Origin of the sequence: Microvirga sp. HBU67558 (assembly GCF_018069605.1) — a bacterium.
GTDB classification, from domain to species: Bacteria; Pseudomonadota; Alphaproteobacteria; order Rhizobiales; family Beijerinckiaceae; genus Microvirga; species Microvirga terrae.
The window spans coordinates 1-47555 of record NZ_JAGPUP010000526.1; the positions used below are offsets into that span (position 1 = coordinate 1).

Genomic DNA, 47555 nt, shown 5'->3' on the forward strand with positions numbered 1-47555 from the left:
ACATGTCCTCCTATTCCACCGGCGACGGTGCCATGGCGCTGACGATCACGTTCAAGCTCGGCACCGATCTCGACAAGGCGCAGGTGCTCGTCCAGAACCGGGTGGCGATTGCGACGCCGCGCCTGCCCGAGGAGGTGCGACGCCTCGGCGTCACGACCCTCAAGAGCTCGCCGGACCTGATGATGGTCGTGCACATGCTCTCCCCGGACGGCTCGTACGATCAGCTCTACGTTTCGAACTATGCGCGCAACTACGTCCGCGACATCCTGCTGCGGCTTGATGGCGTCGGCGATCTCATCATCTTCGGAGAGCGGCAATACTCCCTGCGGATCTGGCTCGATCCTGAGAAGCTCGCCTCCTACGGCATGACGTCGAGCGAGGTGGTGCGCGCGATTCAGGAGCAGAACGTTCAGGTCTCGGGCGGCGCCCTGGGGCAGGAGCCGACGCCGACCGATGCGGCCTTCCAGCTGACTGTGACCACGCAGGGGCGCTTCGAGGATCCGCGCCAGTTCCGGCAGATCATCGTCCAGGCCCGCGACGGGCGCCTCGTGCGTCTGCAGGATGTGGCCCGCATCGAGCTCGGAGCCCAGGATTACGTGACGAATTCCTATCTCAATGGCAGGCCTGCCGTTGCCCTGGGAATTTTTCAGCGTCCTGGCACCAATGCGCTCGGCGCGTCGGAGCAGATCATCCGGACCATGGAAGAGCTCAAGGCGAATTTCCCTCCTGGCATCGCCTACGAGATCGTCTACAACCCCACGGAATTCATCGCCGACAGCGTGAACGAGGTCTACAAGACCCTGTTCGAGGCCACGGCCCTCGTCGTGATCGTGGTCTTCGTGTTCCTGCAGAGCTGGCGTACGGCGATCATTCCCATCGTGGCGATTCCGGTTTCGCTGATCGGAACCTTCGCGTTCATGGCGGCCCTCGGCTTCTCGATCAACACGCTGACCCTGTTCGGCATGGTTCTGGCCATCGGCATCGTGGTCGACGACGCGATCGTCGTGGTGGAAAACGTGGAGAGGAACATCGCGCTCGGCATGTCGCCGCGGGATGCCGCGCACACGACCATGGACGAGGTCGGCACCGCGCTCGTGGCTATCGCGCTGGTCCTTGTGGCAGTGTTCGTGCCGACGGCCTTCATCCCGGGCATTTCCGGTCAGTTCTACCGGCAGTTCGCTCTGACCATCGCCGTGTCGACGGTGATCTCCGCCTTCAACTCGCTGACCTTGTCGCCGGCTTTGGCGGCTTTTCTCCTGAAGCCGCACAACCCGGAGCACTCAAGGAATCCGGTGGCCCGGTTCGGGCGATCGCTGGCCAACGGGTTCAACCGCGGGTTCGACGTGACGTCCAACGGCTATGCCAGGGCGGTCGGAGCCTTCGCACGTCACAAGCTGATCGTGCTGCCGATCTATGTGGGGCTTTTAGCCGGCACCGTGTGGATCGCCAATCACGTGCCGCGCGGCTTCATTCCGATGCTCGATCAAGGCTATGCCATCGTGGTGATCCAGCTGCCGGACGGCTCGTCCCTGTCGCGCACCGACGCGGTGGTCCAGAGAGCCTCCAAGATCATCCAGGAAACGCCCGGCGTGAGGAATGCCGTGGCCTTCGCGGGCTTCTCGGGTGCGACCTTCACGAATGCAACCAATTCTGCGGCGATCTTCGCGGCGTTCAAGCCCTTCGACGAGCGCATCAAGGCCGGGGAATCGGGGACGAAGATCATCGGGGATCTCTTCGCCCGCATGCAGCAGATCGAGGAGGCGTTCATCATCGCCATTCCACCACCGCCGGTGCGCGGCCTCGGCAATTCGGGCGGGTTCAAGGTCCAGCTTCAGAACCGGACCGGCGACGACGTGCGCGGGATCCTCGCGACGGCCTACCAGCTGATGGGGCAGGCGCGGCAGAACCCGAATCTGGCCGGCGTCTTCACCACCTTCTCGGCCAACTCGCCGCAGGTCTATCTGGAGATCGACCGGCAGAAGGCGAGCATCCTGAACGTGCCGATCCCGAATATCTTCGAGACGCTTCGCATCAATCTCGGCACGGCCTACGTCAATGACTTCAATGCGTTCGGCCGCGTCTACCAGGTTCGCGCTCAGGCCGATCAGCGCTTCCGAATCGACCAGGAGGACATCAACCGGCTGCGCGTCCGCTCCTCGACGGGTGCTCTCGTGCCGCTCGGCACGCTCGTCGAGATGCGGGAGGTGTCGGGGCCCGACCTGATCCAGCGCTACAACATGTTCACCTCGGTGGCCCTGCAGGGGGATTCCGCGCCGGGCGTCTCGTCGGGCGCCGCGCTCGACGCCATGGAGGCGCTGATCCGGCAGAGTCTGTCACCCGGCATGGGCTTCGAGTGGACGGAACTGGCGTTCCAGGAGCGCCAGACCGGCAATACGGCCGTGTTCATCTTCGCCCTGTCGGTGCTGTTCGTGTTCCTCGTGCTGGCGGCGCAGTATGAAAGCTGGTCCCTGCCTGTCGCGATCATCCTGATCGTCCCGATGAGCGTTCTCTCCGCGCTGATCGGCGTGATGATCCGGGGGCAGGACAACAACATTCTGACCCAGATCGGCCTCGTGGTTCTCGTCGGTCTGGCGGCCAAGAACGCCATCCTGATCGTGGAGTTCGCCCGGCAGGCGGAGTTCGACGGCAAGACCCCCGTGGAGGCGGTCGTCGAAGCCTGCCGGCTCCGGCTGCGCCCCATCCTCATGACCGCATTTGCGTTCATCCTGGGCGTTCTGCCTCTTGCCATCGCGACCGGGCCGGGAGCCGAGATGCGGCAGGCGCTGGGGACGGCCGTGTTCGCCGGCATGCTCGGCGTAACCGTGTTCGGACTGTTCCTGACACCGGTCTTCTATGTGGCCGTCCGGATGGCGGTCCTGCGGATGTTCAAGCGCCGGGCCGCGAAAGCCGCTGCGGCGAAGGGGGCTCACCCGTCGCCGGCCGAATAACTGGCGGGCAGGCCATCGGCGATGGGTGCCCGCCTTTGACCAGCCACCCGATGTGCTGTCATGGATGGCGGGCAGAATCGCCGTGAAAGGAAGCCTATGGACTCAGCCGGGGCAGGACGTATCGCGAAATGGGTCACCGAGGCCGGGCTGACCGGCATGTCGGAGCTCGAGCTCCTGAATGGCTTCTGTGATCGCCTGATCGCGGGCGGCATGCCCGTTTCGGCCGTGAACATCGTCATCGACACACTGCACCCGATCCATGAGGGGCGGGTGTTCCGCTGGCGTCGCGATGATCAGGAAGGACTTGCCCCTGTTGTGGAATACGGCCGCACCAATGTGGAGGGGCAGGCTGCCGAGAACTGGCGCCGGAGCACGTATTATCACCTTCACGTCAGCGGCGAGGACTTCCTGCGGCGGCGGCTCGGGCCCGGCCATCCCGATGACTTCTCCATCCTCAAGGACCTGCGTGCGGACGGGCAGACGGATTATCTCGCGTTGATCCATCGCTTCGCGGCGGAGGGTGCCATCGGCGAGATGGATTCGTTCTACTCGTCCTGGACGACAGATGTGCCTTCGGGCTTCAGCGACGATGAGATCACGTTTCTGCGCGAGCTGGCTGCCCCCCTGATGCTGGCCATGAAATGCGCCTCGCTCGCGCGCATCGCCAAGACGCTCGTCGAAACCTATCTCGGCCGCGATGCGGGCCGGCTCGTTCTCAACGGCCGCATCGCCCGCGGGGTCACCGACCGGATTCAGGCCGTGCTGTGGTTCAGCGATCTGCACGGATCCACCCATATCACCGAGACCGCGGACCCCGAGCAGATCATTCCGTTCCTGAACGATTATGCCGAGGCGATCATCTCGTCCATTTACGAGGCCGGAGGCGATGTCCTGAAGCTGATCGGGGACGGGACGCTCGCCATCTTCAAGGAGGAGGATCCGAGCGATGCCTGCCGGTGCGCGCTGAAGGCCGAGCGTCTGATGCAATCCCGGATCCGGGCTTTGAACGAAGAGCGCCTGTCCTGCGGCCTGCCGGTCACGAGCGCCTATCTCGGCCTCCACATCGGCGAGGTCTTCTATGGCAATATCGGCAGCCAGGATCGCCTTGATTTCACCGTCGTGGGACCGGCCGTGAACGAGGTCAGCCGGATCGGCGCCTTGTGCCGATCCGTCGAGCGGGATGTCCTCGTGTCATCGGCCTTCTTCTCAACCGCCTCCGAGGATGATCGGAGATGCCTCGTGTCAGTCGGCCGTTACGCCCTGAGAGGCGTCGCCCGGCCGCAGGACCTGTTCACGCTCGACCCTTCCTGGCTGGAACCGGAAGATCTTCGAGCGGGCACGGAATAGACAGCCCGGCTGCGCCAGAGACATTTGAACTGCGGTCACTCCGAACGAGCGGCTTTGGTTCTGCGCTCGACAGGCGTGATCGCCACAGCGTGCATTTCGCCCTTCTTGAGGAGGACGAGTTCGACGACGCGCCCGATCCGCCCGCCGTTCAGCAGGCGCACGAGGTCGTCGACGCCGCCGACCGGCTCCCCGTCCAGGGAGAGAATGACGTCTCCCTGTTCGAGCCGCGCCTCCTCCGCGGGGCTGCCCGGTTCGACGGCTGCGATCACCACGCCGAATGTTCCCGCCAGCCCGGCCGCATAGCTGACGCGCCGCGGGACCGGCACCGTCTGTCCGGCGATGCCGATCGAGGCCCGCCGGACCCGCCCGTGGCGGATCAGTTCCGAGACGACGAAACTCGCCGTGTTGCTCGCGACGGCAAAGCAGATACCCTGCGCGCCCATGATGACAGCGGTGTTGATGCCGATCACCTCTCCGGTGCTGGCGACCAGCGGCCCTCCGGAATTGCCCGGGTTCAGGGCCGCGTCCGTCTGGATCACGTCGTCGATGAGGCGCCCGGACTTCGCCCGCAGGCTTCGTCCGAGAGCCGAGACCACGCCGGCCGTCACGGTCGATTCGAATCCGAGCGGGTTGCCGATGGCGATCGCGATCTGACCGCGCTTCAGGCGCTTGGAATCGCCCAAGGTGGCGAAGGGCAGCCGGTCGGCGTGGGCGTGCAGCAGGGCCAGATCCGTATCCGGATCGTCGCCGATGACCCGCGCCGCGATGGTGCGTCCATCGGAGCCGGTGAGCTGCGCTTCCCGTGCGCCCTGCATGACATGGCTGTTGGTGAGCAGAAGGCCGTCGGGCGAGATGATGACGCCCGAACCCATCCCGGCCGCTCGGCCCGAGATCTGCGGCTCGACCCGCACGACCGCGGGACCGATGCGGTCCACGACGCTGGTGACGGCATGGGAGTAGGAATCAAGCAGCGCCGCATCGTTGCGTTCGTCGGATGCCGCTGGCGATGGTACTGCGGAACTCTGGGAGTGAAGGAGAAAGGTTGGAGTGCGATCGAGCATGGAGCCCTCCAGGATAACGCTATTTCACATCATGTGGTGATGCGCGGCGCGGGAACCAAGAGCCTGAGCACGTTGCCAAGTCTTCAAGTTACGAAGTTTCCAAGTCTCCAAGTCTCACAGGAGGATGAGACCGAGACGGACGGCCTGCGCGACCGCATCCGTCCGTCCCGTCGCGTCGAGCTTTGCGGCGATTGACGCGACGTGGAACTTCGCGGTGTGGAACGAAATTCCGAGCCTGCGGGCGATCAGCTTGTTCGAGGCGCCTTCCGCGAGCAGGCGCAGGACTTCGAGCTCCCGCGCCGTGAGCAGATCGTCTCGCGGCGGATCCGACGGAACGGGCGGGGCTGCATCCCGGCCGCTTCCGGCCGCACCGCGCGGCATGATGACGAAGCCCCGGCTCACGGCCTCCATGGCCAGCTGGAGATCCGGAGCGTCGACATCCGGCGGGAGAAGTCCAGCCGCCCCGGCCCTGATCGCCGACGCTCCATCCGGCGTGTCGCTCAGGAGGATCGCCGGGGCCGGTCCCGGCGAGGGCCAATGATCGGTGATCATCACGTCGGGCCGTGCGTGGTGCAGGGTGCCGATGTCGGCTTCGTCGGCCAGGATCGTGGCGATGCGGTCGAGGAGGGCCGTATCGTCGATGTGAAGAGCCACCTTGCGCAAAGTCTCACCCCATCGGCGCCAGCGTCTATCGAGGCTTCGGACGCTCCCTGACCTCGACGGCTAGTGTCATATGTTCACCCGCCCTCACGATTCCCAGGTCGACCGACTGGCCCACGCTCTCGGGACCGAGAAGCCTGTACACGTCGCGGACCGACGGAACGGGGGCGTCGTTCCACCTCATGAGGATGTCGCCCTGGCGGATTCCCGCCTTCTGCCCAGGGCCGTCCTGATCCACGCTGATCACGATCAGGCCGCGCGGCTGCGCGAGCCCGGCCGCATCGGCTGCGGCTTTGTCGATCCGGACCGGCTGAAGCCCGAGGCCCAGATAGCCGCGGGCCACATGGCCCTTTTCGAGGAGCTGCGGGGCCACCCGCGCGATGGTTTCCGACGGGATGACGAGCACGCGCCCGCGCGGACCGAGCACGGTCATGCCCAGGATCCGCCCGCCCGTGTCCAGGGCAATGCCGCCTTCCGATTGAAAGTCGAGCCTGAGGTCGAGATGGATCCTGCGGTCGATATGCCCGCCGCGCAGGCTTCTCCAGGGCCCGCCTGCAAGGGCCACGATGCCCATGGCGGCGCTCAGACCGTCCGGCTGGCGTCCCGCGGCGAGCACGAGATGACCGGCCCGAAGCCGGTCGGACGGATCGAAGGTCATGTCGGGCAGAGGCTGCTCCTCGACCCGGAGGAGGGCGATGTCCGTGCTCGGGTCCCGTCCGACAAGGCTCGCCGAGATCTGGCTTCCATCAGGCCGCGTGACCGGGACGTCCTCGTCGGCTTCCAGCGCCTCCTCGGCGGTGATCACGAGCCCGGGGCGCCAGAGGAAGCCGGTCGATGTTCCTCGCCTGCGCCCATGGATCGTCACGAGACGCGGAGCGATGCCATCGAGCAGGTCGGCGGTACGATCCGAAAACGTTTCAAGCGAAAAGGCGGCGGCGGGATCTGGCATGACAAGCCTCCTCGGTCATCGTCCGGACGATCCTGTCCGCAAACGGCGTTCTTCGATACTGACCGGGAGGCTAGGTGCGCCAGTGACCTCAGAAGGAAAGGCCCCGCCTTGCGGGCGGGGCCGGACTTCGTCAGCTGCGCTTCGGCGGCGAAGCGGGCCAGCTCTTGATGAGCGTGTCGTAATCCACCGTCTCGCCCTTGGGCTTCTCGTTCGCGAGCTTGCGCTGAGGCGCGATGGTGCCGGCGGCTTCCGCCTTCTTGAACCACTCCTCGGCAGAGGTCTTCGGGTTCAGCTTCGGGCCGCATTCACCCTGCACATTGGCGCGCTCGAGGCGTCCAAGCACCTCGTCCTGGGCATTGGCCAGCGAAGTCATGGCTTCCTGAGGCGTCTTGGTGCCGGAGGCCGCGTCGCCGATGTTCTGCCACCAGAGCTGGGCGAGCTTCGGATAATCCGGCACGTTGTTGCCGGTCGGGGTCCATTGCACGCGGGCCGGCGAGCGGTAGAACTCGACGAGACCGCCGAGCTTGGGCGCGCGTTCGGTCATGCTCTTGTCCCAGATGTCGCTCTCGCGGATGAAGGTGAGCCCCACATGGCTCTTCTTCAGCGAGACCGTCTTGGAGGTGACGAACTGCGCATAGAGCCAGGCCGCCTTGCGGCGCTCCACGGGGGTGGACTTCAGGAGCGTCCAGGATCCTGCATCCTGGTAGCCGAGCTTCATCCCGTCCTTCCAGTACGAGCCATGGGGCGAGGGTGCCATGCGCCATTTCGGCGTGCCGTCGGCATTCACGACAGGAAGCCCAGGCTTCACCATGTCGGCCGTGAAGGCCGTGTACCAGAAGATCTGCTGGGCGATGTTGCCCTGCGCCGGCACCGGTCCCGACTCGGAGAAGTTCATGCCCTGCGCCTGCGGAGGGGCATATTTCTTCATCCAGTCGAGATACTTGGTGATCGCATAGACGGCCGCCGGTCCGTTGGTGTCGCCGCCGCGCTCGACCGAGGAGCCGACCGGGCGGCAGCCTTCCATGCGAATGCCCCATTCATCGACCGGCAGTCCGTTCGGGATGCCCTTGTCTCCGTTGCCCGCCATGGACAGCCACGCGTCGGTGAAGCGCCAGCCGAGCGACGGATCCTTGCGGCCGTAATCCATGTGACCGTAGACCTTGACGCCGTCGACCTCCTTCACGTCGTTGGTGAAGAACTCGGCGATGTCCTCATAGGCCGACCAGTTGACCGGCACGCCGAGATCGTAACCGTATTTGGCCTTGAACTTCTCCTTGAACTCCGGACGCTGGAACCAGTCGTATCGGAACCAGTACACGTTGGCGAATTGCTGGTCCGGCAACTGGTACATCTTGCCGTCCGGCGCCGTCGTGAAGGACTTGCCGATGAAGTCGTTGATGTCCAGGGTCGGCGAGGTCACATCCTTGCCTTCGCCCGCCATCCAGTCGTCGAGCGGGATCGCCTGCTTGTAGCGGAAGTGGGTGCCGATGAGGTCCGAATCGTTGACCCAGGCGTCGTAGATGTTACGCCCCGACTGCATCTGCGTCTGGATCTTCTCCACCACGTCGCCTTCCTGGATCAGGTCGTGGGTGAGCTTGATGCCGGTGATCTCGGAGAAGGCTTTGGCCAGGGTCCTGGCCTCGTATTCATGGGTCGTAATGGTCTCGGACACCACGTTGATTTCCTGGCCGGCGAAGGGCTTGGCCGCGTTCACGAACCATTCCATCTCCTTCAGCTGCTCGTCCTTGGAGAGGGTCGACGGCTGGAATTCGCTGTCGATCCAGCGACGGGCTTCTTCCATCCCGGCGAGAGCGACGCTTGAGCCGAGCGCCATGGCGATGACGCTCGTCGAGATGAACAGTTTCAGGTGCCGGTGAGATTGGGTGAGTTTCATTGGTTCCTCCCAGTGTGTGCCCTGGCCGGCTTGTGCGCTGGTCTTGTTCCCTCCGGTCCGGGCAAACCGCAGGGCATTGTTGAGCCATTCCCTCCTAGACGTAGCGGAACACGACGGCTGCGAAGAGCAGGGAAAGGCCGGACGCCCACCACAGGTCCGGGCCGACGAAGCCCAGCCAGGCGAGGTGGATGAAGGCCGCACCAAGTAGCGAGATGAAGAGGCGGTCGCCCCGGGTGGTCGGGATGCGCAGCACGCCGACACGTTCCGTCTCCGGACGGTAGATCGCCAGCACGGTCATCACGAGCAAGAGGCTCGCGACGGCTGCGAAGAATAAGCCGGTCTGCCATGTCCAGGCCATCCAGGCGAGATCGGGCATGCGAGGCTCCTCAGACCCGGCCCAGGGCGAAGCCCTTGGCGATGTAGTTGCGGACGAACCAGATCACGAGTGCGCCCGGCACGATGGTGAGCACGCCGGCGGCGGCGAGCAGGCCCCAGTCCATGCCGGCGGCCGAGATCGTGCGCGTCATGGTGGCGGCAATGGGCTTGGCGTTGACCGACGTCAGAGTGCGTGCCAGCAGCAACTCGACCCACGAGAACATGAAGCAGAAGAAGGCCGCGACCCCGATGCCGGACGCAATCAGCGGCATGAAGATCTTCACGAAGAACCGCGGAAACGAATACCCGTCGATGGCGGCCGTCTCGTCGATCTCCCGGGGCACGCCGGACATGAAGCCCTCCAGAATCCACACCGCCAGGGGCACGTTGAACAGGCAATGCGCCAGGGCCACGGCCCAGGGCGTATCGAAGAGGCCGATGGCCGAGTAAAGGTTGAAGAACGGCAGGGCGAAGACCGCGGGCGGCGCCATGCGGTTGGTCAGCAGCCAGAAGAACAGGTGCTTGTCGCCCAGGAACCTGTAGCGGGAGAAGGCGTAGGCCGCTGGAAGCGCGAAGGAGATCGACAGCACCGTGTTGATCACCACGTAGGTCAGCGAATTGATGTACCCTGAGTACCAGCTCGCATCGGTGAAGATCTTGACGTAGTTGTCGAAGGTGATCTCCCTCGGCCAGAGCGTCAGACCCGACGTGATCTCCATGTTCGTCTTCAGGCTCATGTTGACGAGCCAGTAGATGGGCAGCATCAGAAACACGAGGTAGAGCGTCATCACCACGACCCGCCCGCTCACCCGCGGCCCGGACAGGGCGCGGTTCGCGGCCAGCGGGGCTGCAAGCGGCTTCGTGTCGGATCCGCCGACGACGATGGTTCCGGTCATGCTTCGACCCTCTCGCGTTCGGCGTCAACATTGGTCATGACGGTATAGAAGACCCAGCAGATGGCGAGGATGATCAGGTTGTAGACCAGCGACATGGCAGCCGCTTTGCCGAGATCGAACTGGCCGAGCGCCAGCTTCACCAGATCGATGGACAGGAAGGTCGTGGCGTTGCCCGGTCCGCCCCCGGTGATCACGAAAGGCTCGGTGTAGATCATGAACGAATCCATGAAGCGCAGCAGGACCGCGATCAGCAACACTCGGCGCATCTTCGGCAGCTGGATCGTGCGGAAGATCGCCCAGCGCGACGCGCCGTCGATCCGGGCTGCCTGATAATAGGCATCCGGGATCGATTTGAGGCCGGCATAGCACAGGAGGGCGACGAGGCTTGTCCAATGCCACACGTCCATGACGATGAGGGTGATCCATGCGTCGAGAGAGTCGTTGGTGTAGTTGTAATCGATGCCGAGATGATTGACGATCCAGCCGAGCAAACCGATGTCGCCGCGGGCGAAGACCTGCCAGATCGTTCCGACCACGTTCCACGGGATGAGAAGCGGCAGGGCCATCAGGACGAGGCAGAGGGCCACCGGCCAACCCTCTCTCGGCATCGAGAGGGCCACCGCGATACCGAGCGGCACCTCGATCATGAGGATGATCGCCGAGAAGAGGAGCGTCCGCCACAAGGCGTCGAAGAAGCGTCCGCCGAGTTCCGTCGACGGATCGAGCAATTCCTGGAACCACCCGATCCCGTTCCAGAAGAACTGGTTGTTGCCGAAGGTGTCCTGGACCGAGTAGTTCACGACGGTCATGAGCGGCAGGACGGCCGAGAAGGCCACGATGGCGAAAACTGGCAGAACGAAGAGCCAGGCTCTGTTGTTGACGGTCTTCGTCATGCCCTGTGTCCTTCGATCAGCTCACCCGAGACGAGATGCCCGTCGGCATAGATGTGGATGTGGCGTGGGTCGAGCGCGAGCGCAGCCTCGCTCCCTTCGATCGAAAGCCCGTCGGGAATGCTGGCGGCGAGGGGCCGCCCGCCCATCTCGACCCTGGCGATCCGGGCACGGCCGATATCGTCGATGCGCCGCACGCTCACGGGCAGTCCGGAGCCTTTCGGCTGAAGGCGCACGAATTCAGGGCGGATCCCGAGCTCCACGCGCTCCCCATCGGCCAGGGGGCGGTAGATCCTCTCCAAGCGGATGGCTTCATTGCCGACGAAAGCCGTCGCGCCTTCGACCTTGCAGGGCAGGATGTTCATGCCCGGCGATCCGATGAAATGTCCCACGAAGGTGTGCGCGGGACGCTCGAACAGTTCGTCCGGCGTTCCCGTCTGCACCACGGCGCCGTCGTGCATGACCACGACCTTATCGGCGAAGGTGAGCGCCTCGGTCTGGTCGTGCGTGACGTAGATCATCGTGATGTCGAGAGCGCGGTGAATCTCCTTCAGGGTGGAGCGCAGCTGCCACTTCAGATGCGGATCGATCACGGTGAGCGGCTCGTCGAACAGGATCGCCGCCACGTCGGGGCGGACGAGGCCGCGCCCAAGGGAGATCTTCTGCTTCATGTCCGCCGTGAGGTTGCTGGCCTTGCGGTCGAGCACGCGCGTGAGGTCGAGGAGCCTTGCGATCTCCTCCACCCGCTGAGCCGTCCTGTCACGCGGCACGTGCCGGTTCTTGAGCGGAAAGGCCAGGTTCTCCCGCACGCTCATGGTGTCGTAGACCACGGGGAACTGGAACACCTGGGCGATGTTGCGTGCTTCCGTCGGTAGATCCGTCACATCGAGGTCATCGAAGAGGACGCGCCCGCGCGTGGGGCGCACCAGGCCGGAAATGATGTTGAGCAGCGTGGTCTTGCCGCAGCCCGATGGGCCCAGCAGCGCATAGGCGCCACCCTGGCTCCAGACATGATTGATCTCCTTGAGAGCGTAATCATCCGGCTTCCGGGGATCCGCCTTGTAGGCATGGGCAAGATGATCGAGGGTGATGCGGGCCATCCGTCTCTCCTCACGCCGCCTTCTGCGCGGGATCGGCAGCGGCAAGACGGCCTTCCGCATCGAACAGGAACAGATGCTTTGGATTGATCGAGGCCGTGACGACCGATTTCGGCTCCAGCCGCCGCACGCCCGGGACCAGCGCGATGAGCCGGTGCTCCTGGGCATCGAGATGGACGTAACTTTCCGAACCGGTGATCTCGGACACGGACACCACGGCCGGGATCGTGATCTCATCCGCTCCGCCGGGCTCAAGGCCGAGGTGGTGGGCCCGGAAGCCGATCGTGTAATCCCCGTCGGGAACCGACGCGAGAGGGCCGGTGGCCCGGATCTCGCCGCCGGTGCTCAGGGTCGCGCTGCCACCGGTTCTGCGGACCTTGAGGGTGTTGAGCGGAGGGTCGGAGAAGACACGGGCGGTGGTCAGATCGCGGGGGCGGCGATATACCTGCGGCGTCGGTCCGAACTGGGTCACCCGACCTTCGAACAAGGTCGCCGTGTTGCCGCCGAGAAGCAGAGCCTCGGACGGCTCCGTCGTGGCGTAGACGAAAATAGCCCCCGAGGCCGCGAAGACCCGCGGCAACTCCTCGCGCAGTTCCTCCCGGAGCTTGTAATCGAGGTTGGCCAGGGGCTCGTCGAGCAGGACGAGATCCGCCCGCTTGACGAGGGCCCGGGCGATCGCGGTGCGCTGCTGCTGGCCGCCGGAGAGATTCAGGGGCTTGCGGTCAAGATAGGGTTCGAGCTTCAGGAGCTTGGCGGCATCGCGCACCCGGGCATCGATCTCGTTCTTCGGAAGGCCGGACACGCGCAGGGGCGAGGCGATGTTCTCGTAAACATCGAGCGAGGGATAGTTGATGAATTGCTGGTACACCATGGCCACGCTGCGGCGCTGGACGGGCCAGCCGGTCACATCCTGCCCGTTGACGAGAACCCGTCCGCTTGTCGGCGCATCGAGCCCGGCCATGAGGCGCATGAGCGACGTCTTGCCGGCCAGAGTCGCCCCGAGCAGCACATTGAGGGAGCCGCGCTCCAGGGTCAGATGGACGTCGTCCACATGAACCGCTGCTCCGACCTTCTTTGAAACGCCTTCGAGAGCGAGAGTCATCGACCACACCCCCGGCGTCGGACAGGGCCGGCGGCCAAGACAGAATATGTCGCGATGATCGTGGCGCCAGTTCCCGCCACGTTTCGAGCGATACCACGCCCGTATGCGCTACCACTCACCGCGACGCTGAACGTCGCCGATTCTTGCGGACTCAAGAGCGCTTCTCCCGGCTGCAGACCCTTGGGGGCCTGAGCTTTCTTATGTCGTTATGGTGAAGGTATCTTGCCCCCAGGGCGAAAGCAACTGCCCGACATCGGCGCGACACTGGTCTTCGACTGGACTGAACAGGTGCGCTGTTACTGCTGGCCAGAAGAATTTTGAACTGAAGCGCGCTTCGCGAGTTCAAGCACCACATGCCGGTCTTGCTGTCCTTTCACCCGTCGCCGGCTCACTCCGCTCGCCCGTTGGGAGAAAGCCATGACTGACACTGCAAAACCTCTTGCCATCGTGACCGGCGCCTCGTCCGGCATCGGCTATGAACTCGCGAAACTCTGCGCCCAGAACGGCTACGATCTGCTGATCGCCGCCGATCAGACGGCGATCCACGATGCAGCCAAGGAATTTCGGACGCTCGGAGCCGATGTCGAGGCGGTTGAGGCCGATCTTGCCACCCTCGAAGGCGTCGACAAGCTCTACGCGGCGGCCAAAGGCAGGTCCGTCGGAGCGCTCCTGGCCAATGCCGGCCATGGGCTCGGCCATGCTTTTCTGGATCAGGATTTTCGGGATGCACGTCATGTGATCGACACCAACATCACCGGCACGCTCTACCTGATTCAGAAGGTCGGCCGTGACATGCGTGCCAGGAACGAGGGGCGCATCCTCATCACCGGGTCGATCGCCGGGTTCATGCCGGGCACGTTCCAGGCCGTCTACAACGGCACGAAGGCCTTCATCGACTCCTTCTCCTTCGCTCTCCGGAACGAGTTAAAGGACACCAATATCACGGTGACCTGCCTCATGCCCGGCGCCACCGAGACCGAATTCTTCGAGCGGGCCGGCATGGAGGATACCAAGGTCGGCCAGGACAAGAAGGACGACCCCGCCTTCGTGGCGAAGGTGGGCTTCGACGCCATGATGAACGGCGAGGGCGACGTTGTCAGTGGCTGGAAGAACAAGTTCACCACCATCCTGGCCAACGTGACGCCGGCTGGCATGCTCGCCGAACAGCACCGCAAGATGGCCGAGCCCGGATCGGGCAAGCGCTGATCGCAACTTTGCTGCATTTCGTTGCAAACGAGTTCCCCGCGGATGTCGCGTTGACGATCGTCTGCTGATCGGTCAGGAGCGAGGGTCGAAACCGCGAGGGACTTTGCGATGACCAAGCCGACCGATCTGCAGCAGCGCCTGACGAGCCTCCTCGGTCCTTCGGCCGTCGTCACGGAAGGCTCAGATCTCGAGCCTTACGCCGTCGACTGGCGCAGGCTCTTTCCAGGGCGGCCGGCTTGCGTCGTCCGCCCGTCCTCGACCGACCAGGTCTCCCGGATCGTGCAGATCTGTCGCGAGGCCGGTGCGGCCATCGTCCCGCAGGGCGGCAATACGGGACTGGCCGGCGGAGCGGTGCCGGATCCGTCCGGGACGCAGGTTGTCCTGTCCTTCAACCGGATGGCGGCCATCCGCAGCGTCGACCCTGTCGGCTTGACCATCGAGGCCGAGTCCGGGTGCATCCTCAAGGTGGCGCAGGATGCCGCGGCTGCGGTCGGGCGCCTGCTGCCGATCAGCCTCGCGGCCGAAGGCTCCGCCACCATCGGCGGCGTGGTGGCGGCCAATGCGGGCGGGGTGAACGTGCTGCGCTACGGCATGACCCGCAGCCTCGTGCTCGGGCTGGAGGTGGTCCTGCCGGACGGAACCATTATCAACGGTCTGCGGAAGCTGCGAAAGGACAATGCGGGCTACGACTGGAAGCAGCTGTTCATCGGCAGCGAGGGGACCCTCGGGATCGTCACGGCCGCCGTCCTGAGGCTGCTGCCGAGGCCCAAGCACTCCGTGACCGCCCTGCTTTCGGTGGTTGACCCGGCAGCAGCCCTCCGGCTGCTCGAGCTCGCCCAGGACGAGCTCGGCGACCAGATTTCGGCCTTTGAGCTGATCTCCGCAATGTCCATGCAGCTCGTCGCCAAACATGCCGGCCTGAAGGCTCCGATCGCCGAGGGCGAATGGTTCGTCCTGATCGAAGCGGCCTCCAGCCTGGCGGGCCTGCGGGAGGCGGCGGAGGCGATGCTGGGCTCGGCTTTCGAACAGGAGCTCGCTCTCGACGGCGTCATTGCCGAATCCGGCGCTCAGGCGGCCCAGCTCTGGGCCCTGCGCGAGCATGTGACGGAATCCGAAGCCCGGGAAGGCAAGAGCGTCAAGCACGATGTCTCCGTGCCGTTGACCGAGGTTCCGCGCTTTCTCACGGAGGCCGGAGAGGCGCTGGCGGCCGGAGCCCCGGGCACCCGCGTGAACGCTTTCGGGCATCTGGGCGACGGCAACATCCACTACAACGTGCTCGTGGATGCGGATCACGACGCTTCTCTCGTGAACCGCATCGTGCACGACGTGGTGGCGGCCTTCGGCGGCAGCATCTCGGCGGAGCACGGTATCGGTCAATACCGGGTGGGCGAGCTGGCGCGCTACCGCGCGGCCTCCGAGATGGAGCTCGCCCGCGCGCTCAAGCGCGCCCTCGACCCGGACAACCGCCTCAATCCGGGCAAGGTGCTCCTGACCTGAGGAGCTCAGCCTCGGCCGAGCGTATAAAACTCGTCGTTCGGCCGCATGCTGGTGACGTTGGCGAGACGGTTCGACATGGCAAAAAACGCGGCAATCGCCGCGATGTCCCAGACGTCGTCTTCCGTGAATCCATGAGCGCTCAACGCCGCGATGTCCGCATCGCCGACCGCGTAGGCCTCGAGAGCCACCGTCATGGCGAAATCGAGCATCGCCTTCTGGCGTGGCGTGATGTCGGCCTTGCGGTAGTTGATCGCGATCTGATCGGCGATCAGCGGGTTCTTGGCCCGGATCCGCAGGATCGCCCCGTGGGCGATGACGCAATACTGGCACTGATTGGCGTTGCTCGTCGCCACCACGATCATCTCGCGTTCGGCCTTGGTGAGGCTGCCGGGCTTTTCCATCAAGGCATCGTGATAGGCGAAGAAGGCGCGGAACTCGTCCGGCCGATGAGCCAGCACCAGGAACACGTTCGGCACGAAGCCCGACTTCTCCTGCACTGCGAGAATGCGCGCGCGGATGTCCTCCGGCAGGTCGGAAATCTCGGGCACGGGAAATCGGCTGATCGGCGGCTTGGTCACGAGAGGCACCTCTTCCTGTCCGACCCCGGAGGCGGCGTTCCTTCAGGGCCGTATTGCCAGATCGAGCTTATTCGGGTTGGATCCTGCAAACAACGAGGAAGAAGCAGTGCGGAGGACAGGTCCCATGGATGCCCAGAACGCCCTTGCCGAAGACAAGGTTCTGCTTCGCGAGGATCGCGACGGCGTGGCGACGCTCACCCTCAACCGCCCGGCCCAGTTCAATGCCCTGTCCGAAGAGATGCTAGCAGCCCTCCAGGCAGCGCTCGACGATCTGAAGGAGGACGAGGCCGTGCGCTGCGTCGTTCTCGCCGCCGCCGGCAAGGCATTCTGCGCCGGGCACGATCTCAAGCAGATGCGGGCAAATCCACGTCAGGATTACTACGAGAGGCTGTTCGCGCAATGCAGCCGGGTCATGCAGGGCATCGTGAACCTGCCGGTTCCGGTGATCGCCCGGGTCCATGGCATGGCCACGGCGGCGGGATGTCAGCTCGTCGCGTCCTGCGATCTGGCCGTTGCTGCGGAAAGTGCCACCTTTGCCGTGTCCGGCATCAATGTCGGGCTGTTCTGCTCCACCCCCGCCGTGGCGCTCTCCCGCAACGTCTTGCCCAAGCGGGCCTTCGACATGCTGGTGACGGGACGTTTCATCTCATCCACTGAGGCCCTGTCTTTCGGTCTCGTCAACCGTGTGGCGCCGGATGCGGAGCTCGACCGGGCCGTCGCCGGGCTGACGGCCGATATCCGCGCCAAAAGCCCGGTGGCGATCCGCATGGGCAAGGCCATGTTCGGCCGCCAGCGCTCGATGAGCCTGGAGGAGGCCTATGCCTATGCGGGCAACGTCATGGCCTGCAACATGATGGCGGAGGATGCCGCCGAGGGCATCGATGCCTTCATCGAGAAGCGCAAGCCGGAGTGGAAGGCGCGCTGATCGAGCGCTCTTCCATCAAGCTCCCGCCTTCCGGGCCCGCGCCATCTCGCGCAGCTGGAACTTCTGGATCTTGCCCGTGGATGTTTTCGGGAGTTCCGTGAAGATGACGGTGCGCGGGCATTTGTAGGACGCAAGCTGCTGCCGGCACCACGCGATGATATCGTCGGCGGATGCCGATTGATCCGGTTTAAGCTCCACGAAGGCACAAGGCGTTTCGCCCCACTTCTCGTCCGGCATCGCCACGACGGCTGCCGCCTGAATGGCCGGATGCTTGTAGAGGGCATCCTCCACTTCGATGGACGAGATGTTCTCGCCGCCGGAAATGATGATGTCCTTGGAGCGGTCCTTGAGTTGCACATAGCCGTCGGGGTACTTGACCCCGAGATCCCCCGAATGGAACCAGCCGCCTTCGAAGGCCTTGGCCGTTCCGGCTGGGTTCTTGAGATAACCCTTCATGACCACATTGCCGCGGAACATGACCTCGCCGAGGGTTTTTCCATCGGCCGGCACCGGCTGCATGGATTCCGGATCGAGCACGTCGAGATCCTCCAGCACGGGGTAGCGCACACCCTGCCGGGCCTTCTTCGCGGCATAACCGCCCGGGTCGAGCGCATCCCATTCCTCATGCCATTCGTTGACCACCGCCGGGCCGTAGACCTCCGTCAGGCCGTAGAGATGCGTCACGTCGAAACCTGCCGTCTTCATCGCAGCGAGCACCGCTTCCGGCGGCGGCGCGGCGGCCGTCATGAATTTGACCGTATGGGGCAGGGGGCGCTTCTCCGAAGCAGGGGCATTGAGCAGGGTCGACATGACGATGGGCGCGCCGCACAGATGCGTGACCTTCTGGTCGGCGAGCGCATCATACATGGGCTTCGCCCGGACGGCCCGCAGGCAGACATGGGTTCCCGCCACGAGGGAGAGCGACCAGGGAAAGCACCAGCCGTTGCAGTGGAACATGGGCAGCGTCCACAGGTAGACCGGGTGCTGCCCCATCCCGGCGGTGAGGATGTTGCCCATGGCGAGCAGGTAGGCGCCGCGATGATGATAAACCACGCCTTTGGGATCGCCCGTAGTGCCGGAGGTGTAGTTCAGGGTGATCGCGTCCCATTCGTCCTGGGGCAGGCTCCAGGCGAAATCCGGATCGCCTGTCGCCAGGAACTCCTCGTATTCCATGGTTCCCAGCCGCTCGCCGGATCCTGTGAATTCCGGGTCGTCGTAGTCGATGACGAGCGGCTTGGCGGAGGTCAGTTCGAGCGCTGCCCTGAGGGTGGCCGAGTACTCCCGGTCGGTGATCAGCACCTTGGCTTCGCTGTGTTCCAGGCAGAAGGCGATGATCTTGGCGTCGAGGCGGGTATTCAGCGTGTTGAGCACCGCGCCGGCCATGGGCACGCCGTAATGGCATTCCAGCATGGCGGGCGTATTGGGGAGCATCACCGAAACGGTGTCGCCACGCCCGATGCCTCGCCGGGCAAGGGCGGAGGCGAGACGCCGGGATCGGGCGTAGAAGTCCCGGTAGCTGCGGGTCAGGGAGCCATGAATGAGCGCCGGGCGGTCCGGGTGGACGCGGGCGGCGCGCTCCAGGAACGAGAGCGGCGTCAGCGGCTGGTAATTCGCCTGATTCTTGTCGAGATCGGTGTCGTAGATCGTCGAAGCCACTGTCGTTCCTCCCCTGGCGTCGAGTATCGCCAGGGGAGGGCGGGCTGACAACCCTCCGACCTATCGGCGGCCAGGCCGCAATGCGGTCATTCCTTCACCGACATAACGGCGCGCTGTGCCTTCGCGGTGATCTCGCCCCAAGCCTGGGCCCGGATGTCGGAGGTCTGGCATACCCAGGATCCACCCACGGCCACCACGTTCGACAGCGCAAGCCAGTCCCGGGCGTTCTTTTCGTCGATGCCGCCGGTCGGGCAGAAACGCGCCTGCGGAAACGGGCCTGCAAGGGCCTTCATGGCGGGAATGCCGCCGGCGGCAACCGCCGGAAAGAATTTGACGACGGGAAAGCCATGGGCAAGCGCCGCCATGAGTTCGGACGCGGTCGCGATGCCCGGAATGAAAGGCAACTCGCCCCCGCTCGCGGCCTCAAGCAGGTCGGGCGTGGCGCCGGGGCTCAGGGCGTAGCGTGCGCCGAGGGCCCGAGCACGCTCCAGATCCTTCGGCGTCAGAACGGTCCCGATGCCGACGATCGCCTCGGGCACATCCTGGATGATGGCCGCTGCGGAATCTGCGGCGGCAGGCGTGCGCAGGGTGATCTCGAGCAGGCGCAACCCGCCCGCAACGAGGGCCCGGGCGAGGGGAACCGCATCCTCCACACGTTCCAGCGTGATCACCGGAACGATCGGGCCGGCGCGGAGGATGTCGGCCAGCTTCTTGCTGCGGGAGTTGGCGAGATCCTTCAGGTCTTGGGGCATGGGAGGAGTTCCTTGGATGGCATCGATTATGGCATCGCGTCGCGCGGAATGATCGCGCCGCGATAGCGCACCACCTGTCCGGCCAGGCGATGCCCCGCCGCCGCGGCGGAACGGGGCCCCTCGCCGGATAGTCGCGCATGGAGGTAAGCGGCCGCAAAGCTGTCGCCCGCAGCGGTGGTGTCGACAACGTCGTCAACGGGCGTGCCGGGCACGACGATGTCCTCACCTTGCGAGAGGACGCGGCATGTCAGATCCGGGTGCTTGAGGACGATCTCGGCCCGGTCCGAAAAGGCCAGCAATTGGTCCACGCCGCCAGCGCCGAACAGCAGGTCGAGATCCTCCGTCGAAGCGAGGATGATATCGGCACATGCGAAAGCCTGACGGAAGGCGGCCCGCGCGATCTCCGGATCGGTCCAGCCCCGCGGACGGAAATTCGTGTCGAAGGCCACGCGCCTGCCTTTGGCCCGTGCGTCCTGGAGCACGGCGAACAGGCGTTCGCGTCCTTTCTCCCCGTAGAGGGAAAGAGAGATCCCCGACAGATAGATCAGATCATAGGCGGCAATGGCGTCGATGACGGTCTCCGCCTCCGGCGCCTGAAACAGAAGGCGCGCGGCGGCGGTTTCGCGCCAGTAGGAGAACCGGCGTTCGCCCTTCGGGTCCGTCTGGATGATGTAGAGACCCGGGAGACGCCCGGGCAGGCGCAGCACCCGTTGCGTCCCAACACCTTCCTTGGTCCAGGCCTCGATCAGCTTGTCGCTCCAGCTGTCGTCTCCGAGGGCGGTGATGTAATCCGTGTCCGTTCCCAGGCGGGAGAGATAGACGGCGGTGTTGAACGTATCGCCGCCATAGCCGCGGGACAGGCGGCCGTCGGCCTCCTCCCTCAGCTCGATCATGCATTCTCCGATGCAGGCAACCCGTGTCATGCTTTCACCGTGGCGCTTCCCGAATATAGTGAGCTCAAGCTCTTTGTCGATCCAATACCGTCAATACTGCGATTTTGCGACAGGGAAAGTGCCATCCGATCATCCATCGGCGCCCCGTACAAAGACAGCCGGAAAAGATCATGCCCCGCTGGATTCCGCGGACGATCACCGAAACCAGCATGGCCAGCGCCCTGTATCGAATTTCAGGCTGCTTGCCGCCCACCTCCGGCCCGAACGCGCGGCGGGCTCGAGGGACCGCGCGGCGAGCATTCGGCCGGCCATTGACGAGAAATCGACAAGTAACCGTTACTATTGTGCGGAAAGCGAGCGATCGCATCTTTAATTCTTGGCTGAAAGCGTTATTGAGAGTCTGCTGTCTTATGCATTCACCATCTACAAAGGAGTTTCTGATGGCCAAGACTGCAACCAAAGTTTCAAAGAAGGCCCCGGCCAAGAAGGCTGCGGCGCCTAAGGCTGCAGCAAAGGCATCGTCGAAGGCCGCCAAGGCGCCTGCAAAGGCCGCCAGCAAGGCTGCAGCCTCCAAGGCTGCCGCGTCCAAGGCGGCCGCATCCAAGGCCCCGGCGAAGAAAACGTCTGTGAAGAAGGTGGCGAAGGCTTCCTCCACGACGTCCTCGCCGATCCTGACGCTGCGCCACATCGCGGAGAAGCTCTCCGAACTGCACGAGCTCCCGAAGCGTCAGGCCAACGAGATGCTCACCCAGGTCGTCGACATGATCGCCAAGAGCCTGAAGAAGGGCGACAAGATCCGCCTGACCGGCCTCGGCATCCTGCAAGTCCGCAAGCGCGCCGCCCGCATGGGTCGCAATCCTCAAACCGGCGAGCCGGTGAAGATCAAGGCATCGAAGAAGATCGCCTTCCGCGCGGCCAAGGACCTCAAGGAAGCCATCTGATCGTCCAGCCCATGAGGCCGCGCTCGTCCGCTCGCGGGTGAGCCGGCAGCCCTTCAGGGCAAAGAGCAAGGCCGATCAAATCGGCCTTGCTCTTTTTGTATGGAGGCAGCGCCCGTTATCGGCGATGAACAGCCTCCAATTGGATGCGCCTTGATCAACCCTCGACTGGTTTGGTGGCGAACGGGCTCTAGAATAGAATCGTGCAGACCGATCAGCCCCGGCCGTCTCGCCGCTCCAGACTTGTTCGCGTCATCCTTGGACGGCTGGCCCTGTCGCTTCTGCTGGGCCTCGGGATCGTCGCCGGGCTGATCCTAGGCGACGTCGTTGCCATCCCCAACCGGCTCAACCCTTTCACGCCGTTGCGCGTCGCCGACGACGTCAACTGGTTGACGCGGCTCAAGCTCTCCCGTCTTGAGCGGGACAGGGAGCAGTGCCGCGCGGTTCTGGCGGATGCACCGGTCGTGCACCGATCGGTGGCCGATCGCCCCTTGGACAAGGGATGCGGTTTGTCCGACGCCGTCGAGGTGTCGCGATCTTCAATCGGCTTGAACCGCGAGTTCACGGCGACCTGTCCGCTCGCGGTCGCCTGGTCGTTGTTCGAGACGCATGTGTTGCGCCCGGTGGCCCGCGAGCAGTTCGGGCAGGACGTGGTGCGGGTCGTGCATCTCGGGACGTATGCCTGCCGCAACATCAATCATCGCGCCCAGGGCCGTCGGAGCGAACATGCGACGGCCAATGCCATCGACGTGGCAGGGTTCGTGCTGGCGGATGGGCAGCAGGTTACCGTGCAGGCCGATTGGGTCGGCGGCAATTCACGGCGGTCTGCGTTTCTCCGCGCGCTCAGGAATGGAGCCTGCAACGTGTTCGATGTCGTGCTCAGCCCCGACTACAACGAGGTGCACCACGATCATTTCCATTTCGACATGGGCTCTCACCGGGCATGTCGATGAGAGAAGGCTGGCTCGCCTCCTTCAACCGTCCGCGGGAATCAGTTGAAGGCGTAGCTCGGGGAGTCGCCCATCTCGGCGGCCCTGGCGGCGAGCAGCAGCGCTTGGCCGAGTTCGCGCGCATGCTCCGGCGTCATTGCGATCGGCATCTGACGGCGGATGCCGCTCTCATATTCTTCTGGTGTGGTCGCGAGTTCGATCACCATCATTGCGTCGCAGCCATCGAGGGTGCCGACGGAGAAGCTGGTGAGTGCGCCGATCAGATCCATATCCGGTTTCATGGCTGTGCCCCTTGCGTAGCGTAAGAAATCATTACCGAAAGACCGGACCCCTGTCTGCTCTGCGTATAGAGAGTGGATTTTGTTACGTCTACTGAAGGCCCGATCGGCAGGGCCCCGCAGGAGGGCCTGGAGGCGGCCCGGCCAGCACTCTCACGAGGTGCCTGGATCGTCCGCCTGGGACGGGAGCCGCGCCGATTTATCGGCCACGCTTGCGTACCAAAACCCCGGCTGAAGCGTTGACAGACAGCAATCGTGGCAGCCGTCGGCGGATGAGGACCTTGGAGCGGAGGTGGTCATGGTCAATAGGCTCCTGAGTACTCTCGCGTTTTGCCTGCTGGCCAGTGACGTTCTTGCAGCCGGCCCCAGCCTCTCGGAAGCCCAACTCGACGTTGCTCTCGTCATCGCGGTCGACGTATCGTCCTCCATGGAAAGCGAGGAGCAGGGGCTGCAGCGCGAGGGCTTCATCGATGCCTTCCGCTCGTCCCTCGTCCACGAGGCCATCGAGAACGGCGTCAATGGACGCATCGCCGTGACCTATGTCGAGTGGTCCGGCGTGAAGGATCAACGGGTCATCATGCCCTGGACGCTGATCGACAGTCCCGAGAGAGCGGTGTCCTTTTCCAATCAGCTTGCCTATCAACCCCTTCGCCAAGCGGGGATGACGTCCATCTCGGGAGTCATCGACTACAGCCGCAAGCTCTTCGAGCAGCTGGGCGGAGCTCCTGTTCGCCGCGTCGTCGACGTGTCCGGCGACGGCCCCAACAACGACGGCCGCCACGTGACCTACGCACGGGACGAGGCCGTTGCAGACGGCATCATCATCAACGGCTTGCCGATCATGTTCAGGCGGGCTGCCGGTACTCCGGAGATGGAAGATCTCGACCTGTACTTCAGAGAGTGCGTCATCGGTGGCGTCGGCTCGTTCGTGCTGCCCCTGCACGACCCCGAGCAGTTCGCCATGGTCATCCGGACGAAGATCATGCGTGAAATTGCCGGGATCGGTGACGGAAGGCCGCTGATCATCCCGGCTCAGCAAGGCAGCATGAACTGCATCACGGGCGAAAGACGCAAGCAGGAGGACCTGCTGAGCCAGGAGAAGAAGCCTTGACGGGCACACGTGCAAGCAAGCCCGCCAAGGAGGCCGTGGCTCAACGAAGCCGCGACCCTTCTCGAGACCTCCAACGGGTCACTTCATGAGACCTGCCGCCCTCAAGGCCTTCGTAATGACCGCGCCGACGTCCAGGGGCGAGGAAGCCGATTGTCGGTCCTGCTGCGACTCGTGCGCGGCCCTCTTTGGTTCCGGGGCTTCCGGGGCAGCCAGGAACGGTCGGGGAGCCGCTTCCGAGGTCTTCGGGATCTCTCGGAGTTCGGGTCGGATCCCGGCCTTTCTCTCGGAAGGCTCCGTCAATCCCCAGAAGGCCGCGATCCGGTAACTCGAGGAAATACCCACGTCGAGAAGGAACGGACCGGCCGCTCCATAGCTGTTCTCGTCGGTGCCGACGGCCAGGGGCGTTCCATGCGCCATGCCGGTGATGACGTATTCTTCGACGACCTCGTTCCCGGCCGCATCCGTCCAGGCGCGTCGCGGGTATCCATCCACTGTATCGCTGCGGCCGGGGGCGGGCGGCACGCCGTGGACGTTCGTCCACTGCTTGATGATCTCGCCTGCATTCATCGGCTTGACCGTCGCGTCGGCACTGCCGTGCCACACCGAGACTTTGGGCCAAGGCCCCCGGTGGGATGAAGCGCCGCGCACGAGGTCGCCCCACTCGGTTGCCGAGCGCGTCTGACCCTGGAACATGCACTCGAAGGCTTCCGGCACGCTGGTCGCGCAGCGATAGGGAAGTCCCGCGATGATGGCTCCGCCGGCGAAGACATCCGGGTAAGCCGCAAGCATGGTCGAGGTCATTGCGCCGCCAGCCGAGAGACCGGTGACGAAAATGCGGCCGCGATCCACCCCATGCTGTCGAACGGCATGCTCGACCATCTGGCGGATCGACAGGGCTTCGCCGCGGTCGCGCTCGATGTCGCCAGCCTGAAACCAGTTGAAGCAGCGCTTCGGGTTATTGGCGTCCTGTTGTTCGGCGTAGAGCAGAATGAAGCCATAGCGATCCGCGAGTGCCGACCATCCCGACCCGTGATCGTATCCGGCTGCGGTCTGCGTGCATCCGTGCAGGACGACCACGAGAGCCGGGGAGGCGGGGGTATAGTCCGGAACGTAAGTCAACATGCGGAGATTGCCGGGATTGGACCCGAAGCCCGTGGTCTCGGCCAGCCGGCTTGGCGCCGGTGTGGCATCGAACGCGGTAGCGGCGGCGTTCGATGCCTTCATGACGGTTTCCCACTGGCGGCGGTAATGGGCCAGCTGCCGAATCATTTTCCCTAAACGTTGCGTAGTCATGGGCCCTTCCGGGTAAGGAGTTGTCCTGAAACCAACTCTCCATATGGGGCTTATGTTGCGTCGCACAATACCTTTATTGCAATGCAGCATCGCCGATCGCATGTCGGTCCGGCCAAGGCAAAAGCTTGGCCGTTCTTGAGGGAGGTCAATGCTGGGAGGATCGGCTCCGGCTAGAGGGGATCTGTCCTCACCCTGGGATAGGACGCCCTAGCGAGGATCCAGACGATGCAGGCCTGCGCAAGACCCGTCGATCGATTTAACTCTGCTCATGAAGGGGTCCAGCACCCGGTTCATTCCGCAGCCAGGAGTTCATCGGAAGAGCACCTGCGCGACTTGGGAACGAGACTGTCCGATCACCCGGGCAGCGTCGACGATTTCGTGCGGGAATATCGGCTGGCGCCCGCCTCGGCAGCATTCGTGGTAGGCGTCGCCCTCGGACGGCTGATGGCGAGAGCCTGAAACCACGACAGACGGTATCCCATCCGGGGGGTGGAGAAGTCCGACGCGTGTCTCCTTGCCGCGGCTCTCCTGCAACAGGCCGGGACATGGGATGCCCCGGCCTCTTCCAGTCATCAGGGGCGCTTGTCCGACGAGCGTTCCTTGGACTTCGCGCGCTTTCCGTCCTTGGGGCCCCGGCTGTCCTTCTGCTTCTTGTGCGCGGGAGGGCCGCCCTTGTCCTTGGGACCGTTGCCCTTCGGGCGGTCCCACGGCTTGCCGTCGCGTGCCTTCGTGTCGCGGAGTTTGCCTGGGCCGGCATCGGCCGGCTCGATGCGGATATCCTCGTCGTTCGTCTTGCGCACGGCGGACGCGAATTTCGGCGCGTGTGACTTGACGATCTCGAATTTGGTCTCGCGGTCGAAGATCTTGATCGAGCCGATCTCCTTCTTCGTCACATGGCCGAGGCGGCAGATGATCGGCAGCAGCCAGCGGGGATCGGCGTTGTTGCGCCGCCCGACACTCATGCGGAACCATACCATGTCCTCGGAGGAGCGCTCGAAGCCTCCTTCGGACGAATCCCGTCCTTTGTCCTTGAAGCCGCGCAGGCGTTCTTCCTGCCGCTCGCGCTTGTCCTTGCGCTGGCGGGGTTCGCGGTCCGGACCCGTATCGACGATCTCTTCCGGTGCGGGCAGACGCGCGCGATGGAAACGAACCAGAGCGTTCGCGATCTCCTCCGCCGACCGTTGAGCGAGCAGCGCCTGCGCCATGGCGAGATCGTCTTCCGTCACCTCTTCAGCGAAGATCGGATCCTGCATCAGCCGGTCCCGGTCCCGCAGGCGGATCTCGTCGGCCGAGGGCGGACCGGCCCAGGTCACGTCGACGCCCGCCATGTCCACGAGGCGCTCCGCCTTGCGGCGGCGGGTGTAGGGCACGAGCATGACGCAGACGCCCTTGCGGCCTGCACGGCCCGTGCGGCCGCTGCGGTGCAGAAGCGTCTCGTGATCGTTGGGCAGATCGAAATGGATCACGAGGCCGAGATCCGGAAGGTCGATCCCGCGCGCCGCCACGTCGGTGGCGACACAGACCCGGGCCCGCCCGTCGCGCAGGGACTGAAGGGCATTGCTGCGCTCGTTCTGGGTCAGTTCGCCGGAAATGGCAACGGCCGCGAAACCGCGCTCGATCAGGCTGGCGTGCAGATGCCGCACGGCCTCGCGGGTGTGGCAGAACACCATGGCGCCGCGGCTTTCGTAGAAGCGCAGCACGTTGACGACCGCGTGCTCCACCTCATTGGGTGCGATCCGGAGGGCGCGGTACTCGATGTCGCCGTGCGGTTCGTTCTCCACGAGGGTATCGACGCGATGGGCCTCGCGCTGATAGCGCCGGGCCAGGGCGATGATGTTCTTGGGCAACGTGGCGGAGAACAGAAGCGTGCGGCGCTCCTCCGGGGTCGCGTCCAGGATGAACTCCAGGTCCTCCCGGAAGCCGAGATCGAGCATCTCGTCAGCCTCGTCGAGCACGACGACGCGCATCTTCGAGGTGTCGAGGCGTCCACGCTCCAGGTGGTCGCGCAGGCGGCCCGGGGTGCCGACCACAATATGGCAGCCATCGGCGAGCGCGCGCTGCTCCCGGCGCACGTCCATGCCGCCGACGCAGGAGACAACCCGCGCGCCAGCCGGCCCGTAGAGCCAGATGAGCTCCCGGTTGACCTGGAGGGCGAGCTCGCGGGTCGGGGCGATTATCAGAGCCAGCGGCTCCCGCGGGGCCTCGAAACGCTCGCTGTCGCCGAGGAGGGTCGACGCCATGGCGAGGCCGTACGCCACCGTCTTGCCGGAGCCGGTCTGGGCCGACACGAGGAGGTCGCGATCGAGTGCGTCCGGCTGCAGGACGGCAGCCTGGACGGGAGTCGGATCGTTGTAGCCTTTGTCGACGAGGGCGCGCTCAAGGCTGGGATTCGTTTTGGGAAAAGGCATGTGAGTAAGGCTGAACCGTGTCTGGGGAGCCTGCGAGGGCTCCGATAAGGATGATCAGCCGGAGGCAGCGGCGTCGTCAATTTCGTCGATGGACACCAGGAACACGACATCGATATCGAGGTCGTCATCATAGTCTTCGTCGTCTTCGTCGACCTCGTCCTCTTCGTCCAGGGCTTCGTAGAAGGCATCGATCTCGTGTTCCGATGCGGGCCGTGTCGTCAAGGCAGCTGAGCCGTCCCAGAGGGAGCGGCCCTCGCTCTTAAACGACTTTAGGTCATCTTTAAAGCTCTCGCTGAGAAAGAGTTCGCGGGCTTGATCCTCGTCCGCATTCGTCACGGCAACCGCCTTGCCGTCTATCTCCAGGGTGACCATGGCTGTCCCTTCGCCTCGGGGTTCATCAAAGGATCAACGCCTAGGTCCGGGATTCGATCAAACCGACCCCACGCAACCCTTTTGCCCCTCCGGAAGGGTGTTAAAAGCCGTTAAGACCAGTATGGACAGCAGGCAACCAATATGAGACCAGTTAACCTGTGAACGCGACCAGCCCCATACCCCGTTTCCGGCCTCTGGACCGGCTGTCCCTCCCAGGGTCCCGTATCAACGAGGACGGGATCGGCTTGTCTGGCTCTTTGGCCTGGGTCATCGACGGCGCGACCGGCCTGTCCGACGAGCAGGTCACTCCTGGCGGCAGCGATGCCGCCTGGCTCGCCGGTCTCGTCGGCGACAGCCTGACGGGACTTGCCGGAGACGGGAACCCCGATGCGATCCTGCGGCACCTCGAATACGAGATCGATACGGCCTTCCGGGCGATCACGACCCATGTCCCGCCTGTCGACGATCACCATGCCCCGTCGGCCTGTCTCGGTTTGATCGAGGCCCGGACAGGGAGGGACGGGCAGGTCGCCATTCACGGCCGCTTCCTGGGCGACGTGATCGCCCTGATCCCGACCGAGCAGGGGATCGTCCGCTGGAGCGACGAGCGGGCGAAGCCGTTCGAGAGGAAGACGCTGGCCGCCCTCGGAGCCCGCGAGCACGCGCCTGGCTCCATTCCGGAGGCCGTGAGGCGCCAGATTCTCGAAAACCGCGGCAGGCTCAATCGCCCCGACGGCTACTGGGTGGTGAACCCATTGCGGCCCTGGGCCGGACAGGAACTGCGTTTCGACGCGCAGGTGGGATCGGGCGAGCCCATCGTGCTTGCAACCGATGGTTTCATGCGGCTCGTGGACGTGTTCGAGGCCTATTCGGACCGCACCCTTCATTCCGAGTTGGCCGCCGGCCGGGGCGCTGACCTGTTGCAGGAATTGCGCGACAGGGAGCGGAGCGACCTCATGGCAGGCCTTTATCCGCGTGTTAAAACCCATGACGACGCGACGTTTCTCGTCGTCGCAGCCGAGCCGTATGGCTGAAGAAATTCCGTGAGGCATGGCCGAGGTTCATGCCCTGCGGTGGGAGGACAAGGACTTCAACAATGAGGGAACCGACAATGAAGCTGACCCGACGCATTCTGATGGCTGCCGCCGCCGGCAGCATGCTTCTCTCCGGCACCGCCGCCATGGCCCAGACCGAGCTGACCTTCTGGAGCTGGCGCCAGGAGGATAAAGCCTTCTACCAGGACATCATCAAGAAGTTCCAGGCCAAGGAGCCGGGCATCACGGTGAAGTTCGAAACTTACGCGCCCGAGAACTATCAGACGATTCTCTCCACGGCGCTCGCCGCCGGCCGCGGCCCGGACGTGATCCAGGTTCGCGCCTACGGCAATCTCGAGACGATCGCGACCCCCGGCTACCTGCTCGCCCTTGATCAGCAGAACGTGCCGGAGCTGGCGAACTTCCCGGAGCCGGCGCTCGCGGCCGAGACCCTACGCTCGGACGGCAAGGTCTACGCTGTTCCCTTCGCCATGCAGGCCCAGCTCGTCGTCTACAACAAGAAGATCTTCAAGGATAACGGGCTGAACCCGCCGAAGACCTGGGACGAGATGATGGCGCTGGCCCAGGCGCTCAAGGCCAAGAACATCAACCCGTTCTCCAACGGCACGGCCACGGCCTGGCAAAATGAGACGATCGTGGGCGGTCTGCTCTCCTCCATGCTGGGCAAGGAGTTCGAGGCGGACATCGTGTCCGGCAAGGCGAACTTCACCGATCCGCGTTTCGTCAATGCGCTGGCCAAGCTGAAGGACATCAGCCAGTACTTCGCGCCGAACTTCATCGGCGTGGACTATCCGTCGGCGCAGCAGCTCTTCGTGGCCGGCCGCGCGGCCATGTTCGCCGGCGGCTCCTACGAGGTGGCGAACTTCAAGAATCAGAACCCCACGCTGGATCTCGGCGTGTTTCCCGCTCCGGTCCTGAAGGCGGGCGACCAGGCGCTGATCGCCACCTACTACGATGGCGGCTATGCGGTGAACGCCAAGACCGAGAAGAAGGACGCGGCACTCAAGTTCGTGCGCTTCCTGGCGACCCCGGAATACGGCACCGCCTTCACCAACGCGCTCAAGAACCTCTCGCCGATCAAGGGCATCAAGATCGAGGACCCGATCACGCAGGACGTGGCGAAGCTCGCCGAGAACTCCATGTCGTACCTGATGCTCGTGCGGTTCCGCTATCAGGAGCCGAGCGGTTCGGTGCTGCTGCAGTCCAACGTTCAGAAGATGCTCGCCGGGCAGCAGACCCCTGAGCAGGCCGCTGCCGAGATCAACAAGGGCATCGCGACCTACTACAAGCCATTCCAGAAGTAAGACTTCGACGAAGGGGCGACGGGCTTCATCGCCTGTCGCCCATCCTGAGAGCTTTTGATTTCATGCACGTCTCGCGCCAGCAGCCCCGCACGCTGAAGCACCGATTATGGGTGGCGTTCCTCGTCGTCCCGCCCATCGTGTTCATGTCGCTGTTCGTGGTCTACCCGATCCTGTCGGCCTTCGCCTATGCCTTCTACGACTGGCAGGGCCTGGCGCGCGGCGAGTTCGTCGGCCTGAAGAATTTCAGGGAGGTGCTGTTCGGCGCCACCATGGCGCCCGTTGTCTGGAACGCCTTCCTGCACAACGTCTATGCGCTGATCGCCCTGATGATCATTCAGAACGGCGGCGGCTTCCTCCTGGCTTGGCTCCTCTACAAGGAGCCCTTCGGCTTTCGCTTCCACCGCATTGCGATCTTCGTCCCGGTGGTGCTCTCGACGATCATCGTCGGCTTCCTGTGGAAGCTCTTCCTGAATCCCAATTTCGGCATCATCAATCAGGCTCTTTACTCACTGGGTCTCGATTCATGGGCCAGGCCCTGGCTCGGCGATTCCTCCACGGCACTCGGGGCGCTGATCCTCGCCAATGCCTGGCACTTCGTCGGCTTCCCGGCGCTCGTCTATCTCGCCGGCATGCAGCGGATTCCCCCGGAGGTCATCGAGGCGGCCCGGCTCGACGGCACCAACGAGTGGCAGCTTCTGAAGACCATCGTGTGGCCGCTGGTGGCGCCGAGCACCACCATCCTGTTCACGCTGCTCTTCATCGGCGCGTTCAACTGGTTCGAGATCCCTTACGTGATGGCCGGGCTCGACGGATCGCCCTTCGGTTCGACCGACGTGCTCGGCCTGGTCTTCTATCGAACGGCCTTCGGCAACCAGAGCGCCAGCATCCAGAATTTCGGCATGGGGTCGGCGCTCGCCACGCTCCTGTTCCTCTTCATCGTCGTCTTCGCGTCCATGCTGACCCTGTGGCTGCGCCGTCGGGAGATCCAGTTTTGACCGCCGTCACGTCCGATACGCCGGCAACCCGCCAGGCGGTTCCCTTCGTCCTGCTCGCTCAGGTCATCCTGATCGCGAACTCGTTCATCATGCTCTATCCCGTCGTCGTGATGGTGCTCTCCGCCTTCAAGACCACGGGCGAGATCTTCGAGCATCCCTTCGCCCTGCCGGACTTCACGCAGGTCGGGAACTTCGCCAAGGTGCTCGGCGAAACCGCGATGCCGGTCTATTTCGTCAACTCGGTCCTCGTGACCGGCACCTCGATCCTCCTGATCCTGGTGCTCGGCACCATGGCGGGCTATGCGGTGGCGCGCTACGAGTCGCGCACCAACACCTTCATCCTGCTGTTCTTCCTGGCCGGGCTGATGCTGCCCTTGAAGCTTGCCGTCATCCCGCTCTTCATCCTGCTGCGGGATCTCGGGCTTCTCGACAGCCGTTGGAGCCTGATCGTCACCTACACGGCCATCGGCCTGCCGTCGACCGTGTTCATCATGGCGGGATTCCTGCGCACCCTGCCGGCGGAGCTTGAGGATGCGGCGCGCATCGACGGCGCCTCGGAGCCGCGCATCATGTGGTCGGTCATGCTGCCGCTGGCGCGTCCGCCCATGGCGATCGCCGCCATCCAGAATGCGGTGCCGATCTGGAACGACTTCTTCTTCCCGCTCGTCTTCATCCAGACGGATGCGCGCAAGACCCTGCCGCAGGGACTGACCACCTTCATGGGCGAATACACCACCGACTGGGGCATGCTGTTCGCCGGTCTCACGATCGCGGCGGCGCCCATTACGCTTCTCTACATCGCCCTGTCGCGCCAGTTCATCCAGGGCATGACGGCCGGCGCCGTGAAGTAGGAGCAGGACATGCTGATCCCGCAAGGCGCCCTCGTCGTCTCCTGCCAGGCCCGTGCCGACAACCCGCTGCACGGGCCGGTCTACATGTCCGCCATGGCGCAGGCGGCGGAGGCGGGCGGCGCCAGGGGCATCCGCGCCAACGGCGTGGGCGATATCGCGGCGATCCGCGCGGTGACCAAGCTTCCGATCATCGGGATCGCCAAGGTGTGGGACGACCGCTTCCCGGTCTACATCACGCCGGGCATCGAGCAGGCGGCGCAGATCGCGAAGGCCGGGGCCGACATCATCGGCCTCGACGCCACACCGCGTCCGCGCGACGGCGAGCCGGTGGCGCGCCTGATCGGTCGCATTCGTGCGGAACTGGACCGGGAGGTCTTCGCCGATATCGCCACGCCGGACGAAGGGCGGGCGGCCCATGCCGCCGGCGCCACCTATGTCGCGACGACGCTTTCCGGCTACACGGAGGAGACGGCTTCCCGCAGGTCAGATGGGCCGGATCTGGAGCTTCTGTCGGCTCTCGTGGCCGAGCTCCCGGTTCCTGTCGTGGCCGAAGGTCGCTTCGATACGCCGGATCTCGTTGCGGAAGCTTTCAGGCGAGGGGCTCATGCGGTGGTGGTCGGCACCGCGATCACCAACCCGCGCGAGATCACGCGGAGATTTGTCCGGGCCATCGGGTCCTAGGGACCGCCACGGTCGGAAAAGATAGCTTGTAACGCAAACGTGAGAGCCCCTCTGGCATTCCCGGGTGTACCCATTCACAATGGGTTCCCAACGAGGTGATGCCGTGCTGATCCGCCGCCCTGCCGATATCCTTCCCTCCGAGATCACCCCTCGTGAGGTCTATCTCAACCGCCGCCAATGGATGGCCGGCGCCGCCGGTCTGGCCTTGTCGGCGGCCCTGCCGCTGGGCCTGGAGGCCGCGCCCCTGTCGGCCGCCAAGAGCCCGTTCTCCACGGACGAGAAGAAGACCAGCCGCGAGGATGTCACGAGCTACAACAACTACTACGAGTTCGGCACCGGCAAGGAGGATCCCGCGGCGAATGCCGGGAGCCTCAAAACCTCGCCCTGGACCGTCAAGGTCGACGGCATGGTGGGCAAGAAGGCCGAGTTTGCCGTCGAGGATCTCATCAAGTCGTCCGCCCTCGAGGAGCGCGTCTACCGCATGCGCTGCGTCGAAGGCTGGTCCATGGTCATCCCCTGGGTCGGGTTCCCACTGGCGGACCTGATCAAGCGGGTGGAGCCCTTGGGCAGCGCGAAATACGTCGCCTTCGAGACTGCCTATCGGCCGGAGGAGATGTCCGGGGTCCAGTCGATGTTCCCGGTGCTCGACTGGCCCTATGTGGAGGGACTGCGCCTCGATGAGGCCATGAACCCCCTGGCCATCCTGGCCGTGGGACTCTACGGCGAGACCCTGCCGAACCAGAACGGCGCACCGATCCGGCTCGTCGTTCCATGGAAGTACGGGTTCAAGGGCATCAAGTCGATCACCCGGATCAGCTTCGTCGAGAAGCAGCCGGAGACGTCCTGGAACCGGCAGGCTCCAAGCGAATACGGCTTCTATGCCAACGTGAACCCGAGCGTCGACCACCCGCGCTGGAGCCAGGCGACCGAGCGGCGCATCGGCGAGGGCGGCCTCTTCGTGAAACGCCGTCCGACGCTCATGTTCAACGGCTATGCCGACCAGGTGGCAAGCCTCTATACCGGCATGGACCTGCGGAAATTCTACTGATGGCAGGACGAGCCTCCGTTCAGGGCGAGAAGAAAGCCTTCGCTCTGCCCCAGGTGCCGAAGATCGCCGTGTATCTCGTCGGCTTCATTCCGGCCGTGTGGCTGTTCTATGCCGGCGTCACGGACCAACTCGGGGCCGATCCGATGCGGTACCTGGAGCAGGGCCTCGGCCTCTGGGCACTGCGCTTCCTGATCGCCACCCTGGCGATCACGCCCCTGCGCCAGCTGTTCAATGTCAACCTGCTGCGCTATCGCCGGGCGGTCGGGCTGCTCGCCTTCTATTATGCCGCTCTGCACCTTCTCACCTACCTGGTGCTCGATCAGGGGCTCGATCTCCCGGCCATCGTGGCCGACATCGTGAAGCGGCCCTACATCACCATCGGCATGGCGACTTTCGTGATCCTCGTGCCTCTGGCCGTCACCTCCAACAATGCCGCAATCCGGCGCATGGGCGGGCAGGCCTGGGCGAAGCTGCATCGCCTCGTCTACGCGGCGGCCATCGGGGCGGCGCTTCATTTCCTTCTCGTGGTCAAGTCCTGGCCGCCCGAGCCGATCATCTATGCGGCCATCGTTGCCGTGCTGCTCGGCTACCGGCTGATCCGGTCCAGCGTGAAGAAGCCATCCGCGCGGCGCCGACCGGCTTGATGGCCGGTCGAGGATCGGTAGGATGCCTGCATCAGGCAGGACACCGCCAGCCGGGAGAGACGAGATGCGTTCGGCACCACATTCGATCGGGAGGCTTGCGAAGGCGGGCCTCTTCGGTCTTCTCGCCATGTGCGTGCTGGCTGGCGGAGCCATGGCGCAGACCCGGGATGTGGTGGTTTTCGCAGCGGCCAGCCTGAAGAACGCCCTCGATGACGCCAGCGCCTCGTGGACACGGGAGACTGGCAAGCGGATCACGGTCTCCTATGCCGCCAGCAACGTCCTGGCCAAGCAGATCGAGGCCGGCGCCCCTGCGGATCTCTTTGCCTCGGCCGACCTCGACTGGATGGAATACGCAGCCTCCCGGGGGCTGATCAAGCCCGAGAGCCGGGTCAACCTGCTCGGTAACACCCTAGTCCTCGTTGCGCCCAAGGGCTCGCCGACACAAGTCCCACTGCGGCCCGGGATCGATCTCGCGTCCATCCTCGGAGGCGACCGCCTGGCCATGGGGCATGTGGATGCGGTACCGGCCGGCAAATACGGCAAGGCGGCGCTTGAGTATCTCGGGGCCTGGTCGGGCGTGAAGGACAAGGTCGCGCAAGCCGACAACGTGCGGGCCGCTCTTCTTCTCGTATCCCGCGGCGAGGCGCCGCTCGGGATTGTCTACAAGACCGATGCCGTTGCCGATCCTAACGTGAGCATCGTCGCCACATTCCCGCAGGAGAGCCATCCGTCCATCGTCTACCCGGTGGCGCTCACGAAGGAATCAACAAATCCCGACGCCGCGGCGTTCCTGGCTTTCCTGCGCACGGACAAGGCGAAGCCTTTCTTCGACAGGCAGGGCTTCACGTTCGTCGGCAAGGCGGCCTCCGGTTCGTGACCGACTGGCTTTCTCCGGAAGAATGGACCGCCGTCCGTCTCAGCCTGAAGGTTGCCTTCGTGGCGATGACCGCGAGCCTCGTCCCGGGGATCGCAATCGCGTTGCTTCTCGAACGCGGGCGTTTCTGGGGGCGGCAGGCCCTGGATGTGATCGTTCACCTGCCGCTCGTGTTGCCGCCGGTCGTCGTCGGCTGGTTCCTGCTCGTCGGCTTCGGGCGGCGCGGTCCCATCGGGGCGTTTCTCGCCGAGCAGTTCGGCATCGTCCTGTCCTTCCGCTGGACGGGGGCGGCGCTCGCCTGTGCGGTCATGGGCTTCCCGCTGCTGGTGCGGGCGATCCGTCTGTCCATCGCGTCGGTCGACCGCAAGCTGGAAGACGCGGCAGGCACCTTGGGGGCGCACCCCGCATGGGTGTTCGCGGTCGTGACGCTGCCGCTGATCCTGCCGGGGATCATTGCCGGCATGGTGCTGTCCTTCGCGAAGGCGATGGGCGAGTTCGGCGCGACGATCACCTTCGTGTCCAACATTCCGGGCGAGACGCAGACCATCCCGACGGCCATCTTTGCCTACACGCAGGTGCCGGGAGGCGAGAGCGGCGCGATGCGGCTGACCCTCGTGTCCATCGCCATTTCGATGGCGGCGCTCTGGTGCTCCGAATGGCTGGCGCGACGGGTCGGGCGGCGGGCTCACGCGTCATGATCCTCGACGTCGACATCCGGCATGAGCAGGGTGAATTCGTCCTGGACGCACGCTTCCGATCGGACGGGAAGCTCACCGCGCTGTTCGGGCCGTCCGGATCCGGCAAGACGACGATCGTGAATGCGATCGGCGGTCTCGTTCGGCCGGATCAGGGGCGGGTCACCGTGCAGGGACAGGTGCTCGTCGACACGGCGAAGAACATCTTCGTGCCCAAGCATCAGCGCCGGATCGGATATGTCTTCCAGGAGGGGCGCCTCTTCCCACATCTCACCGTGCGGCAGAACCTTCTCTTCGGGCGCTGGTTCACACCGAGACAGCAGCGCAGGACGAGCTTCGACGGAGTCGTCGACCTCTTGGGCATCGGTCATCTGCTCGGAAGGCGGCCGTCCACGTTGTCAGGCGGCGAGAAGCAGCGCACCGCCATCGGACGGGCGCTTCTGGCGGATCCGCGCCTGCTGCTCATGGATGAACCGCTGGCCTCCCTCGATGAGGCGCGCAAGGCCGAAATCTACCCGTACATCGAGCGCCTGCGCGACGAGGCCGGCGTTCCGATCGTTCTCGTCAGTCATTCCGTGGCCGAGATTGCGAGGCTCGCCACCTCCGTGGTCGTCCTCGCCGAGGGGCGAGTGACGGCATCAGGCCCTGCCTCGGAGATCCTCCGGCATTCCCATCTCTTCGTGCCCATGGGACTTGCCGAAGCGGGCGCGCTGATCGACGCTCGGGTGCTGCGGCACGATGATCCGTTTGCTCTGACGGTCCTGCAGGCCAGGGCCGGAACCTTGACGGTGCCGCGCCTGAACCATCCTGTCGGAACGGCCCTGCGCGTGCGTCTGCGTGCCCGTGACATCATGCTCTCTCTGCACAAGCCGGCGGGGATGAGCGCCCTGAATGTCCTGCCCGGACGGATTTCCTCGATCGAGGATTCCGAGGAGGCGAGCGTGGATGTACAGCTCGATTGCGGCGGCGACGGCCTCGTGGCGCGCGTGACCCGCAAATCGGTCGCGGAGCTTGGCCTGAGGCCAGGCATGCTCGTCCATGCCATCATCAAGAGCATCGCCTTCGATCCGGAGGTCCTTGGCGCGGTCAACCCGTCCCGTCCGTGAGATTTTCACCCATCGAGGTTGCACCGGCGTCTGAGCCGTGTAGCCTCTCCGGCCACCATTTCTGCTTCGAGAGCCCGAGATCATGAACGAACAATTCCGGAATCCGACCGATGCCGCATCCCATGCCAAGCTTCTCGATCGCCTGGGGGAAGTCGCCGTCCGGGTCGGATTGGGGCTGAAGCCGGGCCAGGAACTGGTCGTGACCGCTCCTCTCGATGCCGTCGCTCTGGTGCGGCGCATCACGGAGCACGCCTACAAGGCCGGTGCCTCCCTGGTGACCACGATCTTCTCCGACGAGGAGAGCGCGCTCCTGCGCTTCCGGAATGGCCGGGACGAGAGCTTCGACACGGCTCCGGCCTGGCTCTATGAGGGCATGGCGGCCGCCTACAGGAACGGCGCCGCCCGTCTGGCCATCGTCGGTGAGGATCCGTCCTTGCTCGCCAAGGAGGATCCGGAAAAGGTCTCGCGCGCCAACCGGGCCCGCTCCAAGGCCTATATGCCCGCCCTCAACATGATCGCCGGGTTCGACATCAACTGGACCATCGTGTCGGCCGCGACACCGGCCTGGGCCAGGACGGTGTTCCCGGACGACCCGGAAGAGGTGGCCGTGGCCAAGCTCTGGCAGGCGATCTTCTCGGCCTCCCGCGTCGACACGCCGGATCCCATCGCCGCGTGGGAAACCCACAACGCAGCCCTCCAGGCGCGCACCCGGACACTGAACGAGAAGAATTATGCGGCGCTTCACTTCCGCGGCCCCGGCACGGATCTCCGCGTGGGCCTCGCGGACGGGCATGAGTGGAACGGCGGATCGACCAGGGCGAAGAACGGCGTCGTGTGCAACGCCAACATTCCGACCGAAGAAGTCTTCACCACACCGCACAAGGACCGGGTCGAGGGCGTCGTGAGCAGCACCAAGCCGCTGTCCTACAACGGCACCCTCATTCAGGACATCCAGGTCCGGTTCGAGGCCGGTCGCATCGTCGAGAGCAAGGCGCGCACCGGCGAGGCCGTGCTGAACAAGGTCCTCGACACGGACGAGGGTGCGCGCCGCCTCGGGGAGGTGGCGCTGGTGCCTTACTCGTCGCCGATTTCTCAGAGCGGCCTTCTCTTCTTCAACACCCTGTTCGACGAGAATGCCTCCAGCCACATCGCTCTTGGTCAGGCCTATAGCAAATGCATCCGCAACGGCGGAACGATGAGCGAGGAGGAGCTTGCCTCTCACGGCTCCAACAAAAGTCTGATCCACATCGACTGGATGATCGGCTCCGACCAGGTCGACGTGGACGGCGTTACGCAGGACGGGCGGGCCGAGCCTCTCATGCGCGGCGGCGAATGGGTAACGTCGTAACAAGAGTGCTGGCGTTTTCGCGTGGGTCGGATCTATGATCCCGACGATGGCCTGATCTGCCGCAAACAGTGCTTGACGGAGTGGTTCGGTAGCTGTGATGGATGACAGGTATCATAGAGGTACTGGCCCGGCTTTCCGCTGGGTCAGGACCGGCTCACGAGCGTGGATGGATGTCGGGCACTGCTAATCGTAGGTCTCAGGACCAAGCTCTCCTGTCGGTTCGCTCCCTGTCGGTGGAGTTCGGTACGGGGAGCGGAGCCTTCAAAGCTGTCAGGGACGTCAGCTTCGATGTGCAGCCCGGCAGGACCCTGGCGGTCGTCGGCGAGTCGGGATCGGGAAAATCCGTCACCTCCCTGGCGATCATGCGCCTGACCGACTACACGGGCGGGCGCATCACCGGAGGGCAGGTGCTGTTCCGCCCCGACGGGGGCGAGGCGATCGATCTCGTCAAAGCCTCCGACGGCAGGCTCCGTGAGATCCGCGGCAACGACATCGCGATGATCTTCCAGGAGCCGATGACGTCCCTCAACCCCGTCTTCACCATCGGCAATCAGATCTCCGAGACTCTCGTCCTGCATCAGGGCCTGAACGGGCGTGACGCCCGGCTGCGGGCCAAGGAGCTGCTGCAGAAGGTGCGCCTGCCGGACGCGGACAAGCTGCTCGACCGCTATCCGCATCAGCTCTCGGGCGGCATGCGCCAGCGCGTCATGATCGCCATGGCGCTCGCCTGCAATCCGAAACTCCTGATTGCCGACGAGCCGACGACCGCCCTCGACGTGACGATCCAGGCTCAGATCCTCAATATCATCCGCGACCTGCAGCAGGAGATGGGCACCGCCGTCATCTTCATCACCCACGACATGGGCGTGGTGGCCGAGATGGCCGACGACGTGGTGGTCATGTGGAAGGGCGAGAAGGTGGAGCAGGCGCCGGTGCGCGACGTCTTCGCCGCACCCCAGCATCCCTATACCAGGGCTCTGCTCTCCGCCGTGCCGCGCCTCGGGAGCCTGACCGGGCAGCCCCTGTCCAAACGCACCCCCGTGATGGTGATGGACGGCGGCGTCGCCAAGGCCGTCGGCGAAACGCACGAGCAGAACACGGCCGATTACACGAAGCCGATCCTGCAGGTGGACAAGCTCACCACGCGCTTCGACGTGGGCAAGACCTTCTTTGGACGCGTGACCCACCGCGTCCATGCGGTGGAAGAGGTTAGCTTCGACATCTATCCCGGAGAGACCCTGGCCCTGGTGGGCGAATCCGGCAGCGGCAAGTCCACCATCGGGCGCACCCTGCAGCAGCTCGTCGAGCCGACCGGCGGGACCGTGCGCTTCGACGGGCGCGACATGGCGGCCATGAGCCAGGGCGAGCGGCGGCGCCTGCGCCAGGAGATCCAGTATATCTTCCAGGATCCCTTCGCCTCCCTCGACCCGCGCCATACCGTCGGCTACAGCATCGCCGAGCCGATCATCGTCCATGGCCTGATCAACGACAGGAAAGAGCGTGAGCGGCGCGTGCACGAGCTGCTGGAGCAGGTCGGTCTGCAGCCGCAGCATGCCAAGCGCTACCCGCATGAATTCTCCGGCGGCCAGCGTCAGCGCGTCTGCATCGCGCGCGCCCTCGCGAGCAATCCGAAGCTCGTGATCGCCGACGAATCCGTGTCCGCCCTCGACGTGTCGATCCAGGCGCAGATCGTCAATCTGCTCATGGAGCTGCAGGAGAGAAAGCGGCTGTCCTACCTTTTCATCACCCACGACATGGCCGTTGTGGAGAAGATCAGCCACCGCGTCGCGGTGATGTATCTCGGGCAGATCGTCGAGCTTGGATCGCGCCAGGCGATCTTCGAGAACCCGCAGCATTCCTATACCCGAAAGCTGCTCTCGGCAGTGCCCATCGCCGATCCGCAGCGCGAGCGCGCCGAGACCCGGATCGAGGGAGAAATCCCCAGCCCTGTTCGTGCCGTCGGGCAGGAGCCCGCCATTCACCGCATGCGCGAAGTCGAACCCGGACATTGGGTCGCGATCGAATCCGATCCGCTCCGCGGGGCCGCGTGAGAGACGATTTTCCAGAGGGAGACATCACAATGAAATTCTCATCCACCATGAAAGCGCTCGGTCTGACGGCCGCAGTCGCCCTGGCGCCGCTGATGGCATCCGGGGCTCAGGCGGCCGGAACGCTGACCACGGCCGTCGCCATCGATCCAGGCAGCTGGGATCCGATCGACACCTTCCTGGTCAATTGGTCATCGGCCGCCAACAACATGTTCGACGGCCTCACGGCTCGCGGCGCGGACATGAAGTTGAAGCCCGGCCTCGCGACGTCGTGGGAGTTTCTCGACAACAACAGCCGCATCCGCTTCAAGCTGCGGCAGAACGTCAAGTTCCACAACGGAGAGCCGTTCAACGCGGCGGCCGTGAAGTTCACCTTCGACCGTCTCCTCGGCGAGGAGGGCAAGAAGGGACCGCAGCAGTCGAACTATAACACCATCGATCATGTGGAAGTCGTCGACGACTCGACGGTCGACTTCGTCATGAAGCAGCCGGACCCCGTTCTGCTGACGAAGCTCGCCGGCTATGGCGGCATGATCGTGCCGCCCAAATACATCCAGGAAAAGGGTGACGCTCACTTCAACCTGAACCCGGTCGGCACAGGGCCGTTCAAGTTCGTGGAATACAGCCCCAAGGTCAGCCTCACGCTTGAAGCCTTCCCAGAGCATTGGGGCGGCGCGCCGAAACTCGACAAGGTCGTCACCCGCTTCATCTCGGAGGCGAACACGCAGGTGGCCGAGCTTCAGGCAGGCCGCATCGACGTGGCAACCCTGATCCCGTTCGGCCTCGCGCCGACGGTGGAAAAAAGCCCTAACCTGAGCCTCATCAGCATCACCGGCCCGACGGTCGTGGCCCTGCGCCTCAACACCCGGGACGGCATTACGAAGGACGTGAATGTCCGCAAGGCGCTGATCATGGGAATCGACCGGGATGCGATCATCAAGGCGGTGCTCCTTGGTCATGGCAAGCCGATCGCAAGCTTCCAGTCGGATCTGTCCTTCGGCTACGACCCGAGCCTGAAGCCTTTGCCTTTCGATCTCGCCAAGGCGAAGCAGATGCTGCAGCAGGCCAAGGTCCCGGCCGGCGCCCCGGTGCGGATCGACTTCCGCGGCAACGACGCCACCTTCCGCGAGGTGGCTCAGGCCGCTGCGGGATTCCTCCAGGCGCTCGGCCTCAAGCCCTCGCTGCAGCCGCACGAGCCGCCGGTGCTGCTCAACGACATCATTCCGAACGGCAAGACGGGCGAAGCCTGGCACAATGCCTGGGGCGGGTGGACCTTCGACTACGACAACACCGCCTACCTGATGTATCACTCGGGCGAGAAGTGGAACCCCTACGACAACGATCCCAAGCTGAACGCTCTGCTCGAGAAGCAGCGCACGATGTACGACGTCAAGGAGCGTGAGAAGGTTCTGCAGGAGATCGCCCGCTACGTGGCCGATCAGGCGCTGGAGATCCCGCTCTACAACCAGAACACGATTTTTGGCGTGAACAAGCGGGTCAAGAATTTCGATGCGCCCGCAGACAGCCGCTTCCGGTTCATGGAAACGACCGTCGAGTGACGAATACCTTCGGACATTGCTCCTCGCGGCGATGTCCGGAACCAAGACATTGATGAGGGCCCCGCGCGAGCGGGGCCGTTTTTCCAAGATCAAGAAGGACCCCAGGATGGCAGGCTTCATCCTCAAACGATTGTTGCAGGCCGTTTTCGTGGTCCTCGCGGTGACCTTGATCGTCTCCTTCGCGATCCGCCTGTCGGGCGATCCGGCGATCATGCTGATGGGCGGCGGCAACGTCACCGAGCAGGATCTGCAGAACATCCGGCAGGCGCTCGGGCTGGAGCGACCCTTCTACGTGCAGTATGTCGCGTTTCTCGAAGGAATGGTGAGAGGGGATTTCGGCAAGAGCTTCATGGGCGGCACGCCCGTCTCCATGCTCATTGCCAACGCCCTGCCGGCCACGCTCCTGCTGGCATTCGCCTCACTTCTCGCGTCGATCATCCTGTCGGTGCCTCTCGGCGTGTACGCGGCCGTGAACCGGGGACGCTGGCCGGATCAGATGATTCGCATCCTGTCGCTCGTGGGCCTGTCCTTCCCGAACTTCTGGCTCGCCATCATGATGGTGCTGCTGTTCTCCATCGTGCTCGGACTCCTGCCGCCGAGCGGAATGGAAGGCCCTGAGAGCTTCGTGATGCCGGCGCTCACCATGGCGATCATTCTCACGGCCACCAACGTGCGCCTCGTGCGGACCTCCATGCTGGAGACGCTCTCGCAGCAATACATCATGGTGGCGCGCTCGAAAGGCCTGCGCGACCGCGTCGTCCTGTACAAGCACGCCCTGCGCAACTCGGCCATTCCGCTCGTCACCTATATCGGCCTGCAGTTCGGCGGCCTCATCGGCGGCATCGTGATCATCGAGCGCGTGTTCAACTGGCCCGGCATGGGCACTCTCGCGTTCGACGCGATCTCGAACCGCGACTACCCGGTGCTCCAGGGGACCATCACGGTCCTGGCGCTCTTCATCGTTCTCATCAACCTCCTGGTCGACATTGCCTATGGGCTGATCGACCCGCGTATTCGGACGGAGTAGGGCCCATGGCTGCCGCTCAGGCCGTGTCGTCGGCGCGCCGACACTTCAGGTCGCTCGAACTCGTTCTCGGTCTATTGCTGACCGCGAGCATGGGATTGGCCGTGCTGTTCTCCGGCTTCCTCTTCCCCGATGGCGGCGAGAGCATGGACCTCATGGCCCGCCTCACGCCGCCGTTCCAGGATCTCGCCCATCCCCTCGGCACCGATCCCCTGGGCCGCGACGTGCTGGCGCGCGTCATCGTCGGCGGCACGATATCGCTCACGGTCGGCGTTCTTTCCGTGATGGGCGCGGTCGTCGTCGGGACGGTCGTAGGCCTCGTCGCCGGATATTATCGCGGGATAGCCGAGATCCTGCTGATGCGCTTTGCCGATATCCAGCTGGCGCTCCCGTTCATCCTGCTGGCCATCATGTTCCTCGCCATTCTCGGAACCGGCGTCGACAAGATCATCTTCTTCATGATCGTCGCCCAATGGGTCCAGTATGCGCGCCTCGTGCGGGGATCCGTGCTGGCGCTGCGGGATCGGGAGTTCATCCTCTCGGCCCGGGCCATCGGCGTCGGCAACGGACGCATCATCTTCACCCACATCCTGCCCAATGTGCTCGGTCCCATCGTCATCCTGATGACGCTCAACGTGGCCAACAACATCCTTCTCGAAAGCAGCCTCACGTTCCTGGGACTCGGCGTCGACCCGCTCATCCCGAGCTGGGGCGGCATGCTGGCCGATGGACGCACCTATCTGCAGACGGCCTGGTGGGTCAGCGTGTTTCCCGGGCTTGCCATCATGTTCACCGTGCTCGGCCTGAACCTTCTGGGCGACTGGCTGCGCGACCTTCTTGATCCGACAGGACAGACATCACGATGACCACTTTGCTCGACGAGCACATCCCGCGCGCCCTCGATACCCTTCTGCGTGACTGGTCCGCAGGCGATCATCGCGGCGTGACGCTCGAAGCCTGGCTGTTCGAAGACGAGGCGGCGCGCCGTGCCGCAGAGGCGGAACTGGCGGGAGCCGGGATTCGCGCCTGGCTGCGAAGCGCCTATAAGCCGCTCGTCCATGCTTTTCTGGAGGAGCTCGATACCGCCAACCTGAAGCGCGTGGCCATCCGCTATCCCGTGCATGAGGAGGCGGACCGCCTGCGCTTCCTCTCCGAAACATATCCTCTGGCGGCCCTGCTCGACGGGGTCGAGACTCTCTTCGAACCCGGTCCTGCGGATCTGACCTACCGGGTGACGCTCGAATACCAGGATGAGCGCGTGGCGGAGCATGAGGTTTTCGCGCCGAACCGCCTGCGCACCAACCATCTCGATCAGGTGGATCTCACGCCGACCGGCTGGCTGAGGGTGACCGGGCGTCCCGGCGACGAACCGGACCTGAACGAGGCGCTCGAGACCGAATTCGAACAGGTCTATCAGAAGGTCATGGCGAGCGTTGCGGCCCATGGATGGCCTGACACGGAGCCCTATGCGGAAACCCTGGCGATCGACGTGACGATCCCCGGAATCGAGCGTCCTCTCGATTACGGCGACGAGGTGATGAGCACGCGCGAAGCCCTGCATGAGGACTTCTATTTCTCGCTGCTCGAATTCTTCAAGCGCAGGTCCGGCCGGCCTCCCGAGGACCGGAGCGTGCAGCCGGGCCAGATCGTGCCGGACATTCGCGCCGGTCGCGGCGATGCGCATGTTCGGGTGACCCTGCGCGCCTTCGGTGAACCGCAGAATCCGGCGAGGTCCGAGCAGGACATTGAGACGGCGGAGGCTGCGCCCGGTCTCGCCCAGATCTACCACGAACTCGCTGCGCTTCCCGGAGAGACCTTCGGAGGCATCTCCCGCGAGGGGCGGCCGGTGCGGGGGATCTATCGCGCGGGCTCGCGTCCCGCGGTTCTCGTCACCAGCGGGCAGCATGCCAACGAAACCTCCGCCCCGGTCGGGACGCTGCGCGCCGTGCGCCGGCTCCTGGCCAACCCCGACGCCAACATCGCCTATATCCCGGTCGAGAACCCGGACGGCTATGCGCTGCATGGACGCCTGTGCGAAGCCAATCCGCGCCATATGCACCATGCGGCGCGCTACACTTCGCGCGGCAACGACCTGGAATACGGCGAAGGCGAGCCGGTTTACGAGATCGGTGCTCGCCACCAGGCGCTGGCATTGTCGGGCGCCCAACTGCACCTCAACTTCCACGGCTATCCGGCCCATGAATGGACCAGGCCGCTCACCGGCTATCTGCCGCGTGGGTTCGAACTCTGGACGATCCCGAAGGGCTTCTTCCTCATCATGCGACATCACCCATCCTGGAGTGGGACGGCGAGGACGCTGATCGAAGCCGTGACGACGGGTCTGTCGGCCGTGCCGGGCCTCGCCGAGTTCAACCGCCGTCAGATCGAGATTTGCTCGATCCATTCGGGGGGAACTCCTTACGAGATCATCAACGACGTGCCGTGCCTGATCACGGCGGACGAGCGCCATCCCTCGCCCTTGACCCTCATCACGGAATTCCCCGACGAGACGATCTACGGCGAAGCCTATCGCTTCGCTCATACGGTGCAGATGGCAACCGTCATCGCCGCGGAGGAAGCCTACGCGTCGATCATGGCGAGAGTGGCCTAGCGCTCAGACCGACGGCGACACATCTCGGCCGCTCGGTACAGAATTGTGGCTCCGGACGAAACGCCGGAGCCCGTTCGTTCCGGGAACAAGCCGAGTCCCGCCATCGTTCTTCGGCGGAGCCGGCACGCAATGTGCCGGCCTTGCGGAGTGACGATCATGGCCCGGCTGTCCTGGAAGCAGAACGAGAACGATGCCTCCATCAACGAGGCGGTCGAACTTGTGCGGGAGCACGGGGAAACCCTGCCGTCGATCTCGGACGAAGATGCCTTCGGCGCCATGTTCGACCGGTTCGCCGACGCCAAGGTCGTGCTCCTGGGCGAAGCCACCCATGGCACCTCGGAGTTCTATCGGGCACGGGCTGCCATCACCAAACGCCTGATCGAACAGCACGGCTTCTCCATCGTTGCCGTGGAAGCCGACTGGCCGGATGCTGCGCGCATCGACGCCTATGTGCGTCACCACCACGTGCCCGACGGGGAGGATGAAGCCTTCGAGCGCTTCCCCACCTGGATGTGGCGCAACGAGGAAGTCTATGACTTCGTCAATTGGATGCGCGAGCACAACAAGGAGAAGGCGGAGGACGAGCGGGCCGAGTTCCGCGGGCTCGACGTCTACAGCCTCAACGCATCGATCCGCTCCGTTGTCGACTATCTGGACCGTGTCGATCCGGAGAAGGCCAAGGAGGCGAGGGGGCGCTACGGATGTCTGAGCCCCTGGCAATCGGACCCGGCCCGCTATGGCCGCGCGGTTCTGACCGGCCAGAAGAAGCCCTGCGACGAAGCGTTGCTGCGGCAGCTCCAGGACATTCTGGACAAGCGCATGGACTACCTCCAGGCGGAGGGCGGCGAAGCCTTCTTCGACGCGGTTCAGAACGCCAAGATCGTCCATGCGGCCGAGCACTATTACCGGATCATGTACGAGGGCGCGACGGAATCCTGGAACCTGCGTGACCGGCACATGTTCGAAACCCTGCAGAGCCTGCTGGCCCGGCGCGACAACGCCAAGGCGATCGTCTGGGCGCACAATTCCCATATCGGCAACGCCGCCGCGACGGCCATGGGCTGGCAGGGAGAATTCAACATCGGCGAGCTCTGCCGGAAGGCCTACCGCGATCAGGCCGTGCTGATCGGCTTCGGGACGGATCGGGGCACCGTGGCGGCGGCCGACGATTGGGACGAGCCCATGCAGGTGAAGGCTGTCCGGCCGGCCCGTCCCGACAGCCACGAGCGGATCTTCCGGGAGACCGGCCTCGGCTGCTTCCTGACCGACTGGCGGGAGAACGGCCAAGCCGACCTGACGGAGGTTCTCTCTCGGCCTCGCCTCGAGCGGGCCATCGGCGTGGTCTACCGGCCGGAGACCGAACTCTACAGCCATTACTTCGAGGCGGTGCTGGCCGAGCAGTTCGACGCCTTCATCTGGTTCGACGAGACCCGGGCGGTGACCCCGCTCACCCACGCCCATGGGAAGGGCATGCCGGAGACCTACCCGTTCGGCCTTTGATGCGCCGGCAAACCTCGACTCTCGCGGAGGAGGGTCGATCGTATGTTCTCACTTTGTTCTTGACAGGCGGTGCAAGCTAAGCTATATCATGGCGTAGATCGGTTCCGACGAGGGGCGCGCTCGAGGCGTTCGCAGC

General features: G+C 64.6%; 43 protein-coding genes. 26 read left to right on the forward strand and 17 right to left on the reverse strand.

Annotated elements, in window-relative coordinates; translation table 11 throughout:
• Together KBI52_RS16730 and KBI52_RS16735 are read left to right on the forward strand one after the other, a co-directional pair.
• Positions 1–2948 (forward strand): efflux RND transporter permease subunit (locus KBI52_RS16730; protein WP_210808812.1); only part of this gene is annotated, 2948 nt, incomplete at its 5' end.
• Positions 2949–3044: 96 nt separating this feature from the next.
• Positions 3045–4295 (forward strand): adenylate/guanylate cyclase domain-containing protein, encoded by a 1251-nt coding sequence (locus KBI52_RS16735; RefSeq protein WP_210808814.1) that lies wholly within the window; start codon positions 3045–3047, stop codon positions 4293–4295.
• A 35-nt stretch (positions 4296–4330) separates the two neighbouring features.
• Here the strand turns inward: KBI52_RS16735 and KBI52_RS16740 are convergent, their stop codons facing one another.
• The 9 genes from KBI52_RS16740 to KBI52_RS16780 form a co-directional block, all read right to left on the reverse strand.
• Positions 4331–5356, reverse strand: coding sequence for a S1C family serine protease (locus tag KBI52_RS16740; RefSeq protein WP_173947818.1), 1026 nt, complete (start codon positions 5354–5356; stop codon positions 4331–4333).
• A 114-nt stretch (positions 5357–5470) separates the two neighbouring features.
• Positions 5471–5767, reverse strand: a complete 297-nt coding sequence (locus tag KBI52_RS34185; RefSeq protein ID WP_173947856.1) for a response regulator transcription factor — start codon at positions 5765–5767, stop codon at positions 5471–5473.
• A gap of 277 nt (positions 5768–6044) precedes the next feature.
• Positions 6045–6965: a S1C family serine protease gene (locus KBI52_RS16750; RefSeq protein WP_210808816.1), complete on the reverse strand. Its 921-nt coding sequence runs from the start codon at positions 6963–6965 to the stop codon at positions 6045–6047.
• A gap of 130 nt (positions 6966–7095) precedes the next feature.
• A complete protein-coding gene (locus tag KBI52_RS16755) occupies positions 7096–8799 on the reverse strand; it encodes an ABC transporter substrate-binding protein (RefSeq protein WP_371823181.1) in 1704 nt (567 codons plus the stop codon).
• 154 nt (positions 8800–8953) lie between these two features.
• Positions 8954–9235: a DUF2160 domain-containing protein gene (locus tag KBI52_RS16760; protein WP_173947821.1), complete on the reverse strand. Its 282-nt coding sequence runs from the start codon at positions 9233–9235 to the stop codon at positions 8954–8956.
• Positions 9236–9245: 10 nt separating this feature from the next.
• Positions 9246–10022 carry a carbohydrate ABC transporter permease gene (locus KBI52_RS16765; RefSeq protein ID WP_210808848.1) on the reverse strand — a complete coding sequence of 259 codons (777 nt, stop codon included), beginning with the start codon at positions 10020–10022 and terminating at the stop codon, positions 9246–9248.
• Positions 10023–10126: 104 nt separating this feature from the next.
• Positions 10127–11023 (reverse strand): carbohydrate ABC transporter permease, encoded by an 897-nt coding sequence (locus tag KBI52_RS16770; protein WP_173947822.1) that lies wholly within the window; start codon positions 11021–11023, stop codon positions 10127–10129.
• On the reverse strand, positions 11020–12120 hold the full coding sequence (locus KBI52_RS16775) for an ABC transporter ATP-binding protein (RefSeq protein ID WP_210808820.1): 1101 nt from the start codon (positions 12118–12120) through the stop codon (positions 11020–11022). Before KBI52_RS16775 ends, KBI52_RS16770 begins: the two co-directional genes overlap by 4 nt.
• 10 nt (positions 12121–12130) lie before the next feature.
• Positions 12131–13219, reverse strand: a complete 1089-nt coding sequence (locus KBI52_RS16780; RefSeq protein ID WP_173947824.1) for an ABC transporter ATP-binding protein — start codon at positions 13217–13219, stop codon at positions 12131–12133.
• 417 nt (positions 13220–13636) lie between these two features.
• Here KBI52_RS16780 and KBI52_RS16785 point away from each other — a divergent pair, with 417 nt between their 5' ends.
• Positions 13637–14425: an SDR family oxidoreductase gene (locus KBI52_RS16785; protein WP_210808822.1), complete on the forward strand. Its 789-nt coding sequence runs from the start codon at positions 13637–13639 to the stop codon at positions 14423–14425.
• Between the two features lie 108 nt (positions 14426–14533).
• Entirely contained in the window at positions 14534–15922 is a 1389-nt protein-coding gene (locus tag KBI52_RS16790; protein ID WP_210808824.1) for an FAD-binding oxidoreductase, read from the forward strand.
• A gap of 5 nt (positions 15923–15927) precedes the next feature.
• Here KBI52_RS16790 and KBI52_RS16795 read toward each other — a convergent pair whose 3' ends face one another.
• Positions 15928–16500 (reverse strand): peroxidase-related enzyme, encoded by a 573-nt coding sequence (locus KBI52_RS16795; RefSeq protein WP_210808826.1) that lies wholly within the window; start codon positions 16498–16500, stop codon positions 15928–15930.
• Between the two features lie 124 nt (positions 16501–16624).
• Between KBI52_RS16795 and KBI52_RS16800 the strand changes: the two genes are divergently transcribed.
• Positions 16625–17425, forward strand: coding sequence for an enoyl-CoA hydratase (locus KBI52_RS16800; protein WP_210808828.1), 801 nt, complete (start codon positions 16625–16627; stop codon positions 17423–17425).
• A gap of 15 nt (positions 17426–17440) precedes the next feature.
• Here the strand turns inward: KBI52_RS16800 and KBI52_RS16805 are convergent, their stop codons facing one another.
• From KBI52_RS16805 to KBI52_RS16815, 3 genes are all read right to left on the reverse strand, one after another.
• The gene (locus tag KBI52_RS16805) at positions 17441–19081 is read right to left on the reverse strand and encodes an acyl-CoA synthetase (RefSeq protein ID WP_210808830.1); all 1641 of its coding nucleotides are present in this window, start codon (positions 19079–19081) and stop codon (positions 17441–17443) included.
• An 86-nt stretch (positions 19082–19167) separates the two neighbouring features.
• Positions 19168–19833: a bifunctional 4-hydroxy-2-oxoglutarate aldolase/2-dehydro-3-deoxy-phosphogluconate aldolase gene (gene eda, locus KBI52_RS16810; RefSeq protein WP_173947830.1), complete on the reverse strand. Its 666-nt coding sequence runs from the start codon at positions 19831–19833 to the stop codon at positions 19168–19170.
• A gap of 26 nt (positions 19834–19859) precedes the next feature.
• Positions 19860–20726 (reverse strand): sugar kinase, encoded by an 867-nt coding sequence (locus KBI52_RS16815; protein WP_247654448.1) that lies wholly within the window; start codon positions 20724–20726, stop codon positions 19860–19862.
• A 170-nt stretch (positions 20727–20896) separates the two neighbouring features.
• Here KBI52_RS16815 and KBI52_RS34190 point away from each other — a divergent pair, with 170 nt between their 5' ends.
• On the forward strand, positions 20897–21667 hold the full coding sequence (locus KBI52_RS34190) for an HU family DNA-binding protein (RefSeq protein WP_315974847.1): 771 nt from the start codon (positions 20897–20899) through the stop codon (positions 21665–21667).
• Positions 21668–21867: 200 nt separating this feature from the next.
• Positions 21868–22617: an extensin family protein gene (locus KBI52_RS33015; protein ID WP_210272136.1), complete on the forward strand. Its 750-nt coding sequence runs from the start codon at positions 21868–21870 to the stop codon at positions 22615–22617.
• Positions 22618–22655: 38 nt separating this feature from the next.
• Here the strand turns inward: KBI52_RS33015 and KBI52_RS16830 are convergent, their stop codons facing one another.
• A complete protein-coding gene (locus KBI52_RS16830) occupies positions 22656–22883 on the reverse strand; it encodes a hypothetical protein (RefSeq protein ID WP_210808834.1) in 228 nt (75 codons plus the stop codon).
• Positions 22884–23190: 307 nt separating this feature from the next.
• Between KBI52_RS16830 and KBI52_RS16835 the strand changes: the two genes are divergently transcribed.
• Positions 23191–24003, forward strand: a complete 813-nt coding sequence (locus KBI52_RS16835; RefSeq protein WP_173947834.1) for a DUF1194 domain-containing protein — start codon at positions 23191–23193, stop codon at positions 24001–24003.
• Positions 24004–24081: 78 nt separating this feature from the next.
• Here KBI52_RS16835 and KBI52_RS16840 read toward each other — a convergent pair whose 3' ends face one another.
• Complete coding sequence (locus KBI52_RS16840; protein ID WP_173947835.1) at positions 24082–25296, reverse strand: PHB depolymerase family esterase; 1215 nt, start codon at positions 25294–25296, stop codon at positions 24082–24084.
• A 333-nt stretch (positions 25297–25629) separates the two neighbouring features.
• Between KBI52_RS16840 and KBI52_RS33475 the strand changes: the two genes are divergently transcribed.
• Positions 25630–25755 (forward strand): hypothetical protein, encoded by a 126-nt coding sequence (locus KBI52_RS33475; protein ID WP_256439495.1) that lies wholly within the window; start codon positions 25630–25632, stop codon positions 25753–25755.
• A 113-nt stretch (positions 25756–25868) separates the two neighbouring features.
• On the opposite strand, the gene KBI52_RS16845 is transcribed toward KBI52_RS33475, so the two are convergent.
• Positions 25869–27704 carry a DEAD/DEAH box helicase gene (locus KBI52_RS16845; protein WP_173947836.1) on the reverse strand — a complete coding sequence of 612 codons (1836 nt, stop codon included), beginning with the start codon at positions 27702–27704 and terminating at the stop codon, positions 25869–25871.
• Positions 27705–27758: 54 nt separating this feature from the next.
• Complete coding sequence (locus tag KBI52_RS16850) at positions 27759–28076, reverse strand: hypothetical protein (protein WP_173947837.1); 318 nt, start codon at positions 28074–28076, stop codon at positions 27759–27761.
• 245 nt (positions 28077–28321) lie between these two features.
• On the opposite strand from KBI52_RS16850, the gene KBI52_RS16855 reads away from it, so the two are divergent.
• From KBI52_RS16855 to KBI52_RS16935, 17 genes are all read left to right on the forward strand, one after another.
• A complete protein-coding gene (locus KBI52_RS16855) occupies positions 28322–29110 on the forward strand; it encodes a hypothetical protein (protein WP_210808836.1) in 789 nt (262 codons plus the stop codon).
• Positions 29111–29187: 77 nt separating this feature from the next.
• Positions 29188–30435, forward strand: a complete 1248-nt coding sequence (locus KBI52_RS16860) for an extracellular solute-binding protein (RefSeq protein WP_210808838.1) — start codon at positions 29188–29190, stop codon at positions 30433–30435.
• A 62-nt stretch (positions 30436–30497) separates the two neighbouring features.
• Entirely contained in the window at positions 30498–31430 is a 933-nt protein-coding gene (locus KBI52_RS16865; protein ID WP_173947840.1) for a carbohydrate ABC transporter permease, read from the forward strand.
• Positions 31427–32281 (forward strand): carbohydrate ABC transporter permease, encoded by an 855-nt coding sequence (locus KBI52_RS16870; protein WP_210808840.1) that lies wholly within the window; start codon positions 31427–31429, stop codon positions 32279–32281. The genes KBI52_RS16865 and KBI52_RS16870 overlap by 4 nt, the downstream gene beginning before the upstream one ends.
• Positions 32282–32290: 9 nt before the next feature.
• Positions 32291–32962 (forward strand): N-acetylmannosamine-6-phosphate 2-epimerase, encoded by a 672-nt coding sequence (locus KBI52_RS16875; RefSeq protein ID WP_173947842.1) that lies wholly within the window; start codon positions 32291–32293, stop codon positions 32960–32962.
• Positions 32963–33041: 79 nt separating this feature from the next.
• Positions 33042–34010, forward strand: a complete 969-nt coding sequence (msrP, locus tag KBI52_RS16880; protein ID WP_210272137.1) for a protein-methionine-sulfoxide reductase catalytic subunit MsrP — start codon at positions 33042–33044, stop codon at positions 34008–34010.
• Complete coding sequence (gene msrQ / locus KBI52_RS16885) at positions 34010–34654, forward strand: protein-methionine-sulfoxide reductase heme-binding subunit MsrQ (protein WP_173947844.1); 645 nt, start codon at positions 34010–34012, stop codon at positions 34652–34654. The genes msrP and msrQ overlap by 1 nt, the downstream gene beginning before the upstream one ends.
• Positions 34655–34718: 64 nt before the next feature.
• Entirely contained in the window at positions 34719–35531 is an 813-nt protein-coding gene (gene modA, locus KBI52_RS16890) for a molybdate ABC transporter substrate-binding protein (protein WP_371823180.1), read from the forward strand.
• Positions 35528–36226, forward strand: a complete 699-nt coding sequence (gene modB / locus KBI52_RS16895) for a molybdate ABC transporter permease subunit (protein WP_173947845.1) — start codon at positions 35528–35530, stop codon at positions 36224–36226. Before modA ends, modB begins: the two co-directional genes overlap by 4 nt.
• Positions 36223–37329, forward strand: a complete 1107-nt coding sequence (gene modC / locus KBI52_RS16900) for a molybdenum ABC transporter ATP-binding protein (RefSeq protein WP_210808852.1) — start codon at positions 36223–36225, stop codon at positions 37327–37329. The genes modB and modC overlap by 4 nt, the downstream gene beginning before the upstream one ends.
• A gap of 82 nt (positions 37330–37411) precedes the next feature.
• Complete coding sequence (locus KBI52_RS16905) at positions 37412–38677, forward strand: aminopeptidase (RefSeq protein ID WP_173947846.1); 1266 nt, start codon at positions 37412–37414, stop codon at positions 38675–38677.
• 170 nt (positions 38678–38847) lie between these two features.
• Positions 38848–40728 carry an ABC transporter ATP-binding protein gene (locus tag KBI52_RS16910; RefSeq protein ID WP_210808842.1) on the forward strand — a complete coding sequence of 627 codons (1881 nt, stop codon included), beginning with the start codon at positions 38848–38850 and terminating at the stop codon, positions 40726–40728.
• Between the two features lie 29 nt (positions 40729–40757).
• Positions 40758–42284, forward strand: coding sequence for an ABC transporter substrate-binding protein (locus tag KBI52_RS16915; protein ID WP_173947848.1), 1527 nt, complete (start codon positions 40758–40760; stop codon positions 42282–42284).
• Between the two features lie 106 nt (positions 42285–42390).
• Positions 42391–43311: an ABC transporter permease gene (locus tag KBI52_RS16920; protein ID WP_173947849.1), complete on the forward strand. Its 921-nt coding sequence runs from the start codon at positions 42391–42393 to the stop codon at positions 43309–43311.
• Positions 43312–43316: 5 nt separating this feature from the next.
• Positions 43317–44174, forward strand: coding sequence for an ABC transporter permease (locus tag KBI52_RS16925; protein ID WP_210808844.1), 858 nt, complete (start codon positions 43317–43319; stop codon positions 44172–44174).
• Entirely contained in the window at positions 44171–45919 is a 1749-nt protein-coding gene (locus tag KBI52_RS16930) for a M14 family zinc carboxypeptidase (RefSeq protein WP_210808846.1), read from the forward strand. The genes KBI52_RS16925 and KBI52_RS16930 overlap by 4 nt, the downstream gene beginning before the upstream one ends.
• Before the next feature lie 156 nt (positions 45920–46075).
• On the forward strand, positions 46076–47419 hold the full coding sequence (locus KBI52_RS16935; protein ID WP_173947852.1) for an erythromycin esterase family protein: 1344 nt from the start codon (positions 46076–46078) through the stop codon (positions 47417–47419).
• The last annotated feature ends 136 nt before the right edge of the window (positions 47420–47555 follow it).

Excerpts from the sequence above, each read along its gene's own strand:
- KBI52_RS16735 (WP_210808814.1), top strand. The coding sequence starts at position 3,045 with ATGGACTCAGCCGGGGCAGGACGTATCGCGAAATGGGTCACCGAGGCC.
- KBI52_RS16740 (WP_173947818.1), bottom strand. The coding sequence starts at position 5,356 with ATGCTCGATCGCACTCCAACCTTTCTCCTTCACTCCCAGAGTTCCGCA.
- KBI52_RS34185 (WP_173947856.1), bottom strand. The coding sequence starts at position 5,767 with ATGGAGGCCGTGAGCCGGGGCTTCGTCATCATGCCGCGCGGTGCGGCC.
- KBI52_RS16750 (WP_210808816.1), bottom strand. The coding sequence starts at position 6,965 with ATGCCAGATCCCGCCGCCGCCTTTTCGCTTGAAACGTTTTCGGATCGT.
- KBI52_RS16755 (WP_371823181.1), bottom strand. The coding sequence starts at position 8,799 with ATGGCGCTCGGCTCAAGCGTCGCTCTCGCCGGGATGGAAGAAGCCCGT.
- KBI52_RS16760 (WP_173947821.1), bottom strand. The coding sequence starts at position 9,235 with ATGCCCGATCTCGCCTGGATGGCCTGGACATGGCAGACCGGCTTATTC.
- KBI52_RS16765 (WP_210808848.1), bottom strand. The coding sequence starts at position 10,022 with ATGACGCTCTACCTCGTGTTTCTGATGCTGCCCATCTACTGGCTCGTC.
- KBI52_RS16770 (WP_173947822.1), bottom strand. The coding sequence starts at position 11,023 with ATGACGAAGACCGTCAACAACAGAGCCTGGCTCTTCGTTCTGCCAGTT.
- KBI52_RS16775 (WP_210808820.1), bottom strand. The coding sequence starts at position 12,120 with ATGGCCCGCATCACCCTCGATCATCTTGCCCATGCCTACAAGGCGGAT.
- KBI52_RS16780 (WP_173947824.1), bottom strand. The coding sequence starts at position 13,219 with ATGACTCTCGCTCTCGAAGGCGTTTCAAAGAAGGTCGGAGCAGCGGTT.
- KBI52_RS16785 (WP_210808822.1), top strand. The coding sequence starts at position 13,637 with ATGACTGACACTGCAAAACCTCTTGCCATCGTGACCGGCGCCTCGTCC.
- KBI52_RS16790 (WP_210808824.1), top strand. The coding sequence starts at position 14,534 with ATGACCAAGCCGACCGATCTGCAGCAGCGCCTGACGAGCCTCCTCGGT.
- KBI52_RS16800 (WP_210808828.1), top strand. The coding sequence starts at position 16,625 with ATGGATGCCCAGAACGCCCTTGCCGAAGACAAGGTTCTGCTTCGCGAG.
- eda (WP_173947830.1), bottom strand. The coding sequence starts at position 19,833 with ATGCCCCAAGACCTGAAGGATCTCGCCAACTCCCGCAGCAAGAAGCTG.
- KBI52_RS16815 (WP_247654448.1), bottom strand. The coding sequence starts at position 20,726 with ATGATCGAGCTGAGGGAGGAGGCCGACGGCCGCCTGTCCCGCGGCTAT.
- KBI52_RS34190 (WP_315974847.1), top strand. The coding sequence starts at position 20,897 with ATGCCCCGCTGGATTCCGCGGACGATCACCGAAACCAGCATGGCCAGC.
- KBI52_RS16830 (WP_210808834.1), bottom strand. The coding sequence starts at position 22,883 with ATGGATCTGATCGGCGCACTCACCAGCTTCTCCGTCGGCACCCTCGAT.
- KBI52_RS16835 (WP_173947834.1), top strand. The coding sequence starts at position 23,191 with ATGGTCAATAGGCTCCTGAGTACTCTCGCGTTTTGCCTGCTGGCCAGT.
- KBI52_RS16840 (WP_173947835.1), bottom strand. The coding sequence starts at position 25,296 with ATGACTACGCAACGTTTAGGGAAAATGATTCGGCAGCTGGCCCATTAC.
- KBI52_RS16845 (WP_173947836.1), bottom strand. The coding sequence starts at position 27,704 with ATGCCTTTTCCCAAAACGAATCCCAGCCTTGAGCGCGCCCTCGTCGAC.
- KBI52_RS16850 (WP_173947837.1), bottom strand. The coding sequence starts at position 28,076 with ATGGTCACCCTGGAGATAGACGGCAAGGCGGTTGCCGTGACGAATGCG.
- KBI52_RS16860 (WP_210808838.1), top strand. The coding sequence starts at position 29,188 with ATGAAGCTGACCCGACGCATTCTGATGGCTGCCGCCGCCGGCAGCATG.
- KBI52_RS16865 (WP_173947840.1), top strand. The coding sequence starts at position 30,498 with ATGCACGTCTCGCGCCAGCAGCCCCGCACGCTGAAGCACCGATTATGG.
- KBI52_RS16875 (WP_173947842.1), top strand. The coding sequence starts at position 32,291 with ATGCTGATCCCGCAAGGCGCCCTCGTCGTCTCCTGCCAGGCCCGTGCC.
- msrP (WP_210272137.1), top strand. The coding sequence starts at position 33,042 with ATGGGTTCCCAACGAGGTGATGCCGTGCTGATCCGCCGCCCTGCCGAT.
- msrQ (WP_173947844.1), top strand. The coding sequence starts at position 34,010 with ATGGCAGGACGAGCCTCCGTTCAGGGCGAGAAGAAAGCCTTCGCTCTG.
- modA (WP_371823180.1), top strand. The coding sequence starts at position 34,719 with ATGCGTTCGGCACCACATTCGATCGGGAGGCTTGCGAAGGCGGGCCTC.
- modC (WP_210808852.1), top strand. The coding sequence starts at position 36,223 with ATGATCCTCGACGTCGACATCCGGCATGAGCAGGGTGAATTCGTCCTG.
- KBI52_RS16905 (WP_173947846.1), top strand. The coding sequence starts at position 37,412 with ATGAACGAACAATTCCGGAATCCGACCGATGCCGCATCCCATGCCAAG.
- KBI52_RS16910 (WP_210808842.1), top strand. The coding sequence starts at position 38,848 with ATGTCGGGCACTGCTAATCGTAGGTCTCAGGACCAAGCTCTCCTGTCG.
- KBI52_RS16915 (WP_173947848.1), top strand. The coding sequence starts at position 40,758 with ATGAAATTCTCATCCACCATGAAAGCGCTCGGTCTGACGGCCGCAGTC.
- KBI52_RS16920 (WP_173947849.1), top strand. The coding sequence starts at position 42,391 with ATGGCAGGCTTCATCCTCAAACGATTGTTGCAGGCCGTTTTCGTGGTC.
- KBI52_RS16925 (WP_210808844.1), top strand. The coding sequence starts at position 43,317 with ATGGCTGCCGCTCAGGCCGTGTCGTCGGCGCGCCGACACTTCAGGTCG.
- KBI52_RS16930 (WP_210808846.1), top strand. The coding sequence starts at position 44,171 with ATGACCACTTTGCTCGACGAGCACATCCCGCGCGCCCTCGATACCCTT.
- KBI52_RS16935 (WP_173947852.1), top strand. The coding sequence starts at position 46,076 with ATGGCCCGGCTGTCCTGGAAGCAGAACGAGAACGATGCCTCCATCAAC.